44 protein-coding genes and 1 pseudogene (1 of these 45 running past the window's edge) are annotated in these 47,081 nt (G+C 64.2%); 21 read left to right on the plus strand and 24 right to left on the minus strand.

All coding sequences use genetic code 11. The features are described 5' to 3' along the window. On the plus strand, window positions 1-530 hold the 3' portion of the coding sequence (locus AC0L3A_RS04210; RefSeq protein WP_473253661.1) for an aspartate-semialdehyde dehydrogenase. Its footprint begins 508 nt before the window's first position; 530 of the gene's 1,038 nt are visible here — the last part of the coding sequence; the start codon falls outside the window, past its left edge; it ends in the stop codon at window positions 528-530. Window positions 531-626: 96 nt separating this feature from the next. Here AC0L3A_RS04210 and queA read toward each other — a convergent pair whose 3' ends face one another. The 5 genes from queA to coaD form a co-directional block, all read right to left on the minus strand. Further along, the gene (queA, locus tag AC0L3A_RS04215) at window positions 627-1,697 is read right to left on the minus strand and encodes a tRNA preQ1(34) S-adenosylmethionine ribosyltransferase-isomerase QueA (RefSeq protein WP_007590737.1); all 1,071 of its coding nucleotides are present in this window, start codon (window positions 1,695-1,697) and stop codon (window positions 627-629) included. Between the two features lie 141 nt (window positions 1,698-1,838). After that, window positions 1,839-2,303 (minus strand): peptidylprolyl isomerase, encoded by a 465-nt coding sequence (locus AC0L3A_RS04220; RefSeq protein WP_007590736.1) that lies wholly within the window; start codon window positions 2,301-2,303, stop codon window positions 1,839-1,841. After that, window positions 2,300-2,725, minus strand: a complete 426-nt coding sequence (locus AC0L3A_RS04225) for a hypothetical protein (RefSeq protein WP_007590735.1) — start codon at window positions 2,723-2,725, stop codon at window positions 2,300-2,302. Before AC0L3A_RS04225 ends, AC0L3A_RS04220 begins: the two co-directional genes overlap by 4 nt. Window positions 2,726-2,733: 8 nt before the next feature. Continuing rightward, window positions 2,734-3,297 carry a peptidylprolyl isomerase gene (locus AC0L3A_RS04230; protein ID WP_007590733.1) on the minus strand — a complete coding sequence of 188 codons (564 nt, stop codon included), beginning with the start codon at window positions 3,295-3,297 and terminating at the stop codon, window positions 2,734-2,736. A gap of 41 nt (window positions 3,298-3,338) precedes the next feature. Next, window positions 3,339-3,833 carry a pantetheine-phosphate adenylyltransferase gene (gene coaD / locus AC0L3A_RS04235; protein ID WP_007590732.1) on the minus strand — a complete coding sequence of 165 codons (495 nt, stop codon included), beginning with the start codon at window positions 3,831-3,833 and terminating at the stop codon, window positions 3,339-3,341. Between the two features lie 247 nt (window positions 3,834-4,080). Between coaD and AC0L3A_RS04240 the strand changes: the two genes are divergently transcribed. Continuing rightward, entirely contained in the window at window positions 4,081-4,338 is a 258-nt protein-coding gene (locus AC0L3A_RS04240; protein WP_007590731.1) for a hypothetical protein, read from the plus strand. 199 nt (window positions 4,339-4,537) lie between these two features. Continuing rightward, window positions 4,538-6,391, plus strand: a complete 1,854-nt coding sequence (locus AC0L3A_RS04245; protein WP_051058391.1) for a potassium transporter Kup — start codon at window positions 4,538-4,540, stop codon at window positions 6,389-6,391. Window positions 6,392-6,528: 137 nt separating this feature from the next. On the opposite strand, the gene gyrA is transcribed toward AC0L3A_RS04245, so the two are convergent. Together gyrA and AC0L3A_RS04255 are read right to left on the minus strand one after the other, a co-directional pair. Further along, window positions 6,529-9,273: a DNA gyrase subunit A gene (gene gyrA, locus AC0L3A_RS04250; RefSeq protein WP_007590727.1), complete on the minus strand. Its 2,745-nt coding sequence runs from the start codon at window positions 9,271-9,273 to the stop codon at window positions 6,529-6,531. A 372-nt stretch (window positions 9,274-9,645) separates the two neighbouring features. Beyond that, a complete protein-coding gene (locus AC0L3A_RS04255) occupies window positions 9,646-10,143 on the minus strand; it encodes a single-stranded DNA-binding protein (RefSeq protein WP_007590726.1) in 498 nt (165 codons plus the stop codon). A 459-nt stretch (window positions 10,144-10,602) separates the two neighbouring features. Between AC0L3A_RS04255 and AC0L3A_RS04260 the strand changes: the two genes are divergently transcribed. The 5 genes and pseudogenes from AC0L3A_RS04260 to AC0L3A_RS04280 all read left to right on the plus strand — a co-directional run bounded on the left by AC0L3A_RS04260 (window position 10,603) and on the right by AC0L3A_RS04280 (window position 16,868). Beyond that, the gene (locus AC0L3A_RS04260; protein ID WP_473253663.1) at window positions 10,603-11,385 is read left to right on the plus strand and encodes an outer membrane protein; all 783 of its coding nucleotides are present in this window, start codon (window positions 10,603-10,605) and stop codon (window positions 11,383-11,385) included. Window positions 11,386-11,615: 230 nt separating this feature from the next. Continuing rightward, window positions 11,616-12,305 (plus strand): outer membrane protein, encoded by a 690-nt coding sequence (locus AC0L3A_RS04265; protein WP_473253664.1) that lies wholly within the window; start codon window positions 11,616-11,618, stop codon window positions 12,303-12,305. A gap of 278 nt (window positions 12,306-12,583) precedes the next feature. After that, a complete protein-coding gene (uvrA, locus tag AC0L3A_RS04270; protein WP_473253665.1) occupies window positions 12,584-15,565 on the plus strand; it encodes an excinuclease ABC subunit UvrA in 2,982 nt (993 codons plus the stop codon). A 47-nt stretch (window positions 15,566-15,612) separates the two neighbouring features. Then, window positions 15,613-16,175, plus strand: a pseudogene (locus tag AC0L3A_RS04275) (DinB family protein). Window positions 16,176-16,193: 18 nt separating this feature from the next. Then, window positions 16,194-16,868, plus strand: a complete 675-nt coding sequence (locus AC0L3A_RS04280) for an HAD family hydrolase (protein ID WP_473253666.1) — start codon at window positions 16,194-16,196, stop codon at window positions 16,866-16,868. A gap of 48 nt (window positions 16,869-16,916) precedes the next feature. Here AC0L3A_RS04280 and AC0L3A_RS04285 read toward each other — a convergent pair whose 3' ends face one another. Together AC0L3A_RS04285 and AC0L3A_RS04290 are read right to left on the minus strand one after the other, a co-directional pair. Continuing rightward, window positions 16,917-17,870, minus strand: coding sequence for a YVTN family beta-propeller repeat protein (locus AC0L3A_RS04285; RefSeq protein ID WP_007590717.1), 954 nt, complete (start codon window positions 17,868-17,870; stop codon window positions 16,917-16,919). Between the two features lie 2 nt (window positions 17,871-17,872). Next, window positions 17,873-18,454, minus strand: coding sequence for an SRPBCC family protein (locus AC0L3A_RS04290; RefSeq protein WP_007590716.1), 582 nt, complete (start codon window positions 18,452-18,454; stop codon window positions 17,873-17,875). A gap of 1,158 nt (window positions 18,455-19,612) precedes the next feature. Here AC0L3A_RS04290 and AC0L3A_RS04295 point away from each other — a divergent pair. After that, a complete protein-coding gene (locus AC0L3A_RS04295) occupies window positions 19,613-21,685 on the plus strand; it encodes a DUF1217 domain-containing protein (RefSeq protein WP_473253667.1) in 2,073 nt (690 codons plus the stop codon). Window positions 21,686-21,700: 15 nt separating this feature from the next. Here AC0L3A_RS04295 and AC0L3A_RS04300 read toward each other — a convergent pair whose 3' ends face one another. Continuing rightward, entirely contained in the window at window positions 21,701-22,561 is an 861-nt protein-coding gene (locus AC0L3A_RS04300; protein WP_473253668.1) for a PCC domain-containing protein, read from the minus strand. A 9-nt stretch (window positions 22,562-22,570) separates the two neighbouring features. Further along, entirely contained in the window at window positions 22,571-24,178 is a 1,608-nt protein-coding gene (locus AC0L3A_RS04305) for an acyl-CoA synthetase (RefSeq protein WP_473253669.1), read from the minus strand. 179 nt (window positions 24,179-24,357) lie between these two features. Here AC0L3A_RS04305 and AC0L3A_RS04310 point away from each other — a divergent pair, with 179 nt between their 5' ends. Continuing rightward, window positions 24,358-24,714: a hypothetical protein gene (locus tag AC0L3A_RS04310; protein WP_007590711.1), complete on the plus strand. Its 357-nt coding sequence runs from the start codon at window positions 24,358-24,360 to the stop codon at window positions 24,712-24,714. A gap of 63 nt (window positions 24,715-24,777) precedes the next feature. Here the strand turns inward: AC0L3A_RS04310 and AC0L3A_RS04315 are convergent, their stop codons facing one another. Continuing rightward, window positions 24,778-25,707 (minus strand): tetratricopeptide repeat protein, encoded by a 930-nt coding sequence (locus tag AC0L3A_RS04315; RefSeq protein WP_007590710.1) that lies wholly within the window; start codon window positions 25,705-25,707, stop codon window positions 24,778-24,780. A 103-nt stretch (window positions 25,708-25,810) separates the two neighbouring features. Between AC0L3A_RS04315 and AC0L3A_RS04320 the strand changes: the two genes are divergently transcribed. Next, entirely contained in the window at window positions 25,811-26,086 is a 276-nt protein-coding gene (locus AC0L3A_RS04320) for a GNAT family N-acetyltransferase (RefSeq protein ID WP_354160915.1), read from the plus strand. A 53-nt stretch (window positions 26,087-26,139) separates the two neighbouring features. Here the strand turns inward: AC0L3A_RS04320 and AC0L3A_RS04325 are convergent, their stop codons facing one another. Then, entirely contained in the window at window positions 26,140-26,529 is a 390-nt protein-coding gene (locus AC0L3A_RS04325) for a DUF3597 domain-containing protein (RefSeq protein ID WP_007590704.1), read from the minus strand. Between the two features lie 333 nt (window positions 26,530-26,862). On the opposite strand from AC0L3A_RS04325, the gene AC0L3A_RS04330 reads away from it, so the two are divergent. The 8 genes from AC0L3A_RS04330 (at window position 26,863) to AC0L3A_RS04365 (ending at window position 34,382) form a co-directional block, all read left to right on the plus strand. Then, window positions 26,863-27,771, plus strand: coding sequence for a DUF2189 domain-containing protein (locus tag AC0L3A_RS04330; protein ID WP_219685498.1), 909 nt, complete (start codon window positions 26,863-26,865; stop codon window positions 27,769-27,771). 130 nt (window positions 27,772-27,901) lie between these two features. Further along, on the plus strand, window positions 27,902-28,726 hold the full coding sequence (locus AC0L3A_RS04335) for a lytic murein transglycosylase (protein ID WP_473253671.1): 825 nt from the start codon (window positions 27,902-27,904) through the stop codon (window positions 28,724-28,726). Window positions 28,727-29,198: 472 nt separating this feature from the next. Next, window positions 29,199-29,351 carry a DUF1127 domain-containing protein gene (locus AC0L3A_RS04340; protein WP_007590701.1) on the plus strand — a complete coding sequence of 51 codons (153 nt, stop codon included), beginning with the start codon at window positions 29,199-29,201 and terminating at the stop codon, window positions 29,349-29,351. Window positions 29,352-29,476: 125 nt separating this feature from the next. Then, window positions 29,477-30,904, plus strand: a complete 1,428-nt coding sequence (trmFO, locus tag AC0L3A_RS04345; protein WP_473253672.1) for a methylenetetrahydrofolate--tRNA-(uracil(54)-C(5))-methyltransferase (FADH(2)-oxidizing) TrmFO — start codon at window positions 29,477-29,479, stop codon at window positions 30,902-30,904. Between the two features lie 7 nt (window positions 30,905-30,911). Further along, window positions 30,912-32,006 (plus strand): serine/threonine protein kinase, encoded by a 1,095-nt coding sequence (locus tag AC0L3A_RS04350; RefSeq protein WP_354128848.1) that lies wholly within the window; start codon window positions 30,912-30,914, stop codon window positions 32,004-32,006. A 104-nt stretch (window positions 32,007-32,110) separates the two neighbouring features. Then, window positions 32,111-32,668 carry a CAP domain-containing protein gene (locus AC0L3A_RS04355; RefSeq protein WP_354128849.1) on the plus strand — a complete coding sequence of 186 codons (558 nt, stop codon included), beginning with the start codon at window positions 32,111-32,113 and terminating at the stop codon, window positions 32,666-32,668. Between the two features lie 92 nt (window positions 32,669-32,760). Further along, window positions 32,761-33,174, plus strand: coding sequence for a GFA family protein (locus tag AC0L3A_RS04360; protein WP_247359426.1), 414 nt, complete (start codon window positions 32,761-32,763; stop codon window positions 33,172-33,174). 29 nt (window positions 33,175-33,203) lie between these two features. After that, the gene (locus AC0L3A_RS04365) at window positions 33,204-34,382 is read left to right on the plus strand and encodes an aminotransferase class V-fold PLP-dependent enzyme (protein WP_473253673.1); all 1,179 of its coding nucleotides are present in this window, start codon (window positions 33,204-33,206) and stop codon (window positions 34,380-34,382) included. A 17-nt stretch (window positions 34,383-34,399) separates the two neighbouring features. Here the strand turns inward: AC0L3A_RS04365 and AC0L3A_RS04370 are convergent, their stop codons facing one another. The 6 genes from AC0L3A_RS04370 to yajC are packed head-to-tail and all read right to left on the minus strand — an operon-like array spanning window position 34,400 to window position 40,065. Continuing rightward, window positions 34,400-35,644 carry a threonine ammonia-lyase gene (locus AC0L3A_RS04370; RefSeq protein ID WP_473253674.1) on the minus strand — a complete coding sequence of 415 codons (1,245 nt, stop codon included), beginning with the start codon at window positions 35,642-35,644 and terminating at the stop codon, window positions 34,400-34,402. Between the two features lie 45 nt (window positions 35,645-35,689). Then, window positions 35,690-36,553 (minus strand): phytoene/squalene synthase family protein, encoded by an 864-nt coding sequence (locus tag AC0L3A_RS04375; RefSeq protein WP_473253675.1) that lies wholly within the window; start codon window positions 36,551-36,553, stop codon window positions 35,690-35,692. Further along, window positions 36,550-36,933: an Mth938-like domain-containing protein gene (locus AC0L3A_RS04380; RefSeq protein ID WP_007590678.1), complete on the minus strand. Its 384-nt coding sequence runs from the start codon at window positions 36,931-36,933 to the stop codon at window positions 36,550-36,552. The genes AC0L3A_RS04375 and AC0L3A_RS04380 overlap by 4 nt, the downstream gene beginning before the upstream one ends. 60 nt (window positions 36,934-36,993) lie before the next feature. After that, on the minus strand, window positions 36,994-38,019 hold the full coding sequence (secF, locus tag AC0L3A_RS04385) for a protein translocase subunit SecF (protein ID WP_473253676.1): 1,026 nt from the start codon (window positions 38,017-38,019) through the stop codon (window positions 36,994-36,996). Between the two features lie 16 nt (window positions 38,020-38,035). Further along, on the minus strand, window positions 38,036-39,640 hold the full coding sequence (gene secD, locus AC0L3A_RS04390; RefSeq protein ID WP_007590675.1) for a protein translocase subunit SecD: 1,605 nt from the start codon (window positions 39,638-39,640) through the stop codon (window positions 38,036-38,038). A 59-nt stretch (window positions 39,641-39,699) separates the two neighbouring features. Continuing rightward, window positions 39,700-40,065, minus strand: coding sequence for a preprotein translocase subunit YajC (gene yajC / locus AC0L3A_RS04395; protein WP_007590674.1), 366 nt, complete (start codon window positions 40,063-40,065; stop codon window positions 39,700-39,702). Window positions 40,066-40,245: 180 nt separating this feature from the next. On the opposite strand from yajC, the gene AC0L3A_RS04400 reads away from it, so the two are divergent. Beyond that, window positions 40,246-41,262: an ATP-binding protein gene (locus AC0L3A_RS04400; RefSeq protein ID WP_473253677.1), complete on the plus strand. Its 1,017-nt coding sequence runs from the start codon at window positions 40,246-40,248 to the stop codon at window positions 41,260-41,262. Window positions 41,263-41,417: 155 nt separating this feature from the next. Here AC0L3A_RS04400 and AC0L3A_RS04405 read toward each other — a convergent pair whose 3' ends face one another. Both AC0L3A_RS04405 and AC0L3A_RS04410 read right to left on the minus strand, forming a co-directional pair. After that, on the minus strand, window positions 41,418-42,809 hold the full coding sequence (locus AC0L3A_RS04405; RefSeq protein WP_473253678.1) for a peptidoglycan DD-metalloendopeptidase family protein: 1,392 nt from the start codon (window positions 42,807-42,809) through the stop codon (window positions 41,418-41,420). 109 nt (window positions 42,810-42,918) lie between these two features. Further along, window positions 42,919-43,569 (minus strand): protein-L-isoaspartate(D-aspartate) O-methyltransferase, encoded by a 651-nt coding sequence (locus AC0L3A_RS04410; RefSeq protein WP_007590671.1) that lies wholly within the window; start codon window positions 43,567-43,569, stop codon window positions 42,919-42,921. Window positions 43,570-43,795: 226 nt separating this feature from the next. Here AC0L3A_RS04410 and AC0L3A_RS04415 point away from each other — a divergent pair, with 226 nt between their 5' ends. Then, complete coding sequence (locus AC0L3A_RS04415; protein ID WP_007590670.1) at window positions 43,796-44,167, plus strand: response regulator; 372 nt, start codon at window positions 43,796-43,798, stop codon at window positions 44,165-44,167. A 35-nt stretch (window positions 44,168-44,202) separates the two neighbouring features. On the opposite strand, the gene surE is transcribed toward AC0L3A_RS04415, so the two are convergent. The 3 genes from surE to serS all read right to left on the minus strand — a co-directional run bounded on the left by surE (window position 44,203) and on the right by serS (window position 46,962). Further along, a complete protein-coding gene (gene surE, locus AC0L3A_RS04420; RefSeq protein WP_007590669.1) occupies window positions 44,203-44,970 on the minus strand; it encodes a 5'/3'-nucleotidase SurE in 768 nt (255 codons plus the stop codon). A gap of 103 nt (window positions 44,971-45,073) precedes the next feature. Beyond that, window positions 45,074-45,436 carry a hypothetical protein gene (locus tag AC0L3A_RS04425; protein WP_473253679.1) on the minus strand — a complete coding sequence of 121 codons (363 nt, stop codon included), beginning with the start codon at window positions 45,434-45,436 and terminating at the stop codon, window positions 45,074-45,076. 95 nt (window positions 45,437-45,531) lie between these two features. After that, window positions 45,532-46,962 carry a serine--tRNA ligase gene (gene serS / locus AC0L3A_RS04430; RefSeq protein WP_473253680.1) on the minus strand — a complete coding sequence of 477 codons (1,431 nt, stop codon included), beginning with the start codon at window positions 46,960-46,962 and terminating at the stop codon, window positions 45,532-45,534. Between the last annotated feature and the right edge of the window lie 119 nt (window positions 46,963-47,081).

Below are 47,081 nucleotides of genomic sequence, written 5' to 3' on the forward strand. Positions count from 1 at the left end.
CCATGGACGAGCTGGTCGAGTCCACCCGCGCCAACCTCAACGGCCAGGTTTATACGCCGAAAGTGATGCCGCATCCCTACGCCTTCAACCTCTTCAACCACAACACGGCGATCGACCCCGACACCGGCTACAACGACGAAGAGACCAAGGTCATCAACGAAACCCGCAAGATCTTCGAGGACGACAAGATCGCGATCGGCGTCACCTGCGTCCGTGTGCCGGTGCTGCGGGCTCATTGCGAAGCCATCACCTTCGAATGCGAGAAGCCGATCAGCGAGGATCAGGTCCGTGCCATCATGGCGCGAGCGCCCGGCGTCAAGGTCGTCGACGACCGTGCCAAGAACTACTTCCCGATGCCGATCGACGCCACGGGCCAGGACGACGTCCTGGTCGGCCGCATCCGCAAGGACCTCAGCGACCCCTCCGGGCATTCGATCTCGATGTTCGTGGCAGCGGACCAGTTGCTCAAGGGCGCTGCGCTCAATGCAGTGCAGATCGCGGAGCTCTTGCCGCAGCGGGTGATGGCGTAACGGGAGGTGCGTAGGGTGGGTTAGCGACAGCGTAACCCACCACTGTCTCTACCGCGTAAACAGAAGCGGTGGGTTACGCCTTACGGCTAACCCACCCTACGGCGCCCGAAACAACAAACACGCATCGCCATAGGAATAGAACCGATAGCCGGTCGCGATCGCATGCGCATAGGCCTGCCGCATCGCATCGAGCCCGGAGAACGCCGACACCAGCATGAACAGTGTCGACTTCGGCAAATGGAAATTGGTCAGCAGAACATCGACGGCGCGGAAGCGATAGCCCGGGGTGATGAAGATCGACGTCTCGGCGGCGAACGGCTCAAGGGTGCCGTCCTCGCTGGCTGCGCTTTCGAGCAGGCGCAACGACGTGGTGCCAACCGCGATGATGCGGCCGCCGGTCTTGCGCGCGGTGTTGAGCCGCTCCGCCGTCTCGGCCGAGAGCGTGCCCCACTCGGCGTGCATCTTGTGGCCTTCGGTGTCGTCCACTTTCACCGGCAGGAAGGTCCCTGCCCCGACATGCAGCGTGACGCGGTTGATGCCGACGCCGCGCGCGTGCAGCGCCTGCTCCAGCGCGGGCGTGAAATGCAGGCCGGCTGTCGGCGCGGCAACGGCGCCTTCGTTCGCCGCGAACATGGTCTGGTAGTCGGCGAGATCCTGATCGTCGGGCGTGCGTTTCGAGGCGATGTAGGGTGGCAGCGGCGGGCTGCCGAGATCGGCGATGGCCTGATCCAGCGTCGGACCGTGGAACGAGAATGACAGCGTCACCTCGCCTTCCGCGCCCTTGGCCTCGACCTCGGCGTCGAGATGGCCAAGCAGGCAGACCTTGCCCTCATTGCCGAAGCGGATGCGGTCGCCGGCTGCGAGTTTCTTGGCGGGCTTCACCAGCGCCTGCCAGCGCGAGCCGTCGAGGCGCTTGATCAGCGTCGCCTCGATCTTCGGCTCGGTCTCGCGGCCGATGCGACGGCCCTTCAATTGCGCCGCGATCACCTTGGTGTCGTTGACGACGAGCTGGTCGCCCGGCTTCAGCCATTGCGGCAGATCGGCGATGACCTGGTCGCGGAGCGTGCCGGGATCGACGACCAGCATCTTCGCGGAGTCGCGCGGGCTCGCCGGGCGCAATGCGATGCGCTCGGCGGGCAGGTCGAAATCGAAGAGATCGGTGCGCATCTCGGGCTCACGGCCGTACAGTCACTCCTCATCCTGAGGAGCGCGGAACGCGCATCTCGAAGGATGAAGGCCCTGCTGCTGCAGCTCGGCCTTCATGGTTCGAGACGGCGCTACGCGCCTCCTCACCATGAGGAGAAACGCCTACTCCGCGTCAGCCGCCATCCGCGCCTTGACGATCTTGTCGGGGTTCTGCACGGGTTCGCCGCGCTTGATCTTGTCGACGTTCTCCATGCCCTCGGTAACCTTGCCCCACACCGTGTACTGGTTGTCGAGGAAGCGGGCGTCGTCGAACACGATAAAGAACTGGCTATCGCCGGAATCCGGGCTGGCGGCGCGCGCCATCGAGGTGGTGCCGCGCACATGCGGCTCCTTGTTGAACTCGGCCTTCAGCTTCTTGCCGGAGCCGCCGGTGCCGGTGCCCTGCGGGCAGCCGGTCTGCGCCATGAAGCCGTCGATCACGCGATGGAACACGATGCCGTCGTAGAAGCCCTCGCGCACGAGCTCCTTGATGCGCGCGACGTGGCCGGGCGCCAGATCAGGCCGCATCTCGATGGTAACGGGGCCCTGGGTGGTCTCGAGGATCAGTGTGTTTTCGGTGGCGCTCATGCTCGTCTCTCTTGGGTTGGGGGTGAAGTCCTGTCAGGTGAAGATTTGCGGTTGCGAAACTGGATCGCGAATGGACGCCCCGCAGCGGCGCCGGCCATCGCATCGGTAAATGGCATCGGCGTGCAACGTTGCAATGCCTCCATCACCGCGACCCGGTATTGCAGCCGGTCCTCGTCGGAGGCCTCGGCGGATTCATAGGTAATCCTCGGATGGCCCAGAATGTTTCCAGCCCGGTTAAAGCTCACGACGACGGTGATGTCGATCGGGCGGGCCTTGGCGGCGGGCGGCGGCTTCCAGCAGGTGCGCAGATGCCGGAAGATGTCCTGGATGGTGTTGACCTGTGCGTCCTCGGCGATTGCGCCGGGGACGCCGAGCAGCAGCACCGCGGCAACCAGCAGGAGCTTGCCACAGGCGCGCGCCATCGCCTCTCCTACTTGATGTCGGAAGCGACCTGCACCTTCACCATCTTGTCGGGATCGGTGACGGTGCCGCCGCTTGATCCGGGAGGCGCCTTCTTCAGCTTGTCGACGACGTCCATGCCCTGCACGACCTCGCCGATCACGGTGTACTGGTTGTCGAGGCTGCCGCCGTCGGCGAACATGATGAAGAACTGCGAATTGGCGGTGTCGACGCTGTCGCCGCGCCGGGCCATGCCGACGATGCCACGCGCAAAATGCACCTTGGAGAATTCCTGCTTCAGGTTCGGATATTTCGAGCCGCCGGTGCCGTTGAAGTTCTGACCGTCGCCGGTCTGCGCCATGAAGCCGTCCATGACGCGGTGGAACGGCACATTGTTGTAATAGCCCTCGCGCGCGAGCTGTTTGATGCGCTCGGCGTGCTGGGGCGCGAGGTCCGGCCTCAGCTTGATGACGATGCGACCCTTGGTGGAGTCGATGACGATGGCGTTGGCCTTGTCGAGGCCGGCCGGCAAGGCTTGCGCGAAGGCCGGCACCGCGAACAGAACCGCGGCAAGAACTGCGAGAATTCGGATCATGATAACTCCGGATCAGAGATGAGAAAGGAAACGCGCCGTTATCAGGCGAATTTTGCCTTGAGCTGGGCCGCAACCAGCGGCGGGACGAAGGCCGAGACGTCCCCGCCCATGGCGGCGATCTGGCGCACCAAAGTGGCGGTGATCGGGCGGACCATGGGAGAAGCTGGCAGGAAGACCGTATGCACCTCGGGCGCCATGGCCTCGTTCATGCCGGCGAGCTGCATCTCGTAGTCGAGATCGGTGCCGTCGCGCAGGCCCCGAATCATGATCGTCGCACCGTACTTGCGCGCCGATGTCACCGACAGATCGTCGAACGTCACCGCTTCGAGCACGCAGCCCGCCTGGGCCGCCACCGGCCCGCAGACGTCATGGAGCATCTTCAACCGCTCCTCGGTCGAGAACAGCGGCTTCTTGCCGGGATGCACCCCGATCGCCACGACGAGCCTGTCGCACAGCGACACGCTGTGCCGGACCACGTCCAGATGGCCGTTGGTGATGGGGTCGAAGGAACCTGGATAGAAGGCAATGCGCGGCATGGCCACGTCCTACCGCGCCCGGCCCGGCCCGGCAAGCCGGTCAGGTTCCCTGGCGGTTTTTCCGCAAAACCGTGTCGGAATGCGCCGAATTGTTTCGTCCTGAGGGCGGCCACGAAGCAAAACGGAGCGCGAACGAAACCATTTCCCGGGTTCGCGAAGACGTCCGGAAACTGGCCATGGTTACTAATCCGGCCAACGAACGACGGGCCGCACACTGGGCGTAGCGGCCGCATCACAGGGGACTGTCATGATCAAAGCTCTTTCGGCGATCGCCATCTCTGGGTGTGTTGCTGCCGCTCTCACCCTCCTGCCCGGCTTCGCCCCCACCGTCGAAGCGAGCGTGCCGCAACCGCTCGCCAAGAGCGACCGGCTCGACATCCGCACCATCGGCAAGGACTGCTCGCAGCAGGCCTGGCCGAATTTCGAGGCGTCCTGCCTTCGCCAGGCCGGCACCAAAGCCGACATCCGCGAGGCTCGCCTCGTGACCGCAAACCGCACTCCGTAGCGGCGTCTGTCAGTTTCGCGTCAGGTAGCGACAAATCCCATAGATAAACCCCATGGATATTTGCGACGTCCCGTCGCAGACTGCCCGATGCTCGCGCCCGCCGGAATGACCCGTCGGCCGCGATCCCATCGAGGGGTCGCCATTGTCCAGTACGCCTGCAGTCGCCTCCGGCCATCAACCTGATCCACTGCCGCTTGCAATGACCATGGGCGCCCTCGGGGTGGTCTATGGCGATATCGGCACCAGTCCCCTCTACGCCCTCAAGGAAGCCGCCAAGGCCGCCGCCCACGGCGGCACATTGACGAACGATGCCGTTCTGGGCGTTGCCTCGTTGATCCTCTGGGCGCTGTTGCTGATCATCTCGCTGAAATATGCGCTGTTGATTTTGCGCGCTGACAACCGCGGCGAAGGCGGCATCGTCGCCCTGCTGGCCTTGCTGCATGCCCGCAACGCCCAACCCGGTACTTGGCGCGCGCATCTGCTGGTCGTCGGCCTCGTCGGCGCCGCCCTGCTCTACGGCGACGGGGCGATCACGCCGGCGATCTCGGTGCTGTCAGCCATCGAAGGTCTGAAGGTCGACGCACCCTCGCTCGCGCCGGCGGTGGTGCCCGTGACCGTCGTCATCCTGATCGGACTGTTCATGATGCAGAAGCAGGGCACCGGCTTCATCGGCCGCATCTTCGGACCGGTGATGCTGGCCTGGTTCTTCGTGCTGGCAGCGCTCGGCATCCACGGCATCGTCAAGGCGCCGGCGGTGCTGGCGGCGCTGAGCCCGCTCTATGCGTTCGACTTCCTGATCCACCAGGATTTTCATGTCTCCTTCGCGATCCTGGGGGCCGCCTTCCTCGCGGTGACCGGCGGCGAAGCCATGTATGCTGACATGGGGCATTTCGGCCGCCTGCCGATCCGGCTGGCCTGGTTCGCGATCTGCCTGCCCGCGCTGGTGCTGAACTATTTCGGCCAGGCCGCGCTGCTGATCACCGACCCCTCCATGATCGAGAATCCGTTCTTCCAACTCTGCCCCGACGCCCTGCACTATCCGCTGGTCGCGTTCTCGGCGGTCGCGACCGTGATCGCCTCGCAGGCCATCATCTCGGGCGTGTTCTCGCTGACGCAGCAGTCGATTCAGCTCGGTTTCCTGCCGCGCATGCAGATCCGTCACACCACGAGCGCAGCGATCGGCCAGATCTACGTGCCGTTGGTGAACTGGCTGCTCGCCGCCGCAACGCTCGGCGCCGTGCTGAGCTTCGGCAGCTCGGAGGCGCTGGCCGGCGCCTACGGCATCGCGGTGTCGCTGTTGATGGCGATCACCACGCTGCTCGCTGCCCTGGTCGCGATCCAGTGGGGCTATTCGCCGTGGCTGGTGGTGGCCGTGAACGGCTTCTTCTTCGTGATCGACGTGATCTTCTTCTCGGCCAATTCGATCAAGCTGTTCGAGGGCGGCTGGTTTCCGCTGATGCTCGCGGGCTTCGTCGCTTTCCTGATGCTGACCTGGCGCAGCGGCGTGAAGCTCGTCGAAGCGGCACGCGCGAAGCTGCGCCAGCCCGAGGAGGATCTGATCGAAACCGCGGTCAACAAGTGCAGCGCCAGGCTGCCCGGCACCGCCGTGTTCCTGGCGTCGGCGCCGCGCGGCGTGCCGCTGGCGCTGACCCAGTTCGTCAAGCACAACCACGTGCTGCACGAGCGCATCGTCCTGGTCACCGTGCTGATCGAGGAGCTTCCTCACATCGACGACGAAGACCGCATCGAGGTGATCGAAATCATTCCCGGCATTACCCGCGTCGTTCTGCATTACGGGTTCATGCAGAACCCGACGATCTACGAAGGGCTGACCTTCGCCTGCCGCCACGGCAAGCTGCCCGGCATCGACCTCTCCGACATCACCTATTACGTCGGCCGCGAGACCATCATCCCGCGCGAGGACGTGCCGGGCATGTGGGTCTGGCGCGAAACCGTGTTCGCCTTCCTGCAGCGCAACGCCGAACGCTCCGCCGCGTTCTTCGGCGTGCCGACCAAGCAGGTGGTGGAGTTCGGCACGGAGCTGGAGATTTAGCGCAATTCGTAGCCCGGATGGAGCGACTTGTCCGCCGTAGCTCGGAGAGCGAAGGCGGAAGTGCAATCCGGGACAGCCGTTCGAATGAAGAACCCGGATTTCGCTTGCGCTCCATCCGGGCTACGAGGGGTGACGCATCACTCCCCGTTCGACTCCCCATTCGCCCCGTTTCCGCTCTCGGCCTCTTCCGTGATGTGCTCGACCGAGACGACGTGTTCGTCCTCGGCGGTGTCGAACACGATCACGCCCTGGGTTGAGCGGCCGGCCACGCGGATGCCTTCGACCGGGCAGCGGATCAGCTGGCCCTTGTCGGTGACCAGCATGATTTGATCGGCGTCTTCCACGGGGAACGACGCCACCAGGTTGCCGTTGCGGTTGTTGACGCTCATGGCCACGATGCCTTTGCCGCCGCGGCCCGTGGTGCGGTACTCGTAGGACGAGGTCCGCTTGCCGTAGCCGTTGACGGAGACGGTCAGCACGACCTGCTCGGCCGCCGACATTTCGACATAGCGCTCCTGAGCCAGCTGGAAGCTGCCGGAGGTCTCCTCGGCCTCGGCGTCCGCCGCCGGCTCCTCGGCCGCAGCTTCGCCGGCAACCGCACGACGCATCTTCAGATACGCCGAGCGCTCGTCGGACGTCGTCTCGACGTGGCGCAGGATCGCTAGCGAAATCACCTTGTCGCCCTCGGCAAGCGCAATGCCGCGCACGCCCATCGAGGTGCGCCCGGTGAACACGCGCACGTCGGTCACGGGGAAGCGGATGCACTGGCCGCCGGCGCCGGTCAAAAGCACGTCGTCGTGCTCGGTGCAGATCTGCACGTCGACGATAGCTTCGTTGTCGTCGAGCTTCATCGCGATGATGCCGGAGCGGCGGACGTCGACGAAGTCGGACAGCTTGTTGCGCCGGACGTTGCCGCCTGTCGTGGCGAACATCACGTCGAGATTGCCCCAGGTGGACTCGTCCTCCGGCAGCGGCATGATGGTGGTGATGCGCTCGCCCTGCTCCAGCGGCAGGATGTTGATCAGCGCCTTGCCGCGCGCGTTCGGCGCGGCCATCGGCAGGCGCCAGACCTTGATCTTGTAGACCTGGCCGCGCGAGGAGAAGAACAGCATCGGAGTATGCGTGGACGCCACGAACAGCCGGCTGACAAAATCCTCGTCGCGGGTCTGCATGCCGGCGCGGCCCTTGCCGCCGCGGCGCTGGGCACGGTAGGCCGACAGCGGCACGCGCTTGACGTAGCCGGCGTGCGAGACGGTGACGACCATGTCCTCGCGCTGGATCAGGTCCTCGTCCTCGACCTCGCCTTCCTGCTCGATGATGACGGTGCGGCGCGGGGTCGCGAACTCGGCCTTTACCTCGGCGAGCTCGGACTTGATGATTTCAAGCACGCGGTCGCGCGAGCGCAGGATGTCGAGATAGTCGGCGATTTCGCCGGCGAGCTTGTCGAGTTCCTCGCGGATTTCGTCACGGCCGAGTGCGGTGAGGCGTTGCAGGCGCAAATCGAGAATGGCCCTCGCCTGCTCCATCGACAGCCGGATCGTACCGTTCTCGCTGATGCGGTGGCGCGGATCGTCGATCAGCGTCAGCATGTCCTCGACGTCCCGGGCCGGCCAGTCGCGCGACATCAGGGTGTCGCGGGCGGTGGTCGGGTCGGGCGAGGTCCGGATGACGCGGATCATCTCGTCGATATTGGCGACCGCGATCGCCAGACCGACCAGGATATGGGCGCGATCACGGGCCTTGGCGAGCAGGAACTTGGTGCGCCGCGTGACGACGCGCTCGCGGAAGTCGACGAAGATCGCCAGCAGGTCCTTCAGATGCATGATCCGCGGACGGCCGCTGTCGAGCGCCACCATGTTGACGCCGAAGCTCGTCTGCAGCGGCGTGAACCTGTAGAGCTGATTCAGCACCACATCCGGCACGGCGTCGCGCTTCAGTTCGATGACGACGCGGTAGCCGTCGCGATCCGATTCGTCGCGCAGGTCGCCGATGCCTTCGATCTTCTTTTCCTTGACCAGCTCGGCGATGCGCTCGACCATCGTCGCCTTGTTCACCTGGTAGGGAATCTCGCTGATGATGATCGCCTCGCGCTCCTTGCGGATGGTCTCGATCGCGACCTTGCCGCGCATCATGACCGAGCCGCGCCCGAGGTGATAGGCGGCGCGGATGCCCTGCCGTCCGAGGATGACGCCGCCGGTCGGGAAATCCGGTCCCGGCACGATGTTGATGAGCTCGTCGATGGTGAGCGCGGGGTTGTCGATCAGCGCGACGCAGGCGTCGATGACTTCGCCGAGATTGTGCGGCGGGATGTTGGTCGCCATGCCGACTGCGATGCCGCCGGCGCCGTTGACGAGCAGGTTCGGGAACTTGGCCGGCAAGACCGACGGTTCGGTCTCGTTGTTGTCGTAGTTCGGCTGGAAGTCGACCGTGTCCTTGTCGATGTCGGCCAGCAGAGCCAGCGCCACCTTCGTCAATCGGGCTTCAGTATAACGATAGGCAGCCGGAGGATCGCCGTCGACCGAGCCGAAATTGCCCTGACCGTCGATCAGCGGCACGCGCATGGAGAAGTCCTGCGCCATCCGGACCATGGCGTCGTAGATCGACTGGTCGCCATGCGGATGATATTTACCGATGACGTCACCGACCACGCGGGCGGACTTGACGTACTTCTTGTCCGGCGTGTGCCCCTGCTCGTTCATCGAGTACAGGATGCGCCGATGCACCGGCTTCAGGCCGTCGCGGGCGTCAGGCAGCGCACGCGCCACAATCACGCTCATGGCGTAGTCGAGATAGGACTTCTTCATCTCCTCGAAGATGGAGACGGGGCGAATATCCGAGGGTTGCGCCGGCTGGTCGCCGGGCTTGTCGTCGTCGTCAGCCAAGGGGAAATCCGATGAGGTTTTATCTGGGAATCATATAGCGCATCGAGCCTCTGATAACCACCCTCGCGGCGATCTGGGAAGCGCTTTTTCCGCCTATTTTTCCAACAACTTAAGCCCTTGCGAGCGGTGCCTCGGGCAGCCCCCGCATCGGCCTTGCAAAATCGCCGGTAACACGTGGAAAACCGACCGGCGAGCTTGCCCCGTCAGCGCGTTTGCCAAGCCGCAATCCGAGCTCACCCCAAACATGAAGCGGGCCCGGAAATCCCGAGCCCGTCCTGCCGATTAGTGGGATTTTTTGACACGAGATGAGAAGCGCCGCCCACGCGGCCGGCGCCTCCGCATCGATATGCCTCGTTCTCAGAACGGAATCGCTCAGAACGGGATGTCGTCGTCCATGTCGCTGTTGCGGCCACCGCCGCCGGCGGCAACGGGTCGCCGCGGCGCGCTGCTGACCGGACCGGAGGAGCCGAAATCGCCGCCCGGCTCGTCGCCGAAGCTGCCGCCTCCCCCGCCGCCACTACGGCCGTCCAGCATCGTCAGGGTGGAGTTGAAGCCCTGCAGCACGACTTCGGTCGAGTACTTTTCGACGCCGCTCTGGTCGGTCCATTTGCGGGTCTGGAGCGCACCCTCGACGTAAATCTTGGCGCCCTTCTTCAGATACTGTTCGGCGACCTTGCAGAGCCCTTCATTGAAGATCACGACGCGGTGCCACTCGGTCTTTTCCTTGCGCTCGCCGGTCGCCTTGTCGCGCCAGGTCTCCGAGGTGGCGACGCTCAGATTGGCGATCGGCCGCCCGTCCTGGGTGCGGCGGATTTCAGGATCCTTGCCGAGATTTCCAACCAGAATGACCTTGTTGACGCTTCCCGCCATCTCCGCTCTCCGCTCCGAATGCCACTGAATTCAAGAAGGCCGGTCCGCTCCCCGCGTTCCGCCGTGCCTGTTGAGGCGACCCTATACGCTCGCCGAACGCCTGCGGACGACGATCAGTCCGTCGCCCCTCCGGTTATCCCCACATATAGCATCGACCTCCGGCTTGTTCCAGATTTGTTCTTGGCGAACTTCCGCATCGAATATGTGGCGTCGATCGGCCAATGTACTGCGGGAAGGCACGCGTCGATTGGAACCTTTGTAGGTTCCCAAAAGCGAAGGAAAGAACTTAACATTCAGCAAGTTGTGGGTCCTCGCACGGCCCCGTTCTTGTTGCATTTCGGAGACGGACTTTGCCGCTCCGTAGAGCTACGGTTTCCTCGGACTTAAATCATATGGGCCCTCGTGCCTGATCAACCGCTTCGGGGAAGAAAGAAGCGGACGAACCTGGGGAGACTGGCAATGAATAAGCTTCTTATTGGTGCAATCAGTGCAGTGGCGATGGGCCTGTCGGCTCCCGCGAGCGCGGCGGATCTTGCCGCGCGTCCCTACACCAAGGCTCCGGCGCCGGCGATTGCCACCATCTACGATTGGAGCGGCTTCTACATCGGCATCAACGGCGGCGGTGGCTCGAGCCACACGTGCTGGGACTTCGTCACGCCCGCGACCGGCGTTTTGGTCGGGGAAGGCTGCCATAACGCGGTCGGCGGCACGGTCGGTGGCCAGATCGGCTATCGCTGGCAGTCCACCAATTGGGTGTTCGGCCTCGAAGGCCAAGGCAACTGGGCCGATTTCCGGGGCGACAACGTGAGCACACTTTTCCCCGGCACCGCCCTGGTCACGGGTGATCGCAACCGTTCCCGCATCGACTCTTTCGGGCTCATCACCGGTCAGATCGGTTACGCCTGGAACAACGTGCTGCTTTACGTGAAGGGCGGCGCCGCCGTCGTCGGCGACAAATACGACATCTACGCTGCTGCGGGCACGCCCGGCGCGGGCGCGCTGCTGGCCTCGGCGCGGGAGACTCGCTGGGGTGGCACGGTCGGGGCCGGTCTGGAGTTCGGCTTCGCTCCCAACTGGTCGCTGGGCTTTGAATACGACCACATCTTCCTTGGCGATCGCACGATCGGCTTCACAACGCCCGCGGGTGCGGTTTTCGGCAGCGACCGGATTCGCCAGGACGTCGACATGGGCCTCGTCCGCTTGAACTATCGCTGGGGCGGTCCGGTCATCGCGAGGTACTGATCGAACTGACATCCATCACAGCAAGGCCGGCCTCGCGCCGGCCTTTTTCGTTGCTGTTCCCATGGGGACCAAAGGTCAGTAATCGCACCATTTTTAGGCCGCTGTGGCTTTCCAGTGACACAACTTGCGGCTTCAATGGTGTAAGTACGGCCTCAGTTGGGCAAATGAGTCCGATGCCCTTCCCTATCGTGGAAGGCAAAATCAGAAACTGGGACTGGGATTAGTTGAAAATGAAAAAGGTTTTGTTGGCTTCGGCCTGTTTGTTCGCACTCGCTGCCCCGGCTTCGGCCGCTGATCTGGCGGCGCGCCCCTACACCAAGGCTCCGGTGGCCATGGCTTCGGTCTACAACTGGACCGGCTTCTACCTCGGTATCGTCGGTGGCGGCGCCTGGGAAAATTCCTCGACCGACCCGAAGATGAAGGGCGGCTTCGTCGGCGGTACTGCCGGCTACAACTGGCAGACCGGCAATGTCGTGTTCGGCATCGAGGCCGATGGTTCCTGGGCTGACGTCAGCGCCTCGGTCACCGGCCCCGTTGCCGTCCCCGGCTTCGGCCTCGTCAGCACCACCCTCAGCTCGAAGACCGATGCGATGGGCACCGTGCGCGGCCGCATCGGCTACGCCGTCAACAACGTCCTGTTCTACGGCACCGGTGGTTACGCCTGGATCGACAACAAGCTCAGCATCAGCGCGCTCGGCGTGACCGCTTCCGACAGCAAGTGGCACTCCGGCTGGACCGTCGGTGCGGGCGTCGAAGCGTTCTTCGCTCCGCAGTGGTCGGTCAAGGGCGAGTACCTCTTTCGCAGCCTCGGCGGCGAGACCTACTTCTCGGGCGCCCTGCCCACCGGCACGCTCGAGTTTCACACCGTGCAGGTCGGCGTGAACTATCACTTCGGGGGCCCGATCGTCGCGAAGTACTGATCTTCGCTATCGACGCCATCGTGTTACGAAAGGCCGGCCTCGCGCCGGCCTTTTTGTTTGAACGGGACCGGTCACGCGCAGTTCCGCAAGCCGTGCTCCTGCCAGATGCCGCCAGCGCGCCAACAATCCGTTGACGATTCGCAAACGCCACTGGAAATCCGTCCCTGTTCTTCCTACGTTCGCTTACTTACCCATCGGCGCCGATCCCGGTTCCGGGCGATGCGCGCCTTTCAAGTTGGCGCGATCGCGCGCTTTTGGATTCCCTGAGGACCACCAGGATGGATGAAGTGATCAAGGCGAAGCGCCAACAACAGAACGCGGGAGCACACCTGCGCGCGATTACGATCCGTGGCGCGCGCGAGCACAACCTCAAGAACGTCGATGTCGAAATTCCGCGCGACAAGCTCGTCGTGTTCACGGGGCTGTCAGGCTCCGGCAAATCCTCCCTCGCGTTCGACACCATCTATGCCGAGGGCCAGCGCCGCTACGTCGAATCGCTATCGGCTTATGCCCGCCAGTTCCTGGAGATGATGCAGAAGCCCGACGTCGACCAGATCGACGGCCTGTCGCCGGCGATCTCGATCGAGCAGAAGACGACATCGAAAAACCCGCGCTCCACCGTCGGCACGGTGACCGAAATCTACGACTATATGCGCCTGCTGTGGGCGCGCGTCGGCGTGCCCTATTCGCCCGCCACCGGCCTGCCGATCGAGAGCCAGACCGTCTCGCAGATGGTCGACCGCGTGCTGGCGCTGCCGGAGGGCTCCCGGCTCTATCTGCTCGCGCCGGTCGTGCGCGGCCGCAAGGGCGAGTACCGCAAAGAGCTCGCCGAATGGCTCAAGAAGGGCTTTCAGCGCGTCAAGATCGACAGCGCCTTCCATGAGCTCGCGGAAGCCCCTGTGCTCGACAAGAAATTCCCGCACGACATCGACGTCGTCGTCGACCGCATCGTGGTGCGCCCCGACATCGGCCAACGCCTCGCCGAAAGCTTCGAGACCGCGCTGAAGCTCGCCGAGGGCCTCGCCGTCATCGAATTCGCGGACGCGCCGGCTGCGACAGCACCCGCGGAAGAGAAAAAGAAGACCGCAAAGATCCACGACAAGAGCGGACCCGAGCGTATGCTGTTCTCGGAAAAGTTCGCCTGTCCGGTCTCCGGCTTCACCATCCCCGAGATCGAGCCCCGGCTGTTCTCGTTCAACAATCCCTATGGCGCCTGCCCCGCCTGCGGTGGCCTCGGCGTCGAGCAGCATGTCGACGAGGACCTCGTCATCCCCGACAAGGAGCTCGCCATCGGCAAGGGCGCGATCGCGCCCTGGGCCAAGTCCTCGTCGCCCTATTACATTCAGACGCTGACGGCGCTCGGCAAGCATTACAAGTTCACGCTGACCACCAAATGGAAGGATCTGCCCAAGAAGACGCAGAACGCGATCCTGCATGGCTCCGGAGAGGACGAGATCAAGTTCTCCTACGAGGACGGCGTCCGCTCCTACGACACCAAGAAGCCGTTCGAGGGCGTCATCACCAACATCAACCGCCGCTATCGCGAGACCGAGAGCGAGTGGGCGCGCGAGGAGCTCGCGAAGTATTTCCACGACGTGCCCTGCGAGGCGTGCCACGGCTTTCGGCTCAAGCCCGAGGCGCTCTGCGTCAAGATCGGCGGCAAGCATATCGGCGACATCTCCGAGATGTCGGTGAAGGGCGCCGGCGCGTGGTTCGAGACCGTGCCGGATGCGCTGAACACCCAGCAGAACGAGATCGCCGGCCGCATCCTCAAGGAGATCCGCGAGCGCCTCACCTTCCTGCTCGACGTCGGCCTCAACTACCTCACGCTCTCCCGCTCCTCCGGCACGCTCTCCGGCGGCGAGAGCCAGCGCATCCGCTTGGCTTCGCAGATCGGCTCGGGGCTAACAGGCGTGCTCTATGTGCTGGACGAGCCCTCGATCGGCCTGCACCAGCGCGACAACGCGCGCCTGCTCGATACCCTCAAGAGACTTCGTGACCTCGGCAACACCGTGATCGTGGTCGAGCATGACGAGGACGCGATCCTGCTCGCCGACCACGTCCTCGACATCGGCCCCGGTGCCGGCATGCATGGCGGCAACATCATCGCCGAAGGCACGCCCGCCGAGATCATGCGCAACCCGAATTCGCTGACCGGCAAATATCTCACGGGCGAGCTCGAGGTCGAGGTGCCGGAGCGGCGTCCGCCGAACCATCGTCGCACCATCAAGGTGGTCAACGCGCGCGGCAATAACCTCAAGAACGTCACGGCCGAAATTCCGCTCGGCCTGTTCACCTGCGTCACCGGCGTCTCCGGCGGCGGCAAGTCGACGCTGCTGATCGACACGCTCTACAAGGCGATCGCCCGCAAGCTGAACAACGCCAGCGAGGGCGCAGCGCCGCACGACCGCATCGAAGGTCTCGAGCACATCGACAAGATCATCGACATCGACCAGTCGCCGATCGGCCGCACGCCACGTTCCAACCCCGCGACCTACACCGGCGCCTTCACGCCGATCCGCGAATGGTTCGCCGGCCTGCCCGAGTCGAAGGCGCGCGGCTACGAACCCGGCCGCTTCTCCTTCAACGTCAAGGGCGGCCGCTGCGAGGCCTGCCAGGGCGACGGCGTCATCAAGATCGAGATGCACTTTCTGCCCGACGTCTACGTCACCTGCGACGTCTGCAAGGGCAAGCGCTACAACCGCGAGACGTTGGAGGTCCTGTTCAAGGGCAAGAGCATCGCCGACGTGCTCGACATGACCGTCGAGGAAGCCGCCGAGTTCTTCAAGGCGGTGCCACGCGTGCGCGAGACGTTCCAGACGCTGCATCGCGTCGGCCTCGACTACATCCATGTCGGCCAGCAGGCCACGACGCTGTCCGGCGGCGAAGCCCAGCGCGTCAAGCTCGCCAAGGAGCTGTCAAAGCGCGCCACCGGCCGCACGCTCTACATCCTGGACGAGCCGACCACCGGCCTGCATTTCCACGACGTCAAGAAGCTCCTGGAGGTGCTGCACGAGCTGGTCGCGCAGGGCAACACGGTCGTCGTCATCGAGCACAATCTCGAAGTCATCAAGACCGCCGACTGGGTCATCGACCTCGGCCCCGAAGGCGGCGACGGCGGCGGCGAGATCGTCGCCTGGGGCCCCCCGGAAGACATCGCGAAAGCGCCGCGGAGCTACACGGGGAAGTTTTTAGCACCGGTGCTGGCGAAGGCGCGGAAGCCGAAGCGGAGACGCGCGGCGAGCGAGGCGGCGGAGTAGGTTACGCAGCGGGAGCGTGCCGACACATTGTCTGAGGGAGGTCGCTTTTGCCTGCAGGACTTCTGCAAACCTATCGTGCGTTCGCCCACAATAATGCTTGGGCGAACCACCGGCTGCTCACTGCTTGCGCCGCGCTGTCTCAGGCTGACTTCGAAGCCGCACGAACCGGCTTCTTTCCAAGCCTGCAGCGCACGCTCAACCACATCCATGTCATAGACCTCTTCTATGTCGATGCGCTGGAGGGCGGATGGCTGGGACCGGCGGCTTGGAAGAACCAGGTGCCCCACCTTTCACTTGCCGCGCTGAAGCCCGAGCAAGCCGCGATCGACAAGCGCTTGATTGCCGTCTGCGATGGACTGACGCCCGAGCTTCTCGACGGTCTCGTGCGGATCAACCGCGACACCCGCGTGCAGATCGAACGTCGCGACCGGCTGCTCATGCATCTGTTCCAGCATCAAATTCATCATCGCGGACAAGCCCACGCGATGCTGTCCGAAACGCACGTTACCCCGCCCAGCTAGACGAGTTCTTCGCCGAGGGAGAGGCGCCGCTCAGGGCCACCGAATTCGACCAACTCGGATGGACCGAGGAAGCGGTGTGGAAAGCCTAGCGGTGTAGCTTCGTCTCCATGCCCTACTCCCTCGCCATCTTCGATCTCGACGGCACGCTGGCTGACAGCTTCCCGTGGTTCCTGCGCACCATCAACGACGTCGCCGACCGCTTCGGCTTCCGCCGCGTCGCCGATGAGGATGTCGAGGGGCTGCGGCATGCTTCGTCGCGCGAGATTCTCAGCCAGCTCGAGGTGCCCTTGTGGAAGCTGCCGGCGATCGCGCGGCATGCGCGGCGGCTGAAGGCTGAGGCGGCCGCCGAGATTTCGCTGTTTTCGGGCGTCGAGACGATGCTGAAAACACTGGCCGGTAACGGCGTGCAGCTCGCACTGGTGACATCGGACAGCGAAGCGAATGCGCGCGAAAAACTCGGCGAGGCCGCCGCGCTGTTCGCGCATTTCGACTGCGCCGCGTCGATCTTTGGCAAGCCTTCGAAATTCCGACGGGTCATCCGCCGCGCCGGCGTGGAGCCGGGCAAGGTCATCGCGATCGGCGACGAGGTGCGCGATATCGAGGCGGCGCGGGCCGTGGGGATCGCCTGCGGCGCGGTGGGCTGGGGTTATGCGGCGCCGGCGGCGCTGCGGGCGCAGGCGCCGGATCACATGTTTGAGCAGATGGATGAGATTGTATGGACGCTGTGCCCCGGTGCAGTAGCCCGGATGAGCGAAGCGATATCCGGGAACGGCGGTGGATGAGGAGAGCCTGTCCCGCAAGTCGCTCCGCTCATGCGGGCTACGACGCCCCTACTCCGTCCTGCGCAAAAACGCCCCGAACGCGCGCGGGCCGTCGCCGGTCTTGACTTCGCCGATCACCTTTAGCTCGACCGCGTCGATGATGTCGAGCGTGTTGCTCTCCCAGCAGGCGACGATGATGCGCTTGCCGTCGGCGGTCGCGGCGATGCCTTCGGGATAATCGCCGACATTGATGCGTTTGATCGGCTTCAAGGTCGCCAGATCGAACACGCTGACAGTGCCGCCATATTGGTCGGTGACGAAGCCGCGGCCCTGCGCCAGCGCCACCGCATAGGGGCGCATCCCGACCGGCACGCGGCCGGTCTCGGACCCAGCGGCGATGTCGATCACGGAGACGTCGTTGGAGCCGACATTGGCGGTGTAGGCCCGCTTGCCTTCGGCATCGATGGTGACGCCGAACGGACGGGTGCCGACCTTGATGGTCGCCTTGCGCTGGCGGGTCGCGATGTCCACCACCGAGACGCTGTCGTCGTCGCGGTCGGCCGAGAGCAGCAGCTTGCCGTCTGGCGTCACTGCGAGCCCCGACGGCGAGGCGCCGACCGCGATGCTGGCCGTGACGCTGCGGCTCGCAGCGTCGATCACCCGCACGGCGGCTGCGTACCAGTCCGCGACATAGACGGTGCGGCCATCCGGCGCGACGGCAATGCCAAGCGGCCCGCCGCCGACCTCGATCCGCCCTGCAATCTGCCGCGTTGCTGCGTCCACCACCGTTACGGCCTTGGCGTCCGGGCTCGTGACATAGGCAAAGCGCCCGTCCGCGCTAACGGCCACGCCCGCCGGCTTGCCGCCGATCGGGATGGTCGCGACGCTGCGCGCGGTGGCGAGGTCCACCACCATCAAATCGTCGCTGAGCTGGTTGGTCACGAACGCCTCGTCGGCGCACGCGCTGCCGAGAGCGGCACGGTAAAGGCTGGCAGCGAGCGCCGCCAGGACCAACGCCCGCACGGTCAGCTTCCGCTCTCGATCTTCTTCTTCAACGACTCGAGGCCGGCCTTGTAGAGCCCGCTCACCGCAGTCTTAGCCGCCTCGTCGCTCAGCTCCGGCGGCGGATCGTTGTTGGGAAAGCCGCGGTAGAACGCGCCGGCCCATTCCAGGGTCGAGGCCTTGCCGTCGGCGCTCGGCGTGACGGTGAGCGTCGAGGAATAATTGGTGACCGGCAGCACCTTCACGTCCACATTGGTGATCCGGTAGGAATAGCTCATCGCGGCGGCGTCAAACTTGTAGAGCTCTTCGTCGACGGTCGCGCCTCCCGTCAGCGTCAGCTTCCGCGTCGCGCCGATCTCGTTGCCCTTCTCGCCCTCGGTCTTGGCAACAGGCGGCAGCCAGCTCATGTCCTGGAAATTGCCCATTGCGGCCCACACCTTGGCCGGGGCGGCGGTGATCTCGATGGATTCGCGGACCTTCTGCCGGGTCGGCCCGTGGGCCCAGGCCGATGTCGAAGCCGGGCCAAACGCCGCCGTCAAAGCTGCCGCGCCCGCAGCAGTCAGTACTACGCCCAAGACCGTGCGGCGTCCAATCGTCACCCTCATCTCGTTTCCTCATGCGTCTCATTGATCATGCGCGACTTGATGCGCGCTGGGATCATGGTAGCGCATTTTGCGGCCGAGGGGAGACCCGTTCGTGGCCACGTTGCGGCAGGCGTCCGCGCGCCCCACAACCCCTTGCCGCCCGGCGGGCAAAACACCCGATAAGCGGGTCAACCACGATCGGCAAAAATATTTCTCTTTATCCGTATTTCGGATTATCGTATAGAAAGCCATCCCAACCCGGCCGAGGGGCGGATCGCGATCGTCACGAACGCGGGATGGGACGTAGTGGACGTGGGCCACACCGGCGCGAAGGCTTCGCAGGGCGGGCAACCGTGAACGAAGGCGTCGCGCACACGACCGGTGTGATCCGCGTACGGCAAAATCGTGTGGTCCTGACGCCCGGGGTCTGTGCGTCAAGTCTTGTGGTGATGGGGGCGGCCCGACCGGGCATCCGCATCAGCCATCCGCAAGGCGACGGGGGCAATAGTGCATCGCTCCCCGGGGAGATCACGACATAAGCCGTAAAACCACTGCGCAGGGAAGGCCGTGTGTTGGGCTTCACCTGTATGCCGCTGTGCAGCCTCTTGTAGCGCAACCTTCGCACAGTGGACCGTGGGTGCCAGCCGGCACCCGGCCTTCCCTGCGCCCTCGGCATTTTTGGGGGCAAAGAATGCCGCAAAGCTCGGGCCGCACAGGCCGCGAGAAGGCGAAGGTGCGCGGACTCTGTGGATTGAAATACGAAGATGGATTTTGGGCGCGTGCCCCGGACGCGGCGCAACGCCCCTTCGGCGGTGCGCCGCAGAGCCGGGGCCCACGCAGCGGCAAATGCACGGCTTCTGGGTCCCCGCTCTACGCCGCAACGCTTACGCGTTGCAGCTTGTCCGGGACACGAGCGTGGAACTTTATCTGGCGCGCTGGCGACCGCAACATGCCAAGCACGAAAGCCTCGCGAAAGCTGCATCTGGGAAACAGACAGAAACAAACGGCAACAAAACTCGTCATGCAGCATCGGACGCAAATTGTAACCTCAGCTTGTCAAACGGAATCGTCCTGGGAAGACGCAGCTCAGACAGTTTGCCGGCATGAGGCCAGCCCCACCTCACGACCCCGCAATGATTGACGGACGTCCGGGACCGCAAGAGCCGCGAGGAGTGCGCGATGGTATCAACCTATTTCAGCTACAGCTACATCACGCGCAATCTCAAGCAATCCCTGACGCGGGTCGAACAGCAACAGGACGTGGCGCGAGAAGCCGCCTATTACAAAGCCCACATCGGCAAGGTGAAGTCCGTCGACGACTTCATGAAAGACTATCGCCTTTATCATTATGCAACGAAGGCATACGGCCTCGAAGACATGGCCTACGCCAAAGCGTTCATGAAAAAGGTGCTGGAGAGCGACCTTTCCGACGCAAACAGCTTTGTCAACAAGCTGGTCGACAAGCGCTACCGCGAGTTCGCCGCGGCATTTTCCTTCAATGGCAGTGCAACGCCGGTTGCGCAATCGGAGAACCAGACCGACGAGATGATCGGCCTGTACACGGCGACCAGGAAGAGCCAGGTCGATGCACTTGCCGGCGACTCGAATTATTACAGTGCCGAAATCGGCAACATCAGCAGTTCAGACCAGCTCCTGAACAACGACCGTCTTCGCAACTACGTCTATTCGGCGTACGGGATCGATCAAAGCAAGTGGTCGCGTGACACGATAAGCCAGGTCTTGCGCAGCGATCCATCCGATCCCAACAGCTACGTCAACACCACTTTCGCTTCTCAGTTGAGTGGCCTCAACGCCGATCTTGCTCAAGCCCGATCGGATGTCACCGCGGCCAATTCAAGGATCGCCGACTACACCGCCCAATTATCGCAACCGGGCGCGAATGTGACCCAGTTGAACGTGCAGATCCTGGTCGAAAAGCATCATTTGGAGTCATATGCGAGCAGCATTTCCAGCCTCAGCGACCAGATAGGATCGATTGGCGGGTTCGTCGACCTGGCTGGTGCGTTCGAGTTTTCCTCCGACGGGTCGCTTCCGTCAGGCGTGTCGGCGCAGACTGCTGCAAATGTCACGATCACGAAACAGAGGTTCGACGACAGCAAGTCCGCCGTCTATTCGGCGGCAAGCCCATTGAACGAAGCCTTTGCAATCAGGCAATTCAGAACCGCCATCCTCAAGATCAATTCAGTCCAGGCGTTCGTATCAACACCGGGCGTTTATGATTTTGCGCTGGGAGCCGTCGGCCTCGATCCCGCAAACGTGTCGCCGGCAACTGTCAAGGCCGTGCTCGAAAGCGACATCAACGACCCCAAAAGCTACGTCTATACCCTCAAGGACAATCGATATCTGGAGCTGGCCCGCGCCTTCAACTTCGACGCAAAGGGCAATCTGACCACCCCCTTGGTGGCTCAGGACTCGGCTGAAGTCCTCCAGATCGCGAAGGACTACGTCATTGGAGCGGTGAAGAGCGCCAGCACGGCAACGCCCCAGCAGCAGGCCGCAGTTCGGGCCCAGGCCACGAAGGATGCGTCGGAATATCAGCAGGCCATCGCCGGCATCGACAGTGTTTCCGATCTTCTCGCAAACAGGCCGATGGTCGATTTCATTCTCCTGGCCAAGGGTCTGGATCCCAGGAAGGTCAGCACCGAATTTCTCAAGAAGATCTTCAGCTCCGATCTGAACGATCCAAAGAGCTTCGCGAACGCCGAGAGCGATCCTCGCTTTGCCGAAATCGCGGCGTCGTTCAATTTCGACAGTAAGGGCAACGTCGCGCGTCTTCCGATGATGGGTCCGCAGAAGCGGGATCAGTTTCGGGAAACACAAGCGAACTATGTCGAGCAAAGCCTGGAGCAGCAGCAAGGCGATGCGAATCCCGGCGTGCGCCTGGCGCTCTATTTCCAGCGAAAGGCGGGGGACATCACATCCGCGTACGACATCCTTGCCGACAAGGCTCTTTCGGAGGTGTTTAGGACCACCTTCGATCTGCCTGACTCGATGGCGGCGATGCCGATCGACCAGCAGGCCAAGTTCGTGGACAGATTCATGAAGATCAAGGACCTGTCCGATCCCGCGAAGGTTACAAAGCTGCTGAACCGTTTCTCCGCCATGTATGACATCAGAAACAGCCAGAGCACCGGTCAGGGTCAATCCCCCCTGCTCAACCTCTTTCAGGGATCCGGTTCGGGGATCAGTGACTCCACATACCTGGCCATTGCCAAGCTACGCACCCACTGACGATCGCCGCCGGGACTAGTCCAACACCTCGAGCACCAGCTCCATGGTCATGAGCACGGGATTGTCGCCACGGACCAGACGGCCCTCCGCCATGCCGCCGGTGTAGTCGATCAAGGCGACGTCGAGTGCGGCTTCGAGCGCGCCGGAGGAGCCGGCCGCAATCGTGCCGCCGGTGACCGCAAGCTCGGTCGCGAAGGGCTCGGTCACGCCGCCATGGCTGAAGCGGGCGCCGATGGTCGAGCCGACGCCGCCGTGGATCCTGGCGCGCGCGATGCCTTGCGTGCGGCAGAAGTCTTCGAGACAGAAGGCGAAATCCTGATTGGGGCGCAGCCGCAGCGCGAAAGCGCGGCTGGTCGTGCGTGCGCCGGTGCTCGCAGCCGGCACCGGCCCGAACAGCTTGAAGTTGGTCTCGGGATCGGGCTCGGCGGCAAACATCGCACCATCGATGCCGAAGGCCTCGACCTCGAACGGCTCGGCGACGTCAGTCTCGTCCGGCAGCATGTGGCCGCCACTGTCGCGGCCATCGGGCTCCGTCCACAGCCCATGGCAATGAAAGAACGGCGCGCCATCGCGCGTGCCCAGCGTCATGCTGCCGAGCCTGGTGCGCGTCACGCCGCCCGGCCGGAAAGTGTCGCTATAGAACGCGGCGTTCTCGCTGGTCTTCGACAGCGCCGGCATGACATAGGCGAACGGCCCGAGCGCGCCGCGCCCGAAGCTGAGCACGCCGCCGGCGAATCCCTCCGCGGCAAAACCGCGGCGCGCCGCCTCCAACAGCGGCAGACCTGCTCGAAGCGTGAAGGAGAAAGCGCTTCCCCTCGCCGCCACCCATTGGATGCGTTCGGCGACCGGCGCGCCGGGCTGCTTGATGCTGCGCATGGCTTTCGCTCAGCCCGCCCGCGTCTTGTCGAGATCGAGCAGCCCGCGCGCCTCGAGCTCGTCGCGAACCATCCGTTTGGGAATCTTGCCGTAGCCGGATTTCGGCAAGGCCTCCCAGAAGAAGAACCGCTTCGGCATCTTGTAGCGCGGCACCTTGGGGCTGAGGAATGCCGCCATCTCCGCTTCGCTCACCGGCTTTGCGCCTTCGCGGGCGACGCAGACGGCAACGCCGACCTCGCCCCAGGTCGCATCGGGCACACCGAGCACCGCGACCTCGCCGACGCAAGGATGGGTCAGGATTTTCTCCTCGATCTCCCGTGGATAGATGTTGGAGCCGCCGGAGATGTACATGTCGGAGGCTCGTCCGGTGATGTAGACGAACCCCTCCTCGTCCATGTGGCCGAGATCGCCAGTGCGGAACCAGCCATTGCGGAACGCCTTCGCATTGGCTTCGGGATTGTCGTAGTAGCCGGCAAGCACGGCGGGGCCGATCACGCAGATCTCCCCGCTCTGGTTGGCGCCGAGTTCGCGGCCCTCGTCGTCCTGGATCGAGACCTGCATGCCGGTACGCTCGAAGCCACAGGTGCCGATCTTCGCGTGCGGCCCGTCCTCGGGATCATGCAGCGCCGCCGGCAGCACGGTGATGTTGCCGGTCACCTCGCCGAGACCGAAATACTGCACGATGACCTTGCCGAGCTTCCTCAGCGCAGCCTTCTGGTCCTCGCGATACATAGGCGCACCCGCATAGATCACCTGGCGCAGCGAGGAATGGTCGTATTTGTCGGCGGCGGGATGCTCGACCATCATCTTCAGAATGGTCGGCACCACGAAGAGATTGCTGACCCGATGCGTCTCGATCAGGCGGAACGCCTCGTCGATATCGAATTTCTCCGTCGGGAGCAGCACGGTGCAAACGCCACGCGCGGTCTGAACCAGCTGATGCACGCCGGCGCCATGCGACAGCGGCGCCACCACCAGCGAAGCATCCGCTTCGGTGACGCCGGGCGTGAGATCGGCGAGATGGTTGGTGACGACAAAACCCATCTGCCCGTGGGTGAGCACCGCAGCCTTGGAGCGGCCGGTGGTCCCCGACGTGAAGAAGAACCAGCAGGGATCGTCGTGCTCGACCGCGACGTTCTCGACCACGCTGCCAGCGCGCGACGCGACGGCATCCGCAACCGACGTCTCGGCAAATGGCGCCCGACCGTCGATGCTCCAGGTGAATTCCAGCGCGCCACCGCTCACGGCCGCGGCGTGTTCAGGAAAATCGACGTGGCACAGAAACGCCTTCGCGCCGGAGGCCTGCGCAAGATAAGTCACCTCGTCCGGCATCAGTCGGAAATTGGTGGGTACCCAGACCGCGCCGAGCCGGAACGCCGCGAACATCGAGAAGAACATCTCGTCGCCGTTCTTGGAATGGACGAGAATGCGGTCGCCCTTCGCGATGCCCCGCGCAGCGAGCGCCGCCGCCAGCGCCGAGACCTGCGCGTCGATCTCCCGCCAGGTCCAGGATCTGTCACCCCAGACGAAACCGGGACGCGCCCTATGCCGCCGCGCATTCTGGGTCAGCATGTGAGCGAGATTCATGACGCGGCGGGACATGCGCAGGGGCTGCATCGGGCTTCCTCTTCGGCGGCGGACGGCACGCAAGCCGCCCGCTCATTGCAGCCCATTTATCGCCATCGCCACGACCCCTGCAAGGCTGCCGGGCGCAGCGCAGCCCATCCCACCGTTCAGGAAATTTTAAACATGATCGGCGCAACCTCGCTCAGTTCTCGCGTACAGAGTGCCGCATCATGGTCAAAGCGCCCGCCCTCCTCCTGTTGTCGTTGGCGCTTGCCGGATGTGCCGTGGGCCCACAAGCGCACCTCGCCTCCGGTCCCGCCTTCACGCCTGCGCGCTATGCCTGGGACGGCGCTGGCGAAAATCCCAATCACCCGCGCGCTCCCTCAGGACCAGCACGCACGGCCCGATCCGAGCGCAACAGCTCGCAAGCAGGGCTTAAGCCCTACTCGAAGGAATGGTGGCAGGCGCAGGACGGCATCGAGGCGGAACAGGACGCCAGGGTCAACCGTTCCCTCGTCATCTGCCAGGGATGCCTGCGCCCGCAGGCGCAGTCCGAGGATTCCAGGCTCGCCAAGGCGACCGATTGAAACATCCGGACGATCAGGACCTGGTGGAAGTCCGGCCCCGTCGTCGCGAGAAGCGACCGGGAGCTACAACGCCCCGAGCTTCCGCAATGACTCCTGTGCGGTCGGCAGGCCCGGCTTCAATTCCAGCGCCTTCCTGAAATCGGCAATCGCGCCCTGTTTGTCGCCGAGCCGCAGCTTAGCCTGTCCGCGGTTGCTCCACGAGAACACGTCGGAGGGATCGTATTGCAGCGCCTTGTCGTAGTCGGAAAGGCCGCCCTTGCTGTCGCCCTGATAGAGCCGGATCATGCCGCGATTGCGCCAACCGCGCGCGTCGGTCGGCGCAACGCGGATCGCCTCGCCATAATCGGCGGCGGCGCGATCGAGCTGCTCGCTATCGCGATAGACGTTGCCGCGATCGATATAGGCGAGCAGATCGGGCGCAAGCTTGATCCGCGTGGTATAGTCGGCGATGGCGTGCGCCATGTCGCGCCTGCGGTAAGACACCAACGCACGATTGGCGTAGGCCATGGCGTATTTGGGATCGCGCTTGATCGCGGCGTCAAAGTCCGCGAACGCACCGTCGAGATCGCCCTTGTTGAAACGCGACTCGCCGCGATTGCTGTAGGCCAGCGCCAGCGACGGATCGAGCTTGATGGCCAAGTCGTAATCGGCGATGGCGCGATCATAGTCGCGCTTGAAACTGTAGACACGGCCCCGATTGTTGTAGGCGCAGGCATAGCCGGGGTCGCGCCTGACCGCATCGTCGAGATCGGACAGCGCCGCGTCGAGCTCGCGCTTCTCCGTCAGACCATGACCGCGATTGCAATAAGCGCCGGCGAGCCGAGGTCCGGTTTCGCTCTTGGTATCGATCACGGTCGAGCAAGCCTTGATCCGCTCGTCCGGCGTGCTGGCCAATCCGACGCAGGCCTCCCAGGCCGGACCGCCTGCCGCGGACGCCGGAGCCGGCGAGATCAGCGCGGCGAGCAGCGCCAGGAGGCTGAGCGGGACACGCATTTTCCGGATATCTCCCCTGCGGCAATCCCTCTTGGTCGCACCTTGGCAAGGGCCGGTTCAGGCGCCTAGATCGGAGGCAAGCAGCAGGTCGGAAGGATTTTGCATGGCGCCATCGGTACGGGACAACAAGGACAAAAGCCGCTTCGAGCTCGATGTCGGCAGCGAAATCGCCTTCGCCAATTACCGGCTGACGCCGTCGGCGGTGATCATCACCCACACCGAGACGCCGCGCGCGCTACGCGGCCGCGGCATCGGCTCCGAGCTGGTCAAGGGCGCGCTGGGATTGATCCGCCGCGACGGCAAGAAGGTGATCGCCGGTTGCGGATTCGTCGTCGACTATCTCGACAGGCATCCGGAAGATGCGGATCTCGTCGCCTGAATGCAAAAGGGCCCGCGCGATCGCGGGCCCTTGGGTTACGACCGGGCGACCGGTCAGTGCTTGATCTCCGGCGGCAGCTTGCCGCCATTGGCGGCGAGCTTGGACATCACCTGCTTGTGCAGCCAGACGTTCATGGTCGCGGAATCGTTGGTGTCGCCGCTGTAGCCAAGCTCCTTGGCGAGGTCCTTGCGCGCGGCGAGGCTGGAATCGATGTCGAGCGCCTTCATGAGGTCGACGATCGAGGTACGCCATTCCAGCTTCTCGCCCTTGTGCGCGGCGGCCGCCGCGTCGACGATCGAGGCAACGTCCACCGTCGCCGCGGGCGCCGATCCGCCCGGCGCGGCCCCTGCGGGCGCGCTGCCCGACGGTGCGCTGCCTGCGGGCGCGGCGGAAGCTGGCTGGCTACCGAAGATCGCGCCCATAATTTTCCCGAAAATGCTCATGTCTGCTCCCCGAAAAGGACCCGCTGGAGGGCCTTGAGTGGCACTTATAGACCAAGTTGCGTCGTTGCGCCCGCAAAGTTCCGCGGACCAGCACGCAGCATCAGCTTATCTGCGGCGAAATGACGACCGAACGACATCATCGGGGTTGCGCTGCGGCATCGAATCTCACCCAAGCGTGAGGGACAGGACTCGCAAATGGGCGTAGGCTTGACGTTCAGTTAGCGATGCCATCCGGAATTCGCGTCTGGTTGGGGATCGTGAAACTTAGAATAGCGGCCGCTTGCGCCGTTTGCTGGCGCCAGATGCGGCTGCATGGCAAGGGAGCTAGCGACCATGGCCACACTCTACCAGGGCAATGTCCCCACCTTGGCCCAGACCGCAGAAGCGGCTGGACCGGTGATCCGAACCATCCAACTCTCCGATCTGCACGATGCGCTCAAGCGCGGCTGGGACGATTTCAAGGCGGTGCCGAGCCACGCCATCATCCTCTGCGTGATCTATCCTGTGCTGGGCCTCGTGCTTGCCCGCGTGGTGATGGGCTATTCAGTGCTGCCGTTGTTATTTCCGCTGGCCGCTGGCTTCGCGCTGATCGGCCCGTTCGCTGCTCTCGGTCTCTACGAGCTCTCCAGCCGGCGCGAGCGCCATGAGGAGGCCAGCGCCTGGGATGCCATGGAGGTGCTGCGTTCGCCCTCCTTCGGCGCGATGCTCGGTCTCGGCGCGCTGCTGCTGGCCCTGTTCGTGACCTGGGTTGCGACCGCGCAGGCGATCTACGTTGCCGCTTTCGGCTATGAAGGCGCATCCGGGATCTCGGATTTTCTGACGCGCGTGCTCACGAGCCGGCAAGGCTGGTGGCTGATCGTGGTCGGCTGCGGCACCGGCTTCCTGTTCGCCCTTGCCGCGCTCTGCATCAGCGCCGTGTCGTTCCCGCTGATGCTCGACCGCCATGCCGGCGCGTTCGAGGCAATGGTGACGTCGCTGCGCGTTGTCGCGAAGAACCCGGTGCCGATGGCGGCCTGGGGCCTGATCGTGGCCGTCCTGCTGGCGCTGGGCACGATTCCCGCCTTCCTCGGCCTTGCCGTAGTGGTCCCCGTGCTCGGCCATGCCACCTGGCATCTCTATCGCAAGGTAATCGCAGCCGATCCGGGCGCGCGTCCGGTGCCGCCTCCGCCGCATCGTCCACGCAAGCCGGCCGCCGACTTTCCCGCCAACCTCTTCCCCTGGCGCAATCGGACCGACGGCTGACGATATCGTGACATGCGATCCTGCTCCGGTGCGGGCAGGATCGCGCACTGTCATACGCCTTGCTTTGGCCGCGGTTTCCATCGAGATTGCACCCGCCGTTCAGATCACTTCACGGAATTTATTTGCTCGAATGACCCCGACGATTTCTCGTCTCGCCCTCGCAGCCTTAGCCCTCACCGCGTCCATCCTATCCGCCCAGCCAGCGCTCGCCGCTGTTGCCTGCGGTTCGGGCAATTTCGACGCGTGGCTTGCAGACTTCAAAACGGACGCCGCGGCCAAAGGCGTCTCGCAACAAGCCATTTCCGCCGGGCTCGCCGGTGTGACGCTCGATCAGAACGTGCTCAACCGCGATCGCTCGCAGAAGGTCTTCAGCCAGACCTTCGAGGAGTTTTCCGGCCGCATGGTGCCGCCGCGCCTGACGCGCGGCTCCAACATGATGAAGCAATACGGCTCGGTGTTGTCGCGTATCGAGCAGACCTACGGCGTGCCTGGCGAGGTGCTGGTTGCGATCTGGGGTCTCGAGACCGATTTCGGCGTCAATACCGGCAAGTTCGCAACCATCCGCTCGCTGGCGACGCTGGCCTATGACTGCCGGCGCTCCGAGCAGTTTCGCGCCGAGCTGTTGGATGCGCTCCGCATCGTCCAGCGCGGTGACCTCGCACCGGCCGACATGAAAGGCGCCTGGGCCGGCGAGCTCGGACAGACCCAGTTCATGCCGTCGTCATGGATGAAATACGCTGTCGATTTCGACGGCAATGGCAAGCGCGATCTCCTGCACAACGCCCCCGACGTGCTCGCCTCCACCGCGAACTATCTCGCCGGTTATGGCTGGCAAAAGGGTAAGGATTGGCAGCCGGGCAGTCCGAATTTCGCGGTGCTACAGCAGTGGAACAAGAGCGAGGTCTACTCGAAGACTGTCGCTTATTTCGCCACCCAGCTCGCGCGCGCCCCTTAGAAGCCCCACGGTTCGGCGTGTGTGGACTGCACCAGCGCCGCGTTATGTCGATCCGCCAGGGTTTAGTCGCACCGCTGGCCCAGGGCTGGCAAAAGTGTACCCTCTCGCTTGTTAATGAATCTTAGTTCACTCTTAATGCTCGATCATCATGCGATTCGCGCATGCGAGACTTGGGTATAGAAGCTATTCGATCAACTTGCGGACGACCGCGAAGCAACCTATTTGGCCCTGAGTGGAACCGCCTCATCTGCGGTAAATCCGTGAATTCACGGGCATTTTCAGCACCCTTTTTCCCGTTCCGCCTACCCTTTGGGCGGGAGTGCTCCTGGGTTAATCGACCGTTACCAATGCCATGCACCCAGCGCTTAGCTGCATCGCAACATCGGAACTTTCGCACTGCACCACTCTCACTTATATTCATTTCAACGATGAGGCTCGGGCAAGAGCTGAATCGAACTACAGGAGACTACCAATGCTGCTCTCGCTCATCCGCATGATCCAGGCTTTCCGGGACTATCAGCGCAATGTTGCCGAGCTGTCCCAGCTTAGCGATCGCGAACTGGCCGATATCGGCCTCGATCGCTCGGACATCCCGCGCGTTGCCGCCGGTCAGTATCAGGGCTGATATCGTTCAGCCCTAACCGGACGAACCGATAGCGCCCGCCTTGTGCGGGCGTTGTCGCATCCGGAGGCAGAAAACTCGATCTCGGCGATTCCACTGACCGCCGAAAAGCGCTACCTGTCCGCCCCATGACAGGACCCCAATCAAATACCGTGCACGTCATCGGCGCAGGCCTTGCCGGCTCCGAAGCCGCCTGGCAGGTGGCCAAATCCGGCGTGCCCGTGGTGCTGCACGAGATGCGGCCGACCCGCATGACCGAGGCACATCGCACCGACGGGCTTGCCGAGCTCGTCTGCTCCAATTCGTTCCGCTCGGACGATGCCGCCAACAACGCCGTCGGCCTGCTGCATGCCGAGATGCGCCGCCTCGATTCGCTGATCATGCGCGCAGCCGACGCCAACCAGGTGCCCGCCGGCGGCGCGCTGGCGGTGGACCGCGACGGCTTCTCAGCGGCCGTCACCAAGGCGCTGAACGATCATCCCCTGATCGAGATCGCCCGCGGCGAGGTCGCAGGCCTGCCGCCGGCCGATTGGAGCAACGTCATCGTTGCGACCGGCCCCCTCACTTCCGCGCCGCTGGCCGACGCGATCCGCGAGTTGACGGACGAAAACGCTCTCGCCTTCTTCGACGCGATCGCGCCGATCGTGCACCGCGAATCCATCGACATGTCGGTGGCCTGGTTCCAGTCGCGCTACGACAAGGTCGGTCCCGGCGGCACCGGCGCCGACTACATCAACTGCCCGATGACCAAGGAGCAGTATGACGGCTTCGTCGCAGCGCTGGTCGCCGGCGAGAAGACTGAGTTCAAGGAATGGGAGACCAACACGCCCTATTTCGACGGCTGCCTGCCGATCGAGGTCATGGCGGAACGCGGCCCCGAGACCCTCCGCCACGGGCCGATGAAGCCGGTCGGCCTCACCAATCCGCACGATCCCAGCACCAAGGCCTACGCGATCGTGCAGCTGCGCCAGGACAACAAGCTCGGCACGCTCTACAACATCGTCGGCTTCCAGACGAAGCTGAAATACGGCGAGCAGCAACGCATCTTCCGCACCATTCCGGGGCTGGAGAAGGCCGAATTTGCCCGCCTCGGCGGCCTGCATCGCAACACCTTTCTCAACTCGCCAAAGCTGCTCGACGGCCAGTTGCGCCTGCGCGCGCAGCCGCGGCTGCGCTTTGCCGGCCAGATGACGGGCTGCGAAGGCTATGTGGAATCCGCCAGCGTCGGCCTGATTGCCGGCCTCTATGCGGCAGCGGACGTGCGCGGCGAGACGCTTGCGGGTCCGCCTGTCACGACGGCGCTCGGATCCCTGCTCGGCCACATCACCGGCGGCCATATCGAGACCCTCGAGCCCGGCACGCGCTCGTTCCAGCCGATGAACATCAATTTCGGCCTATTCCCACCGCTCGCCAGCCCACCGACCAAGAAGCCCGACGGAAGCCGGCTGCGTGGGAACGAGAAGACGGTGGCCAAAAAGCAGGCGATGAGCGCGCTGGCGCTCGCCGATCTCGATCGCTGGATCGCCGATCACCTGCGCATTGCCGCCGCGGCGTGAGTTTTCGATGAACCTTCCTAAAGACGACGCCGCAACACTCTCGGCGCGCTGGACCGAGGGCGTGCTGCTCAAGCGCGACGTGTTCTCGACCGTCGAGCGCGGCCGATTCCGCGACGATGACGGCGAGGTCGACGCGGTGCTGCGCCGCCTGGACGAGGTGCCGTGGTGGTCATTCCTTTTGGCGCGCCATCTGTTCGCCCGCGAGACGCATGCGCTGGCACTCGCCAAGGGACTCGATGTCGGCCCGGAGCTGCTGTGGGCCGGACGCCGCGCGCTGGTGCGCAGCTTCGTCGATGGTGTCGCACTGCATCTGGCGAAACCGCATGGCGACCTCGCTTATTTTCGCTCGGCGAAGGCCGCGCTGCGACGGCTGCGCCGCGCCGGAATCTGCCACAACGATCTTGCCAAGGAACAGAACTGGCTGGTCGGCCGCGACGGTCGCGCCTATGTGACCGACTTCCAGCTCGCGGCCTGCTTCGACCGTCGCGGCCGGCTTTACCGGATCCTGGCGTATGAAGATCTCCGGCATCTGCTCAAGCACAAGCGATCCTACGCGCCCGAGGCGCTGACGCCGCGCGAGCGCAAGATCCTGGCGAAGAAGTCGTTCGCCGCCAGCCTGTGGCTCGCCACCGGCAAGAAGGTCTATCGGGCAATCACGCGCGGCCTGTTCAACTTCACCGACCGTGAAGGCGGCGGCCGAAGGCTCGTCAACGACGCGCCGGTGCTGACGGAATTGATCCGCAAGAACCCCGCCGTGCGCGACACCGCCATCGTCGCGTTTGCCGACCGCCGCTCCGGTGTCGGCCTCTATGCCTTCGTCGAAGCCGATCAGGCCGCGCTCGAAGGCCAATTGCGGAACGAACTCACCGCCGCCAAGGGGCCGAAGCCCCCGGAACACATCCAGGTCGTGCACGCACTGCCACGCAACGCCGACGGCAAGCCGCGCACGGAGATCCTGCAACTGGTCGCCATGAACCAGCTCGACCTGATCGAGCCGATGATGAAGAACGACCAGGACCGTGCTTTCCTCAAGGACATCCTGGAGCAGCGCAAGAACTTGCGCGACCGCTTCAATTTCGAGGCCGACCTGCCGGCGGGCTAGCGTGGATCACGCCTTGAAGCGTCCACATTGGCGATAGAGAAGCGATCCGATAATTCGAGCTTGGTGGGGGACTTGGCGGGGTCATGGGCACTCGGGGGACGATGATGCATCGTGTGGTAGGCGGCCTGATCGCCGGCCTTCTGCTGCTCGCCACCACGCCCGTAATGGCCGAGTCTCCCGCCGAACTGATCTCCAGCTTCCGCCTCAAGCATGGCGAGGTCCGCGTCGTCCGCGATTCGACCCTCGACCGCATCGCCATGGACCAGGCGCACGCGATGGCGACAAAGGACGACCTCAGTCACGACGCCCTCGGTCCGTTCAACCGCCGGGTCGCACCTGCCGGCGCAGGCCGCGCCGCCGAGAATATTGCCTACGGCTACGACAATTTCGAGAAGACTCTGGGGCAGTGGATCGACTCGTCCGGACACCGCAAGAACCTGCTGCTGCACAACGCTTCCCGCGTCGGGATCGCGAGCGCGAAAAACGCCAGCGGCAAGCGCACCTATTGGGCAATGGTGATCGCCGGCGACTACGAGCCGAAGGGCAAAGGCAAAGGCAAGAAAGACGGAGAGCCCCTCGTTGCGGTGAAACGCGAAGCCGTTCCTGCAAGCAAGCCGAAATCCGGCGGCTGCCACATCAAGCTGCTCGGCCTCTGCATCTGAGGCGTGACGCCGCGCCGGAAGCATTGTTGCGCGCGCTTCTCCGACCGGCCATTATGATCGCGCCGCTATCCTCAACCAACTTGGGGCGATCAATGGCCAAGAAGTACACCGCTCAATGCGCCTGTGGCGCCATCAAGTTCGAATTCAGCACCGATCCGTCCTTCATCGCCAATTGTCATTGCAACGACTGCAAGCGCGCTTCGGGCGGCGAGATGGCGACCTTCTTCGCGGTACCCGAGGACGATTTCACGCTTCTCTGCGGCAAGCCGAAGGCGTTTCACTACATCGCCAATTCCGGCAAAGGCCTGGATCGCAATTTCTGCCCGGAATGCGGTTCGCGGGTCTTTACCACTAATCTCGATAGCTTCCCCAAGACGGTCTTCGTCCAGTTGGGCAGCCTCGACCGGCCCGACCTCGTGGCACCGAAGCTCGAGATGTTCACCAAGCGTCGCATGTCGTGGAACACGCCGCTCAACCTGCCGCAGTTCGAGGAAATGCCGCACTGACGCGACGATAGTTCGAGCCGGAGATTTAGTTGATCAACATCGAGCGAATACGTGCCGACACGCCAGCCACCTCCCGGCTGGCGTACCTGCACAACGCGGGAGCTGCTCTCATGCCCGTTGCTGTCGTCGAAGCCATGAAGCAGCATATCGATCTGGAGTGCGAGATCGGAGGCTATGCGGCAGCCGATCGGGAGTCGCGCCGGCTTGATTTAGTCTACGGCTCTGTGGCCCGCCTGCTGAATGCCGCACCTGATGAGATCGCCCTCATGGAGAACGCGACGGTTGCCTGGCAGATGGCTTTCTACGCGCTTCCATTTAGCAAGGGCGACCGGATCCTGACCGCCGAGGCGGAGTACGCGGCCAACTATGTCGCTTTTCTTCAGGTCGCCAAGCGAACAGGCGCCGCGATCGACATCGTGCCGAGTGATGCCAGCGGCGAGCTCGACCTCGACGCGCTCGAACGCATGATCGACGAGCGCGTGAAGCTGATTGCGATCACCTGGGTTCCGACCAATGGCGGACTGGTCAATCCCGCAGCAGCCGTCGGCAAGATCGCGCGGGCGCACGGCATCCCCTATCTGCTCGACGCCTGCCAGGCGGTCGGACAGATGGTGGTCGACGTCGAGGCCATCGGCTGTGACATGCTGTCGGCGACGGGCCGTAAATTCCTCCGCGGCCCGCGCGGCACCGGCTTCCTGTACGTCCGCCGGGCGATGCTGCAGCGGCTCGAACCGCCGATGATCGACCACTTCGCCGCACCCTGGGTCTCCCGGGACGCTTATCGGCTGCGTGACGATGCGCGCCGTTTCGAGACCTGGGAGAACAACTACGCAGCCCGGCTTGGGCTCGGCGCGGCTGTCGACTATGCCATCGATATCGGGATAGGCCTGATCGAGCAGCGTTGCCGGATGCTGGCGGACCGCCTGAGGGGCGGCCTTGCATCCATTCGCGGCATCAGAATTCGCGACCTCGGACGCGCTCCGGGAGCCATCGTCAGCTTCACGGTGGAAGGGCACGAGGCGGAAGCGGTCGTCAGCGACGCGGCCGCAGCCGGCATTACGATCGGTGCCTCAGATCCGTCGAGCACGCGCATCGATGCCGAAATTCGCTCGCTGCCGCCGGTGGTGCGCGCCTCCCCCCACTACTACAATACGGAAGCCGAGATCGATCGGCTGATCGCCCATTTGGCGGGTTTGACGCCGCGATAGCGGCGGGCGCGCACAGCTCAGGTACAGCGCGCACTCAATCCGGATGCGCCAAGCTTCGCCATGACCTCGTCGAGATGGGCGCTGTCGCGGGTCTCGATCACCAATTGCAGCAACGTCGCCTTGGCCGGAAGATCCGAGAAGGTGCGCTGGTGCGAGACCTCGATGATATTGGCGCCGGCCTCCGCCAGCAGTGCCGCGACAGCAGCCAGTTGGCCGGGCCTGTCGGGGATGTCGAGCGACAATTGGGTGAGCCGCCCCTCGCGCGCCAACTCGCGGGTCAGGACCGATGCGATCAGCCGTGTGTCGATATTGCCGCCGCTCAGCACCAGCCCGACCTTCTGGCCGGCGAAACGGGACGGGTCGGACATCAGCGCGGCGAGGCCAGCGGCACCGGCGCCTTCCACGACCGTCTTCTCGATCGAGATCAGGGTCGCCACCGCGCGCTCGAGTTCGGCTTCGTTGACCAGCGCAATGTCGTCGACGAGGCGGCGGACGATTTCGGTTGTGATCTTGCCCGGCGTTTTCACCGCGATGCCTTCGGCGAGCGTGTCGCCACGTGCCGGCAGATTGCCGTCGTGGATGGCGTTGTACATCGAGGGGTAGAGCCAGGCCTCGACGCCGAGGATCCGCAGCGACGGCTTGATCGATTTCGCGGCAATCGCGATCCCGCTGATCAGGCCACCGCCGCCGATCGGGACGACCAGCGTATCGAGCTCCGGCACGGCCTTGAGTATTTCCAGCCCGACCGTTCCCTGCCCCGCGATGACAAGCGGATCGTCATAGGGATGGACGAAGATCATGCCGCGCGCTTCGCCGTGGCTGCGCGCATACGCGGCCGCCTCCTCCAGCGTGGCGCCCGTCACCACCACCTCGGCACCGTGATGCCTGGTGTTCTCGACCTTCACCATGGGCGTGCCGACCGGCATGACAATGGTGGCGGGAATGCCGAGCCGCTTGGCGTGATAGGCGACGCCCTGCGCGTGGTTGCCCGCCGACATCGCGACGACGCCCCGCACGCGCTCCTCCGGCGTCAGCGCCGTGAGGCGGTTGAGCGCGCCGCGCTCCTTGAACGAGGAGGTGAACTGGAGGTTCTCGAATTTCAGCCAGATATCGCAGCCGCAGATATTGCTCAGCGTGCGACTGTAGCTACAGGGCGTCTCGACGACGGCGCCGCGGATCGTCTCGGCGGCGGCATGGATGTCGGACGGTGCGACCGGAAGGCCGCCCAGATCGGAAGATATGGTTTGGGACAACTCAGCCATAGGACAGCATAGAGCATTCGCCCGGCTCCGGCGATAAGCCAACCGCTATTTGGTAAATTCCCGCGAACGTGAAGCCCGCCAAAGCGTCCACAGCGTACGCAGCCGCGATGACGGTTGCGGTGCAAATGGATTGCGCCCGGGTTGCGACAGGCGCTCAAGGTCGGCCCTTACCTGGCTCAGCGGCAGAAACGCTGGCCGTGCCGACACCGGCACCTCGGGCAACAGCGACAAGGCCGTGGTCAGATGCTGCCCGGCCTCGCCCGCGAGCTGGTCCAGGACGGCGCGCAAATTCGGCGTCTCCTTGCCGGCGAACACGTCCTCCATGTTGCAATCGTGGCTCGCCAGAACCTGCTGCGGCAGGAACAATTGCCGGTGCGCCGCATCACGCGGCAAGTTCGTGATGACTTGCGCGATGCCTTGAGCCAACCCCGCATGCCGCGCGAGATGCTCGGCTGGGTCCAAGGGTGACGCCATGATCCGCGCCGCAAGAGTAAACAACGCCGAACAGGTCGCGGCCAGATAGCCTTCGAGAGCCGTCATGGTCGGCATTGGGTCGTTGTAGAGATCGAATTGATGCTCGTCGACGAGCAGCGACAGCGGTTCGACCGGCAGGTCGAAATCACGGATTGCGCGGAGCAGCTCCGCCGCCACCGGATTGCCCTCGGCGCTGCCATGGACTTGGCCCGACAGCATGTCGGTCCACCATTGCAGGCGGATTTCACCAGGCAAGGGCTGGCTTACCTGGTCACGGACGCGGACGATCTCGACATTGAAAGCATAGAGCGCCAGCAGCGCGCGGCGCTCGGCAGCGGGCGCGAACAGGGTCGCGGCATAGCGAGCAAAGTCGTGGCTGCGCACGAGGTCAGCACAGAACGCGGCAGAATCCGGCGGCGGCGCGGAGCCACTCATGGCACGGCGATCAGCGCGGCCGCCACGCGCCGCCGTTCGCCGATCATGATGTTGTAGGTACGCACGGCGGGACCGGTCTGCATCGTGTCCAGAACCACCCTCGCCGCTTTAAGCGCCTGGCGCAGTTCCGCCGGCGGCAGCCAGACCCCGGTTCCGGTGCCGATCAGGAGCGTGTCGATGCTGTTGGCGGACTTGAAGACTCGATCCAGCGAATAGCGGTCGATCTTCGCGGGGTCCGTTATGTCCCAGGCCCAGATCGCGTCGGGCAGGCAAAGCAGCGATCCCCGATGCGACATGCCGGCAAAGGCAAAGCCGCCCTTGCCATAGGCTTCGATCGGCGCCGAGCGGGGGAAATGCGGTGCGTTGGGATCGCCGGCCATGAGCTTCGTCCGAATGAGCTTACTGCCCTCGCGAACTCCTGCGAGGGCATGCGGTTCGGATCATGCCTTGCTTTTCTTCGCCGGCGTAGCCTTATCGACCGCATCTTCGCGATGCTCGCCGACGCCGAGATAGATCAGGATCGGGGCTGCAATGAAGATCGAGGTATAGGTACCGACCAGCACCACGCCGAACATCATGACCGCGGTGAAGCTGTGGATGGCATGGCCGCCGAACAGCAGCAGAGCCAGCAGCGCCAACGTCACGGTGAAGTGGGTGATGATCGAGCGCGACAGCGTCGAGTTGATCGATTCGTTGAGGAGCTGCGGCATCGGCATCTTCTTGTAGCGCCGCAGCATTTCACGAATGCGGTCGTAGATGACAACGGTGTCGTTGAGCGAATAGCCCAAAATCGTCAGAAGCGCCGCGATGCTGGTCAGGTCGAAATCGACCTGACTGATCGACATGAACCCGATCGTCAGCACGATGTCGTGCACGTTGGCGATCATGGCGCCGAGCGCGAACTGCCACTCGAAGCGGAACCAGAGGTAGACCAGGATCGAGACGATCGCGAGCATCAGGCCGAGCATGCCCCAACTCAGCAGTTCGCCGGAGACACGCGGCCCCACCACCTCGACGCGGCGATACTCCACGGACTCGCCGAGTGCGCCGCGAACCTTGTCCACGGCTGCCTGCTGCGCCTTGTCGCCGCCCGGCTGCTCGGCAACGCGAAGCAGCACGTCAGCGGGGCCACCGAATTGCTGCAGCTGGATTTCGCCGAGTCCCAGGCTGCCAAGGGTCGTGCGCATCTGCGCAAGATCGGCGGAGCCCGACTTGGCCCTCACCTCCATCAAGGTGCCGCCCTTGAAGTCGATGCCGAAGTTCAGGCCATGGGTAAAGAACAGCGTGATGGCGACGATCGACAGCGCCGCCGAGATCGGGAAGCTGATACGGCGGAAGCGCGTGAAGTCGAAATGCGTCTCGTCTGGCACGATGCGCAGCGACGGCAGGAGGCCAAGCACGCTGACCACGGTCAGCACGGCAATCAGGACGCCGAGAGAAATGAGAACGAGTTGAGTAGTGGTCACAGCCGGCCTCGAATGATCAAATCGGCACAGTTTTCGGCCGCGTCCACTGCACCCACCATGCGACGATCAGGCGGGTCATGGTGAAGGCGGTGAAGACCGTGGTGATGATTCCGATGCCCAACGTCACTGCGAAGCCGCGCACCGGTCCGGTGCCGATCATGAACAGCACGGCAGCGGCAATGAAGGTCGTGATATTGGAATCGAGAATGGTCGCAAGCGCCCGCTTGAAGCCTGCATCGATCGCCGAGATCGGGCTTCTCCCGCCGCGCAACTCCTCGCGGATGCGCTCATATATCAGCACGTTTGAGTCCACCGCGATGCCGACGGTGAGCACGATGCCGGCGATGCCGGGAAGCGTCAGCGTGGCACTGAGCAGCGACAACAGGCCGAAGATCATTGCGACGTTGATGGCCACCGCGATGTTGGCGAACACCCCGAACAGCCGGTAGGTCAAGAGCATGAAGATGACGACCAGGATCGAGCCGACGTAAGCCGCAAGCTCGCCCTTCTCGATCGAGTCCTGGCCGAGACCCGGACCGACGGTGCGTTCCTCGACCACCGTGAGCGGCGCAGGCAGGGCGCCGGCGCGCAGTAGGATCGCGAGGTCGTTGGCCGACTGCACGGTGAAACTGCCGGAGATCTGGCCCTGGCCGCCGGTGATCGGCTCGCGAATGACCGGCGCCGAGATCACCTTGCCATCGAGGATGATCGCGAAGGGCACCCCGACATTCTCCTGCGTGGCCTGCGCAAACTTGCGCGCTCCAGAGGTATTGAACGTGAAGCTAACGACCGGCTCGTTGGTACGCTGGTCAAAGGTCGCCTGGGCGTTGGTCAGGTCGCCGCCAGCAACTAGCACCTGCTTCTTGACCACATAGTTGGGCGGCGGCGGCGTGGCCGCCGGCAGCAGTTCGGAATCCGGTGGAATCCGGCCCTGCTGCGCCTGGTCCGGCGGCACCGAGGGATCGACCATGCGAAATTCCATTTTCGCGGTCTTGCCCAACAGTTCCTTCAAATGGGTGGGATCCTGCAAGCCCGGCACCTGCACCAGGATGCGGTCGTTACCCTGACGCTGGATGATGGGCTCGACGGTGCCGAGCTCGTTGACGCGCTTCTCAACGATCTGGATCGACTGCTCGATGGTCTTGCGCATGCGGTCGAGCATCGCGGCCTCTGGAATACTGAGGCGGATCAATCCGCCACCAGCATCGGCGACCTCAAGGTCGCGCTGACCGCTGGACCCCATCAGGCCGCCAATCGGCTGCGCAAGCTCGCGCAACTTGGCGAGCGCCGGCTGCGCGTCGGTGTCCTTGGTGATGCGAACCTCGACCGCGTCGTTGCGCACGGTGACGCCGCCGGTGAAGCCGATCTTGGCCTCGCGCAGCACGCGACGGACGTCGTCGCGGATCTGGTCGAGCTTTTCCTTCTTCACATAGTTGGAATCGACCTCGAGCTGCAGAGAGGAGCCGCCCTGCAAGTCGAGACCCAACACCAGCCGCCGCTGCGCCCAGGCGGGCCAGGTCTTGACCTGCGCTTCGGGGAAGAAGTTCGGGACCGCGCAGAGGCACACGATCAGCGCCGTCAGGATGATCCCGAGCGCCTTCCACCGCGTGAAATACAACATCGACTGGACCTGTCAGATCAGGAGACTTGCAGGAAGACTTGAGAGACTCGCGGAAGCGCTCACTTCGCCGCGGCGTCGTCCTTGGCGCTTTCCTTGGATTCCTTGGCCGGCTCGCCCTTGGCGCGCACGCCGGAGACCATCGAGCGCATCTGCCGCACGCGCACGCCATCGGCGATCTCGAACTCGATCTGGTCGTCGTCGACGACCTTGGTGACCTTGCCGACGAGACCGCCCGAGGTCACGACGGTGTCGCCGCGGCGGATGTTCTTCACGAGGTCAGCGTGGTCACGGACCTTCTTCTGCTGCGGACGCAGAATCAGGAAGTACATGATCACGAAGATCAGGGCGAATGGCAGCAGCGACATCAGCATGCCGCTGGTGTCGCCGGCGCCCGCAGCCTGGGCATACGCAGGGGTAATCAACATTCGGACGATCCTCGTGAGAACAGGGGAAAACCGGTCAGGCCCAAATGGCGACCGGTTCGGTCAAATTCGCGCGGACTATAGCGGCCATTACCCCAATTGCAACGCTGCCACACCGCCCTTTTAGCCACCTTGCGGCGCGCGCTCAGGCCCGATAAGGCTGCATTCTCAGGAACTTCGGACATGCCCCAAAAACCAAGCAAAAGCCCGGCCGGCAAAGGCCCCCGCACCCCTGCCGCGAAGCCAGCCCGCGTCGCGGCAAAACGTCCCAAGACGGCCCTCAAAGCGGCTTCCAAGGCGACGTCCAAGACGACTTCCAAGGCCAGCCAAAGCGTCTCCCAGGAGCGCATCGTTCGCGCGCTGGAGACGATTGCGGCGCACCTCTCCGCGCAAGGCAAGCCCGCCGTCGAACGCGAGTCGTTCAAGCCGGCGGACGCTTTCGTCTGGCACCCGGACGGCCGTCTTGCCGCGGTGCCGCGGGTCAGCCGCGTCGAATTGTTCCTGCTCAAGGGCGTAGACCGGATGCGCGACATCCTGATGGAGAACACGGAGCGTTTCGCCAACGGACTGCCCGCCAACAACGCACTGCTCTGGGGCGCGCGCGGCATGGGCAAGTCGTCGCTCGTGAAGGCGGCGCATGCCAGCATCAACACGGAGCGCAAACCGGCCGACAGACTGAAGCTGATCGAGATCCATCGCGAGGACATCGAGAGCCTGCCCGCGCTCATGGAGCAGCTTCGCGCCTCGCCCTTCCGCTTCATCGTGTTCTGCGACGACCTCTCCTTCGACGGCAATGATGCGTCCTACAAATCGCTCAAGGCGGTGCTCGAAGGCGGCATCGAGGGTCGGCCGGAGAACGTCATCCTCTACGCCACTTCCAACCGCCGCCATCTGCTGGCGCGCGAGATGATCGAGAACGAGCGCTCGACCGCGATCAATCCCGGCGAAGCCGTCGAGGAGAAGGTCTCGCTATCGGATCGCTTCGGTCTCTGGCTCGGCTTCCACCGCTGCAGCCAGGACGAATATCTCGCGATGGTGCGGGGCTATTGCAGCCATTTCGGCGTCAAGGTCGACGATGACGCGCTGGAGCGCGAGGCCCTTGAATGGTCGACGACGCGCGGCTCGCGCTCCGGCCGCGTCGCCTGGCAGTTCGTGCAGGAGCTTGCGGGACGGCTCGGCGTCAAGCTGACGGCGACGTAGCGGGAGCTAAGAGCCGCACTCACACCTGTCATTCCCCGCGCAAGCGGGGAATCCAGTATTCCAGAGACAGTTTTGATCGATCGAGACGCTGCGGCGTACTGGATCGCCCGGTCAAGCCGTGCGACGACAGCTTTCGTGCCGAGGCAACGCTGGCCTCACGCCCCGTTCAGGAATTGAAGCGGGTCAACCGGGCTCGATCCCTTGCGGATCTCGAAGTGGAGCTGCGGCGACGCCACCTCCCCGGATTGACCCGACTTGGCAATGACCTGGCCGCGCTTGATGGTATCGCCGCGCTTCACCATCAGCTCACTCGCATGGGCATATGCGGTGACGTAGCCGTTGGAGTGCCGAACCAGGACGAGATTGCCATAACCTTTCAGCTCGTTGCCGGAATAGGCAACGACACCGTCTTCAGCCGCCTTGACCGGCGTACCCTCGGGCACCGCGAGATTGATGCCGTCGTTGGACTTGCCATTGGTCTTGGCGCCGTAGCTCGTGACCACCTTGCCGCGCACCGGCCAGCGGAAAGTCGGCAGCGCGCTGGTGGTCTCCGCAGCTTTCGCCGGAGCTTCCGCAGCCTTGTCTTCGACATTGGCGGTGGCCTGGGCCAGGCGCGCGCTTTGCACCGGCGCGGCGACGGCCGCCATCTTGGTGGCGGGCGCAGGTGCGGCCGCAACGGGCTGCAGCGTCCCCGCGACGGGAGCGGCTCCGACCGGAGCCGCGGCAAGCGGTGCTGCGACGGCGGCGGTCTTGGCGCCGGGCACGGCCAGCCTGGCGCCGAGCTTCAGTTTCGCAGAGGGATCGAGCCCATTGGCGCGGGCCAGTTCAGCCGCCGAGATATGGTTCTTGCGGGCGATGCTGGCGAGCGTGTCGCCGTGGTTCACGAAGTGCGTGCTGGACGGCGCGGCAACGGCTGCAACCGGCTTCGCAGCAGGCGCCATCGCGGGGGCAGCGGCAACGGGAGCCATGAGCGGCGCAGGAGCAGCGGCCGTAGCCTGGTGCGGAATGATCAGTTGCTGGCCGGGCGAGAGCGCGCGCGGCCCCTTATAGCCGTTGGCGGCGAGAATCGCCTGCGGCGTGACGCGATAGCGTTTGGCAAGCAGGTCGAGCGTGTCGCTGGTGCCGACGATGATCTTGGTTCCACCGACCGGCTGGGCGGCTGCGACCGAACGCGGCGGCACGGTGGCCGTGGTCTCCAGATGCGGCTGCGCCGGGGGTGCGTAGGAGCCGACACCGCGGCCGCCTCCGGACACACCGCCTGCCGCAACGGGATAGGATTGCGGCGCGGACACCGCCGGCGGCAAAGGCTGCGACTGATAATAACCGGACTGCGTCTGCGGCCGCGAATATTGCGGCAACTCCCGCTGCGGCGGCGGTGCCTGCTGCACCGAACCGGTCGATTCCTGTGCGAAGGGATTGGAGAAGTTCGACTGGGACATGCGCGACGACATGTCGGCGCTGCACCCTGCGAAGCTGAAGGAGATCAGCGCCAGCACCGCGACCTGCGGCACCCGGCGCGAGTAAAGCAACTCGGCGGCAACGGACATGGTTACTCACTCGTACGCAACAGAACTGGTGTTTTAAGTAAACACGCGCCGAGTAAATAACGGCTTAACCCTCCCAATAAGATGTTGGCAGCACAGCCAATCCGGAATTCTACAGCTCCCGCGCCACGCCGGGCAGCGCCGGCACGAACCGAACCTCGACGAGTTCCTTGCGCTCGATCCCGGCTTCCGTCCGGCTCAGGCGGATCAGCGTCTGCACCCCCTGATGCGGACCGACGGGCGCGATCAGGATGCCGCCCACCTCCAGCCGCTCGACCAGGTTCTCCGGGAGCTGCTCCATCGCGGCCGTGACGATGATGCGGTCGAACGGGCCGATATTGGGAGGCAGATTGAGGCCATCGCCCAGCATCACCTCGACGTTGTGATAGTTGAGCTTTTCAAGCCTGATCCGTGCGGCATCCGCAAGCTTGCGGTAGCGCTCGACCGTCAACACCTGGCCGGCGAGCCGCGACAGCACCGCCGCCTGGTAGCCCGAGCCGGCACCGATCTCGAGCACGCGGTGCCTCTTCTGAAGCTGGAGCTGCTCGGTCATGTAGGCGACGACGAAGGGCTGGCTGATGGTCTGCCCGCAGGCGATCGGCAGCGCGCTGTCGCGATACGCGCCGTCGCGATCGGCGTCGTCGACGAATTGATCGCGCGGCACCTCCTCCATGGCCCGCAGGACCGCCTGGTCGCTGATGCCCCGACGCCTCAGCGTGAGCTGAAACATCATCTTTTCCGGCGGGTGCTGATGGGAAGTCATTGCCTGCTTGTGCTGTCTTTGCGGTCCGGGACGCCGAGCTGGGGCGCTAGATTCTTGTTCCGGCTCAGGGAACCCATGATAGGCTTCAGATGGGAGTAGTTGACCACAAATTGGCTTGCAACGGGCAAGCCGCGACGGCCATTTTCATGCATCCGTTCGTCGAAACGCGCATTGCGTCGATTCATGTTATCTGCGAACGTTTTTGACAATGGGCAAGGACTCGACCATGACCGCGACGGGGCTTACCGGCCGCTCTGTATTCCTCGTCGAAGACGAGGTGATGATCAGGATGATGGTCGCGGACATGCTCGAAGAGCTTGGCTACAAGATCGCAGCCGAGGCTGGCGACATCACCGAAGCCATGCGGCTCGCCCAGGCAACCGAGTTCGACATCGCCATTCTCGACGTCAACGTCAACGGCAAGGTCATCTCGCCGGTCGCCGACGTCATCAAGGCAAAGGGCTGCCCGTTCATCTTCGCCACCGGATACGGTTCCTCCGGCCTGCCCGAGCAGTACCGCGATCGGCCGGCGCTTCAGAAACCATTTCAGCTCGACGCCCTCGGCAAGACCATCGAAGCCGCGCTTCGCGGCGGCTAGGCCCCGTTCCGAGTCGGATTACTTCAGCGTCGGACTTACTTCAGCGTCGCACTCAGCGCCTCCGAAAACGCCTCGTTGGTGCGGTCGAGCCGGAGCGGCGTGACGGAGACGTAGCGTTCGCGCAGCGCCGCGAGATCGGTGCCATCGGCGGGTGTATCAATCATCGCGGTGCGCTCGAAGCCGATCCAGAAATAGGGATTGCCACGGCCGTCCTTGCGCTCGTCGATCTTGAGGAAGCCGAGATTGCGCTTGCCCTGCCGCGTCACGCGAATGCCCAGCACATCCTCCGGCGCGCAAGCCGGGAAGTTGACGTTGATGACGGTGTCCTTCGGGATGCCGGCGGCGATCACCTTGCGCAGGATGTCGGGCCCGAATTTGCGCGCGGTGTCCCACAGCGGCCGGTCGCGGGTCTCGACGCTGAACTCCTGCGACAGGGCGAAAGACGGTAGTCCCAGGATGGTTCCCTCCAGCGCGCCGGCGATGGTGCCGGAATAGACCACGTCCTCGGCGACGTTGCGGCCCTTGTTGACGCCGGACAGCACGACATCGGGCAGCTTGGCGCCGAGGATGTGGCGCGCGCCCATGATGACGCAGTCCGTCGGCGTGCCGCGCACCGCAAAGTGCCGCGGGCCGACCTCGCGCAGCCGCAGCGGATCGTTCAGCGACAGCGAATGCGACACGCCGGACTGGTCGAGTTCAGGCGCGACCACCCAGACGTCATCGGACAATGCGCGCGCAATCTCCTCCAGGACCTTGAGGCCGGGGGCGTGGATGCCGTCGTCATTGGTGCAGAGAATGCGCATGGGAAAGGTCGATTCCTGAAGCGGGTCTCAGCCGTCTTATCCGGCCGGGGCCGATCAGGCAAACCGGCCGATCGGGGCCGGCTGCCGGTACCGGCTTGGCCGGCTATCGGCGAACGCGCCATTGCGGCAGGAAGCGCGCCAGCCGGCCCTCGGCGTGCAATTTCATCGCCGGCACGACCGGGCTCACGATCGGCGCCTCGATGACGCCGAGCGCCTCCAGCTGTGCGACGAACGGGTCCGCTACCGACGCCTGCGGAAAGCGTTCGCGTGCCAGCGACAGTGCCTGGTCGAAATCCGCGGCATTCACACCGGGCTTGGCCCGCCGGCTGTGGACCAGATCGTCGTCCCAGAGCCGCGTGATCCCGATGTCGAACACGCCACGCAGCCGCTGATCGAGAGCCTGGATGCCGGCACCCGTCACCGCCCATTGTCTGCCGACCCAGAAGATGTCGCGGTGCAAGGCCATGAACGAGGGGTTCGCGTTGTCGGGTGGCCGGCAGGATAACCGGCCGCCCGATCTTCGCAACCAAACGTTTCGACCGTTTCAGATTGGCAGCACGCCTAGTCGCGTGCGACCACCTTCAGCCCGCCCATATAGGGCTGCAGCACGCTGGGGACCGCGATCGAGCCGTCCTCCTGCTGATAGGTTTCCATCACGGCGATCAGCGCGCGGCCGAGCGCGGTGCCGGAGCCGTTGAGCGTGTGCACGAACCGCGGCTTGCCATCAGGACCGCGCGAGCGCGCGTCCATCCGGCGGGCCTGGAAATCGCCGCACACCGAGCAGCTCGAGATCTCGCGGAATGCCCCGCCATCGCCCTGGCCCGGCATCCAGACCTCGATATCATAGGTTTTTTGCGACGAGAAACCCATATCCCCGGTGCACAGCGTCATCACGCGGTAATGCAGGTCGAGCCGCCGCAACACTTCCTCGGCGCAAGCGAGCATGCGCTCGTGCTCGTCCTTGCTCGTCTCCGGCGTCGTGATCGAGACCAGTTCGACCTTGGTGAACTGGTGCTGCCGGATCATGCCGCGAGTGTCGCGCCCAGCGGCGCCCGCCTCCGCGCGAAAACACGGCGTCAGCGCAGTCAGCCGCATCGGCAGCTGCTTTTCGTCGAGGATGGATTCGCGAACGAGATTGGTGAGAGAAACCTCAGCAGTCGGAATCAACCAACGGCGATCCAGATTTTGCCTGTATTCGAAGTGCAACACCTCGTGCTTGGCGTCGCGTGCCGCTTGAACGCCATGCTGCTCGGCATAGTCCAAGACCGCCTTCCGATCGAGCTCGAAGTTAATATAAGCATGCTTCCTTTGATCGTCCTCGGTTTCTACTCGGAATTGATCCGAGCTGAACTTAGGTAGCTGCGCTGTACCAAACATGACCTCGTCGCGAACCAAAAGCGGCGGGTTTATTTCGGTATAGCCGTGCTCGTTGGTATGCAGGTCGAGCATGAACTGGCCAAGCGCGCGCTCCAGTCTCGCCAGTCCCTTCTTCAGCACGACGAAGCGCGCGCCGGAGAGCTTTGCCGCCGCCTCGAAATCCATATCACCGAGTGCGGCGCCGAGATCGTCATGCGGTCTTGGCGCGAACGCGTAGTTGCGCCTGTTGCCGAAGACATGGCGCTGCACATTGCCGTGCTCGTCGACACCGTCGGGCACCTCGCGGAGCGGCAGATTGGGGATCGCCGCCAGCTCCCTGGCGAGCTCCTCGTCGGCAGCCTTCGCGGTCGCCTCGAGCTCCGGCATCGTGGTCTTGAGCTCGGCGACCTCCGCCATCAGCTTCGCCGCGCGCGCCTCGTCCTTCGCTTTCTTGGCATCGCCGATTTCCTTTGAGGCCGCATTACGCCGCGCCTGCGCCTGCTCGGAAGCCAAGATCGCCGCACGCCGGGTCTCGTCGATCGCTAGCAGCGACGCCGACATCGGCTTCAGGCCGCGTCGTGCGAGGCCGGCGTCGAAGGCTTGCGGGTTGTCGCGGATCGATTTGATGTCGTGCATGGCCGAGGTCCTGGGGCTTGTTGCAACCCTGCAAATCCTGGATTTCGGTGAAGATCGGCCGGGTCCCCGGCCATGCGCGTTTGGAGGGTTGCAGGATGGGTTCACTCAGCATTTGGCAC

The organism is Bradyrhizobium sp. MI1.3 (assembly GCF_055811695.1).

Excerpts from the sequence above, each read along its gene's own strand:
- AC0L3A_RS04330 (WP_219685498.1), top strand. The coding sequence starts at position 26,863 with ATGGCCACACTCTACCAGGGCAATGTCCCCACCTTGGCCCAGACCGCA.
- AC0L3A_RS04350 (WP_354128848.1), top strand. The coding sequence starts at position 30,912 with ATGAACCTTCCTAAAGACGACGCCGCAACACTCTCGGCGCGCTGGACC.
- AC0L3A_RS04375 (WP_473253675.1), bottom strand. The coding sequence starts at position 36,553 with ATGAGTGGCTCCGCGCCGCCGCCGGATTCTGCCGCGTTCTGTGCTGAC.
- AC0L3A_RS04220 (WP_007590736.1), bottom strand. The coding sequence starts at position 2,303 with ATGAGCGCCACCGAAAACACACTGATCCTCGAGACCACCCAGGGCCCC.
- AC0L3A_RS04305 (WP_473253669.1), bottom strand. The coding sequence starts at position 24,178 with ATGCAGCCCCTGCGCATGTCCCGCCGCGTCATGAATCTCGCTCACATG.
- AC0L3A_RS04230 (WP_007590733.1), bottom strand. The coding sequence starts at position 3,297 with ATGATCCGAATTCTCGCAGTTCTTGCCGCGGTTCTGTTCGCGGTGCCG.
- AC0L3A_RS04255 (WP_007590726.1), bottom strand. The coding sequence starts at position 10,143 with ATGGCGGGAAGCGTCAACAAGGTCATTCTGGTTGGAAATCTCGGCAAG.
- AC0L3A_RS04360 (WP_247359426.1), top strand. The coding sequence starts at position 32,761 with ATGGCCAAGAAGTACACCGCTCAATGCGCCTGTGGCGCCATCAAGTTC.
- trmFO (WP_473253672.1), top strand. The coding sequence starts at position 29,477 with ATGACAGGACCCCAATCAAATACCGTGCACGTCATCGGCGCAGGCCTT.
- AC0L3A_RS04370 (WP_473253674.1), bottom strand. The coding sequence starts at position 35,644 with ATGGCTGAGTTGTCCCAAACCATATCTTCCGATCTGGGCGGCCTTCCG.
- uvrA (WP_473253665.1), top strand. The coding sequence starts at position 12,584 with ATGGATGAAGTGATCAAGGCGAAGCGCCAACAACAGAACGCGGGAGCA.
- AC0L3A_RS04400 (WP_473253677.1), top strand. The coding sequence starts at position 40,246 with ATGCCCCAAAAACCAAGCAAAAGCCCGGCCGGCAAAGGCCCCCGCACC.
- AC0L3A_RS04245 (WP_051058391.1), top strand. The coding sequence starts at position 4,538 with ATGACCATGGGCGCCCTCGGGGTGGTCTATGGCGATATCGGCACCAGT.
- secD (WP_007590675.1), bottom strand. The coding sequence starts at position 39,640 with ATGTTGTATTTCACGCGGTGGAAGGCGCTCGGGATCATCCTGACGGCG.
- AC0L3A_RS04425 (WP_473253679.1), bottom strand. The coding sequence starts at position 45,436 with ATGGCCTTGCACCGCGACATCTTCTGGGTCGGCAGACAATGGGCGGTG.
- AC0L3A_RS04325 (WP_007590704.1), bottom strand. The coding sequence starts at position 26,529 with ATGAGCATTTTCGGGAAAATTATGGGCGCGATCTTCGGTAGCCAGCCA.
- AC0L3A_RS04300 (WP_473253668.1), bottom strand. The coding sequence starts at position 22,561 with ATGCGCAGCATCAAGCAGCCCGGCGCGCCGGTCGCCGAACGCATCCAA.
- AC0L3A_RS04315 (WP_007590710.1), bottom strand. The coding sequence starts at position 25,707 with ATGCGTGTCCCGCTCAGCCTCCTGGCGCTGCTCGCCGCGCTGATCTCG.
- AC0L3A_RS04310 (WP_007590711.1), top strand. The coding sequence starts at position 24,358 with ATGGTCAAAGCGCCCGCCCTCCTCCTGTTGTCGTTGGCGCTTGCCGGA.
- AC0L3A_RS04225 (WP_007590735.1), bottom strand. The coding sequence starts at position 2,725 with ATGGCGCGCGCCTGTGGCAAGCTCCTGCTGGTTGCCGCGGTGCTGCTG.
- serS (WP_473253680.1), bottom strand. The coding sequence starts at position 46,962 with ATGCACGACATCAAATCGATCCGCGACAACCCGCAAGCCTTCGACGCC.
- AC0L3A_RS04335 (WP_473253671.1), top strand. The coding sequence starts at position 27,902 with ATGACCCCGACGATTTCTCGTCTCGCCCTCGCAGCCTTAGCCCTCACC.
- AC0L3A_RS04415 (WP_007590670.1), top strand. The coding sequence starts at position 43,796 with ATGACCGCGACGGGGCTTACCGGCCGCTCTGTATTCCTCGTCGAAGAC.
- AC0L3A_RS04280 (WP_473253666.1), top strand. The coding sequence starts at position 16,194 with ATGCCCTACTCCCTCGCCATCTTCGATCTCGACGGCACGCTGGCTGAC.
- AC0L3A_RS04265 (WP_473253664.1), top strand. The coding sequence starts at position 11,616 with ATGAAAAAGGTTTTGTTGGCTTCGGCCTGTTTGTTCGCACTCGCTGCC.
- AC0L3A_RS04355 (WP_354128849.1), top strand. The coding sequence starts at position 32,111 with ATGCATCGTGTGGTAGGCGGCCTGATCGCCGGCCTTCTGCTGCTCGCC.
- surE (WP_007590669.1), bottom strand. The coding sequence starts at position 44,970 with ATGCGCATTCTCTGCACCAATGACGACGGCATCCACGCCCCCGGCCTC.
- AC0L3A_RS04260 (WP_473253663.1), top strand. The coding sequence starts at position 10,603 with ATGAATAAGCTTCTTATTGGTGCAATCAGTGCAGTGGCGATGGGCCTG.
- AC0L3A_RS04380 (WP_007590678.1), bottom strand. The coding sequence starts at position 36,933 with ATGGCCGGCGATCCCAACGCACCGCATTTCCCCCGCTCGGCGCCGATC.
- AC0L3A_RS04290 (WP_007590716.1), bottom strand. The coding sequence starts at position 18,454 with ATGAGGGTGACGATTGGACGCCGCACGGTCTTGGGCGTAGTACTGACT.
- yajC (WP_007590674.1), bottom strand. The coding sequence starts at position 40,065 with ATGTTGATTACCCCTGCGTATGCCCAGGCTGCGGGCGCCGGCGACACC.
- queA (WP_007590737.1), bottom strand. The coding sequence starts at position 1,697 with ATGCGCACCGATCTCTTCGATTTCGACCTGCCCGCCGAGCGCATCGCA.
- AC0L3A_RS04320 (WP_354160915.1), top strand. The coding sequence starts at position 25,811 with ATGGCGCCATCGGTACGGGACAACAAGGACAAAAGCCGCTTCGAGCTC.
- coaD (WP_007590732.1), bottom strand. The coding sequence starts at position 3,833 with ATGCCGCGCATTGCCTTCTATCCAGGTTCCTTCGACCCCATCACCAAC.
- AC0L3A_RS04340 (WP_007590701.1), top strand. The coding sequence starts at position 29,199 with ATGCTGCTCTCGCTCATCCGCATGATCCAGGCTTTCCGGGACTATCAG.
- AC0L3A_RS04410 (WP_007590671.1), bottom strand. The coding sequence starts at position 43,569 with ATGACTTCCCATCAGCACCCGCCGGAAAAGATGATGTTTCAGCTCACG.
- AC0L3A_RS04405 (WP_473253678.1), bottom strand. The coding sequence starts at position 42,809 with ATGTCCGTTGCCGCCGAGTTGCTTTACTCGCGCCGGGTGCCGCAGGTC.
- AC0L3A_RS04240 (WP_007590731.1), top strand. The coding sequence starts at position 4,081 with ATGATCAAAGCTCTTTCGGCGATCGCCATCTCTGGGTGTGTTGCTGCC.
- AC0L3A_RS04295 (WP_473253667.1), top strand. The coding sequence starts at position 19,613 with ATGGTATCAACCTATTTCAGCTACAGCTACATCACGCGCAATCTCAAG.